Below are 57,671 nucleotides of genomic sequence, written 5' to 3'. Positions count from 1 at the left end.
GATAAAGGAAGAAGAGAAGTGAAAGGAGCAAACAACAAGATGAAACGAGCGATACTAGGCATTTTACTTATTTTATTCATGACCGTGATCAGCTTCGGCTGTCAAGCGATGACAGAGGAGGCTGGCGCTAAGCAAAGCACAGCCTATTACGTGGCGCCAAACGGAAACGACAAAAACCCGGGAACGAAGCAAAAACCTTTTCGCACGCTGAAAAAAGCGGCAAGTATGGCGAAAGCCGGGGCAACCATTTACATGAGAGGCGGCACATACAAAGAGAAATTGATTGTCCGCCATTCAGGTACAAAGAAAGCACCCGTTATCTTTCAAGCTTACGGAAAAGAAAAACCTGTCATTAGCGGGGCTTCTCTTAAAGGAAATCAAGCAGATGGCGGTCTTGTCACGATCGATCAAAAAAGCTACATCACCCTCAAAGGTCTGACGGTGGGACATCTCAAGACGAATAAGGAAGATGTGACACCAGTCGGTATTTTCATCAAAGGAAGCGGAAAAGGCGTCAAACTGCTCAACAACCGAGTGTATGACATTCAGACGAAACACAAAAATGGGAATGCGCACGGTATTGCGGTCTATGGAACAAAAGCTCCTGCGGCCATTGAAGACATTGAAATCAAAGGAAACACTGTTGAAAAATTAAAGCTTGGCTTCAGTGAAGCGCTTGTGCTAAATGGGAACGTCAACAAGTTCCGTGTGACACATAACACGGTTCGCCACACAGATAATATAGGCATTGATTTAATTGGTTTTGAGAACGTAGCACCTTCTAAAAAGTACGATCAAGTCAGAAATGGTGTCGTATCTAAAAACAAAGTATATGAGATTACGAGTGCAGGAAATCCAGCCTATGGCAAAGACATCTCCGCTGGCGGAATTTATGTTGATGGCGGGAAGGACATTGTGATTGATCATAACATCACACATCACAATGACCTGGGGATTGAAGTCACAAGTGAACATAAAGGAAAAATGGCAGATCGCATTCGCATCGAACACAATCAAGTGTATTTGAACCGTTATACAGGCATTTCAATTGGCGGCTATGATAAAAAGCGAGGCGGAACAACAAATACGACGATCTCACATAATATTTTGTACAAAAATGACACAGCCGGCTTAGAAGGCGGTCAATTGTTGATGCAATATCAAGCCGTGAACAATCGAATCACGAATAATATTATGACAGCGAGTGCGTCGCATTACTTAGTCGTGAATCTTTATGGAGTGAATCAAAAGAATACCTTCCAGAAGAACGTGTATGACGACCGAAAAGGTGCAAAGACATCACAGTGGGTATGGCGCGGGAAATGGATGGAAGGCTACAAAACGTATCTCTTGAAAAGCGGCCAAGATAAAGGATCAGCACACCTCAATCCACAATTTGTGAATGAGAAAAAATATGACTTTCGCCTGAAGAAATCATCACCTGCTAAGAAAATCATCGGAAGTTAAGCATGTCTGAACCACAAACGCATTGTTTTAAATTTTCAAAAAAATCATTGACATTGATGTGACATCACATTAAAGTAAAGAAGACATTTTAACTAAAACAAAATTTCATAACGGATCTCTTATCAAGAGAGGCAGAGGGACTGGCCCTATGACGCCCGGCAACCGTTTCTACTATAGAAATTGGTGCTAATTCCTGCAAAGCTGTTACAGCTTTGACAGATAAGAGAGGAAGACTTCCCGATACATGTTTCATGCAACGGTGATCAAGCCTCTCTTCCAGGAGAGGCTTTTTTTCGTCTCTTTTTCAAATGAAAGAACAGTTTACTGGCGTTTTCCCACTGTTTTACCTAGTTTTCCGATGTGGAAAATAAAAACAACTTGAGGAGGAACAGCAATGAAGCGTAAGCATTTTACATCATGTCTTATATTATTAATGGTATTGACGATCCTATTAACGGGCTGCGGCACTGGATCAAGTGCAGGCTCAAAGGCAAATGCGAACGAAAAGGTCTCCTTTGACAATGTACCGAAGCGATTTGCAAAGGGACAGGGAGCAAAAATTAAAGTCATCCGTAAAATCGGAGGAGATGATCATACAGCGCAGTTTTTAGCTGGGACGAAGGCAGAAGGTGAAGCGCTTGGCTTTACGGTAGATGTCTACACCGCAAATGGAGATACAGCGAAATTCCATGATGCGATCTCTCAGGCGCTGGAAGAAAATTATGATGGCTTTATCATCTCTCATGGGGACGACGAGGCGACCGTCGCTGACGTGAAAAAGATTACAGCGAAGGGCATTCCAGTCGTAGCGTTTGATTCGAATCCTAAGCTGAAGGACATCAAAGGGGTCACAGTGACGTCTCAAGATGACGAACAATTAGCGAAAAAATCATTAGACGCACTCGTATCTGATTTTAAAGGAAAAGCAAATATTGCATACCTCTGGGTAGATGGGTTCCCGCCAATGGTGAGACGAAACAAGGTCTATCAAGAAACGCTCAACCAACACAAAGGGATCAAGGAACTTGACCGCTTTGGCATTGCTTCCTCTGATACGTCTGTTCAAACGCAAAATGCAGTAGCAGCCATGCTGAATAAATATCCAAAGGGTAAACTTGACGCTATTTTTGCCACGTGGGATGCCTTTGCCATTGGCGCAGCAAGAGCGCTAAAGGAAGCAGGAAGAACAGAAGTGAAGATTTACGGGATTGATGTGTCAAATGCTGATCTTCAAGAAATGACAGCGAAAGAAAGTCCATGGAAGTACACAGCAGCGGTTGATCCGAAGCTCATCGGCGCTGTTGACGTGAGAATTCTTGCGAAGAAAATAGCGGGTGAGAAAACGCCATCTTCCTATGACCTTGAGGCCTCTCTCATCTCGCAGAATCAGCTTCAACAAGCAGGAAAAGCCATCAATATGGTCAATCTTGCAGACGAAGTGAAGGGGTTCGGCTCATCGACTGCTTTTGAAGAAGATTGGATGAAGACCTTGAAGAAGCATTATACAAAATAAACGACGTGCACTCTCTTCCATAGAGAGTGTTTCGTTTTTCAGATGATGATCATGAGAAGGAGGACACCTATGACTTCGCCGCTTGTTTGTATGAAACATATTTCGATTGAATTCCCAGGAGTAAAAGCGTTAGATCAAGTGAATTTTACATTAAAAAAAGGGACGGTTCATGCGCTGATTGGAGCGAATGGTGCTGGGAAGTCCACGTTAATGAAAGTTCTTTCTGGCGCTCATTCGCACTATGAAGGAAGCATCCATATCAATGGTCAGGCGGCATCCATTCAAACCCCAAAGAATGCGGCCTCATATGGTGTGCAGACGGTCCATCAAGAAGTGGATACGGCGCTAGTTCCCTACTTAAGTGTTGGTGAGAATATGATGATGCATCAGATTGAGAAAAAAACATTTGTCGGCTGGAAAGAGCTGCACCGTAAGGCAGCTCAACTATTAAAAGAAATGGACATCGACATCTCCACAAAACGCCTTGTGAGTGATCTGACCCTTGCAGAAAAACAGATGGTGCTCATTGCCAAGGCCGTTTCGATTAAATGCAGCATTTTAATCTTAGATGAACCAACGGCCCCTCTTAGTCATACAGAAACAAGCAAGTTATTCTCAATGATTGATCGGCTGAAACAGAATGGAACGGGCATTGTGTTTATCTCCCATCGCATGCCTGAAATTTTCACCATCTGTGATGAACTGACAGTGATGCGAAATGGAACCGATGTCGCAAAACACCTCGTTCAAGATACAAATCCGCAGCAGATTATTGAAGAAATGCTAGGTGCGCCATTAGAGGAGCAATTCCCGCTCCGTACACCTTTGAAGGATGCACCTATTGTGCTTGAAGTGAAGCAGCTAAACGACCAGCATAAATTACGCAACATTCATCTTCACGTGAAAAAGGGAGAAATTCTCGGAATTGCAGGCCTTGTCGGTGCTGGAAAAACGGAATTGTGTAAAGCCCTTTTCGGCGCCTCAGAAAAAAAGACGGGAACTGTGCAGCTTCATGGTCAAACCGTACGCATCACATCGCCTCATCAAGCCGTGAGAGCTGGAATGGCCCTTGTGCCGGAAGAACGTAGAAAGGAAGGGGTTCTAACAGAAGAGAGCGTGGGATGGAACTTAACGGCTGCAAGTCTTCGTTCATTCTCAAGAGTGTTCAGCTTCTTACATCGTTCGAAGGAAAAGCGGGAAGCAGACGTAATCGTCAAACGGCTTGGTGTCAAAACCCCATCTCTTGAAGCAAAGGTGAAGCATCTATCCGGTGGAAATCAACAGAAGATTTCCATAGGAAAATGGCTGCTGGCTGAAGCGGATATCTATCTCTTTGATGAACCAACAAAAGGCGTTGACGTTGGAGCGAAAAAAGATATTTTCACCCTGATTGCAGAGCTTGCCGACCGCGGGAAATCTGTGATTTATGCGTCAAGTGAGCTGTCGGAGATTGCAGGTATCGCAGACCGAGTCTACGTGCTGTATGATGGCAGCATTGCCCGGGAAATGACTGCGCCAACGACTGAGGAAGAGCTTTTATATCATTCAACAGGAGGACAATCATGAGTGAACGACAAATTCCAGCCCCTGTGCAGCAAATGAAAAAACAGCGGCCATCCTTTCATCTATTTGATTTCTTTTATCGATATGGCACGATCTTAACCATTGTCGTATTGATTGTGGTATTTGCGGCAGCGAATCCAGCGTTTTTGCAATCAGGGAATATCATCAATATATTACGGTCTATCTCCATTGTGACCATTATTGCGGTGGGCCTTACCATCTCATTGGCAGTAAACGGCTTTGATTTATCAGTCGGATCAGTCGCAACGTTATCGAATGCAATTGTGATTTCTATGTTCGTGTGGTTTTCGCAAAACCCGCTGATTGCGATTCTCTCTGCGCTAGCGGCTGCCCTTATTGTTGGTTTACTCAATGCCTTGATGATTGTCAAAATGAAAATTCCAGATATGCTCATGACATTAGCTATGATGTTTATCATTCAAGGACTGGCTCAAACGTATACGAAAGGGGCGACCATTTCTGAAAACATGGTTCTGCCTGACGGTACATTCTCAACGGGCACAATCCCCGCCTTTTTCAGCAAAATCGGCCAGGTGCCATATATCATTCTCTTAATGGCAGCCATTGTGCTATTTGCACATGTTTTCATGACCTACACAAAGCACGGCCGATTTATGTACATTATTGGAGGGAATAAGGAAGCGGCTCGATTGTCCGGTATTCATGTAAACAAATATAAAATCGCAGCATATCTGCTCTCGGCTTTATTTGCAGCAATCGGTGGTATTGTGCTGGCATCAAGGGTGATGACAGCGGAAATAAATGCTGGCGCACCTTATTTAATGGATGGCGTAGCGGCAGCTTTTATCGGTTTTTCCGTCATGGGAGCAGGAAAGCCAAATGCATTTGGTACGTTTATTGGGGCTGTGCTCATCGGTATTTTGCAAAATGGACTTGTGATGATGTCTGTCCCTTATTACGCGATGGATATTGTGAAAGGCTCTGTACTCGCGCTTGCGCTGGCGTTAACGTATTACAAACAGCGAGGCTGACGACGTATTTTTTAAAACCTTTTGAGTCTTTTCTCCGTCTAGTAAACGGAAAGCGGTGCAGCCGCCGTTTCCCAAAAGGAGATGACAAAAAGAAATGAATATGTCAGCAACTCATGTAGAAGATTTGAAAAACGTCATGGAAGACTGGAAAAATGAATTATTAGTATATAAATTTGCATTAGATGAAATGGATACAAAGTTTTCAATTATCAGCCAGGAATATAATTTAATCCATGGACACAATCCAATAGAGCATACAAAATCACGAATCAAATCCTTTGAAAGCATTGTAAATAAATTAGCAAGAAAAGGATGCGACATCACAACACAATGTGCCAAGGAGTATATCCATGATATCGCAGGTGTCCGTATCATCTGCTCTTTTATTCAAGATATCTATAATATTATGGATGTATTGAGGCAAAGAGAGGATCTAAAAATCCTTGAAGTGAAGGATTACATTCAACATCCAAAACCAAATGGCTACAGAAGTCTTCATTTAATTGTGGAAATCCCTGTGTACTTAACGAATCGTGTGGAGCATGTGAAGGTTGAGATTCAGGTGCGGACCATAGCGATGGATTTTTGGGCGAGCCTTGAACATAAAATCTATTATAAACTGCAAAACGATGTCCCTCATCAGCTGACCGATGAATTGAAGGAAGCGGCAGATATCGCCCATTACTTAGATGAAAAAATGCAAAATATTAAACGAGAAATTGATTAGCGCATAGAAAAGAGCAGCTGTTATATTCACAGCTGCTCTTTTTCATTTTTAAGGATTGGTGCCGCGGTCTCTCTTTTGAATGATATCTTGAGATTGTGCAGATTGGCTGTCTTTTTGGATAGAAGCGCCAATGGAAACACCTGTTATCAAGAGTGTCAAAATCGCAGTTGTGATAAACCATTTTTTCATCATACATCACTCCATATTTTTAACAAGTTTTTAAGGACAACGCCTTGTTCCAGAAATAAGTGGATTCTTCATGAAGTCCAAGATCCGTTAAGTAAGCAGCTGCATCCTGACAGATGGCTTCAAGATCGACAAGGAAATTCATAGATTCTAATTGATCACAATAAGATTTGATTTGCTCCATCATGTTGTCTGGCTGAAGCATAAGTGTTTCTAAAATGGATAATTTAAGTGAAATGTTTCGTTGTTTTAAATTTTCTGCTTTTTGTAGTGAAAGCTGTACATAATAGTGGAACAAACCAGGCTTTTTCAGCTTGAACAGTGCTTTTGTATAGGCATACATGGCAAGTAAGTAGCCGCCTGGAGAAGACGTTTCAAATGTCTCGATCAATAAAGCTTTTTCTAGGAGCGGCACAGCTTCACTGTATTCATTTCTAAGACTTTTAATAAAAGCTGCATTGCAATACGCGTGACCAAGTAAATCTGGGTCTTCCATTTGTTCTAGTGAATGAATTACTTCTTCAAATAATGACTCTGCCTCATCATATTTCGATTGATCAGCATAATTCAAAGCGAGCATCATTTGACAGCTGATTGATTTTTTCACATAACATGGATCTGCGTCATAAATAGATGAAGCCATCTTTAAGTGGTGTATGGAGAGAAGCGTGGACCTTATATTATAGTAAAGACACCCTGTTTTATAATGAAATTCTGCTTTTTCAATGTCATCGTGCACGAGATCTAATTTATCCTCGGCCAATTTTAAAAGGTGAAATGCCGTATCCTGATTGCCTCTGCGCATTTCATACATCCCTTTAAAGAAATAGAAATAGTAACTGAGCATGTCATCTGTACGGATCGCATTTTCATCAACAAAAAGACTATGATCCAACGAAGCTGTATCTTCGATGAGATCCTTAAAACGGTACTCTAGCAATTGATAGTAAAGTAAGACGTCTTGATTCTCTTCCATTCGATCAAACGCTTGAAGAATCTCTTCTTTTAGCTGGATCGCACCTTGTATTTCTCTTTTTTTCATCATGACATACCAGTCATTTAACATATTCGCTACATCAACGGACGACAAAACACCTGTTTCGGCCAATTTATATCCTCCTTTCTTCATCTATCCATCTAGTTCGATGTCCATTCATCTGAATTCACTTTCCATATTCAGTATCTTCTTATATTTTAAGCGCTCTCTTGCAATTTGTAAAACATGTTTTTTGATGTAAATTCAACCAGTTGTGAAAGAAATAGGGATCATTCATCTTTTTGTATGCGTTTACATATTTTTAGGTAAAAAGAGGGTTTTGGAAAAAATATATTACGATATCAATAGAGAGAAGAAGGTAATTCAAGAGTCTGTTTTCGTATGTTAGAAAAAACGGAGATTTTCAAGGTGATGTCTCGTTTTTTCGTAAGATTATCTCACATCATGATTGTGAATCACTCTTCTTTTAGAATAAAATGAGTTATTCGCAAAAAAGTAAAATTTAAAGAGACTATTGATCTAGTATTGTATGGATCTTTGGTATTGATAAAAAATATCACACGCTATAGATTTAGCGTGGTATAGTATTATTTGTATTGCGAATATTTAGACAAAACTGACAATAGGGGGTCGTGTTTTATGAAAAAATCGATGTTACTGATCATGGGACTCATTGTTGTGCTCGTCATGGCAGCCTGTGGATCAAAATCGGACAGCGGTTCGGGAGAAGGCAAAGGCACATATAAAATAGGGATAGATACAACATATCCGCCGTTTGAATTTGAAAAGGGCGGTAAATATGAAGGAATAGACGTTGATCTGATTAACGCAATCGCGAAAGACCAAGACTTCAAAGTGAAACTTGAAGCTATGGACTTCTCAGGCATTATTCCAGCAATGCAGGCAGGCCAGCTTGATGTAGGAATGGGCGGGATGAGTATTACAGATGAGCGTAAGAAGAAGGTAGATTTCTCAGATCCATACTTCGACGCTGGACTGACAGTTGTTGTGAAAAAGGACAGCAGCATCAAATCAATTGATGATTTAAAGGGGAAAAAGCTAGCTGTTAAAAATGGGACGACAGGTGCAAAATTTGCATCAGATAACGCAGATAAATATGGGTATGAAGTGGTTCAATTTAATGACAGCCCATCGATGTTCCAAGAAGTTTCAAACGGAAATGCAGATGCCTTAATAGAGGATTACCCTGTCATTACGTATGCAATCGCACAACAAGATTTAAAATTGAAAACAGTTGGAGACCGATTGAATGGAGACCAGTATGGTATTTCTGTGATGAAGGGGAAAAACCAAGACCTATTGAAAAAGATCAATAAAGGTCTAGAGAACCTAAAGAAAAACGGTGAATATGACAAAATTATTGATAAATATTTGAAGTCATAACACAAGCGAGGCGCGCTCCGAGCGCGCTTTCTTTATGTGGCACCGTATGTGAATTAGGGAGGGAGAAACATGGACACGATTATTAATGCATTTCCATATTTAATGGATGGTTTGCAAACCACTTTATATATCTTTGTTGTTGCCATCATTTTAGGATTTATCATCGGTTTGATTGTGGCATTATTCCGTCTGTCACCTTTTAAAATCTTAAACTTCATCGCACTTGTCTTTGTCAATGCCATTCGAGGCACACCATTTATCGTACAGCTATTCTTCATTTACTTTGGTTTGAATACACTTGAATTCATATCGCTTGATCGAGTGCCGGCAGGGATTATTACAGTAGCGATTAATGCAGGGGCTTATTTCTCAGAAATTATTCGTGCAGGAATTCAGTCCATTGATAAAGGACAAACAGAAGCTGCACGTTCCTTAGGTTTTACAGGGGGACAAAACATGCGCTTTATCGTCCTTCCGCAGGCATTCCGCCGCATGCTTCCAGCGATTACAAACCAAGCCATCATCAGCTTGAAGGACACGTCTCTCTTATCGATTATTGGAATCGCCGATATTATGCAGCGGGGACAAGTACAAGCATCGGCAACATTTGATCCTTTGAATGTCTGGCTCATTGTCGGTATCATTTATTTCGTGATCATTTATTTACTTTCTCTACTGGCTAGCTACGCAGAAAGGAGATTTGATATCAAATGAGTATGATTACGGTGAAAAATTTAAAGAAATCCTTTGGCGATCACGAAGTGTTAAAGGACATTAATGCAGTCATCGAGGAAAAGGAAGTAGTGTGTGTGATTGGTCCTTCTGGATCAGGCAAAAGCACGTTTCTAAGATGTCTCAATAAATTAGAAGATATTACGGCTGGCGAAGTCGTTGTCCACGGACATACGATTACAGATCCAAAGGTGAATATCAATAAAGTACGACAAGAAGTGGGGATGGTGTTTCAGCACTTTAATTTATTTCCTCATAAAACCGTTTTAGAAAACATCACGATCGCACCGATGAAGGTAAAAGGCGCCGACAAGAAGGCGGCAGTCGATAAAGCAATAGACCTGCTTGAAAAGGTCGGCTTAAAAGACAAAGCCAAAAGCTACCCTAACCAATTATCTGGTGGACAAAAACAGCGTGTCGCCATTGCAAGAGCCTTGGCAATGGACCCGAAAGTGTTATTATTCGATGAACCGACATCTGCTCTTGACCCTGAAGTCGTCGGGGATGTATTAGCAGTTATGAAACAATTAGCCGTCGAAGGCATGACAATGATTGTGGTCACACATGAAATGGGCTTTGCGAGAGAGGTAGGAGACCGCGTGCTCTTTATGGATGGCGGATATATTGTCGAAGAAGACAAACCGGAGGCTCTCTTTGGAAACCCGCAGCATGAGCGGACAAAATCATTTCTTAGTAAGGTGTTATAAAAAAAGAGTAAGGGCATATGGATGCTCTTACTCTTTTTCTTTTATGGAGCCTAAGAAATATCGCAGTTTATATGATGATAAAGGTAACTGGCCTCATTTCCTAGGAAATATTAGCGCTGGAAGAATTCGATCCATTCTTGGTCTGGGCCTCTGAAAAAGAAGTAGCAGTATCCATTTGGTAACGTCGTAATTTCTTCATCAATTAATTCAATTTGCAGCTTTTGAATACGATTGAATTCAGCATGAATATTGTCTGTTGTAAAGGCAAGATGATGGACCTTTCCTTCAGATGGCAGGTCGCTGCTGTACCCTTGGATGAGCTCAATTTCCGTTTCTGTCTCATCTTTAAAACCGAGAAATGCAAGCTCAATGACTCCGTTTGTATGAGTGATGCGATCCTTTAATTTCATGCCCACGACCTTTTCATAAAAATCAATGGACTGATCAATATTTGTGACCATAATACCTGTATGATCTAATCGTAATGTCGTCAAAAAAAGAGCCTCCTCTATGGTGTGTTGATATTTTTCTCCTCATCTTATCATAATAGGAGTAACGTATACATTCATATGATAGGATAGAGAGAGTCAATTTAGGATAAGGATGACACAAATGAAAAAAATCTCATTAAAACAAACATTTGCAGAACAAGTGAAAAAGGGATATCCGCTCATTTCCAAAGATGCTGTATCGCATGTAAGCGGTGTGAAAGAAGGCGAGCTGATTGAATGGGTGGATGAGCGAGGCGCCTTTTTAGGAAAAGGATATTATGGTGTACAAAATAAAGGAATCGGCTGGGTACTCACATTTGATGCCAACGAAAAAATAGACCAAGCCTTTTTTGTCTCCAAGCTTGAGCAGGCAGCGAAAAGCAGAACGCATTTATTTCGTGATGCGCAGACGACTGCTTTCCGTGTGTTCAACGGAGAGGGAGATGGCATTGGCGGCTTCACGATTGATCATTATGACGGTTTCTATCTCATCCAATGGTATAGCGAAGGAGTTTATACATTCAAGGCGGAAGTATTGGCTGCACTTGAGCACGTATATCCAGACTATAAAGGCATTTATGAAAAGAAACGATTTGATACGTCTGGACAGTATATAGAAGATGATGATTTTGTGAAGGGAGAGAAAGGTGAATTTCCTCTCATCGTGAAAGAAAATGGCATGAACGTAGCGGTTTACTTAAATGATGGTGCGATGACAGGCATTTTTCTTGATCAACGTCATGTGAGAAAAGCGATTCGAGATCGTTATGCAAAAGGAAAGACCGTGCTTAATACATTTTCTTACACAGGCGCATTCTCAGTGGCAGCAGCGCTTGGCGGAGCGAGCCGGACGACAAGTGTAGATGTCGCAAACCGCAGTTTGAAAAAAACAGCTGAACAGTTTGAAATCAACGATATAGATGTGGACGGGCAGGATATGAAAGTCATGGACGTCTTTAAATATTTTCCGTTTGCAGCGAAAAAAGGATGGTCTTATGATCTTGTCATCTTAGACCCGCCATCCTTTGCACGCACGAAAAAGCACACATTCAGTGCGGCGAAGGATTATAAGAAGCTATTAAAAGAAGCCATCCAAATCACAGCTGAGAACGGCGTCATTGTGGCATCAACGAATAGCAGTGCATTTGGTATGAAGAAATTCAAAGGATTTATTGCGCAGGCCTTTAAAGAATCAGGGCAAACCTATCGTATCCTTGAAGAATATACACTTCCTGAGGATTTCCGTACAACGAAGAATTATCCTGAAGGAAATTATTTAAAGGTTGTCTTTATCCAAGCATAAGAAAAAGCCATTTTCCGATAAAGGAAATGGCTTTTTTATAAGGCAAACGACATGAGGAGAGGCGCTGCACATAATGTAATAATAGCTGAAAGAATCATCGACACACTTGAGATCGTCCCTGAGACGGAGCTCATTTCAAATGCCTTCGATGTTCCTGCCCCGTGTGCACCTGTTCCAAGCAGGACGCCCATGGCAATGTCATTATCAATACGGAAATAACGAATGACCATTGGACCGATGATTGACCCAAACAGTGCGGTTAAAATGACGAATACAGCCGTAACGGACGGCATGCCGCCAATCATTTCTGACACACTCATCGCCACCGGTGTTGTGACCGACCTTGGGACAAGACTTTCAATAAGGCCTGTATCCAAATGAAACAACTTGGCGATAAATGCTGTTGATAGGATCGCAATGACAGAACCACAAGCCACATTCAAAATAATTTCCACTGCATGCTTCTTCAGAATGTGAAAATACTTATATAAAGGAATGGCAAAAGCAACAGTCGCAGGCTGAAGCATATTCGTGAGCCATTTACCGCCTTGATTGTATGCATCGTAAGGAATGTTGACGATTAATAGCAAGACGACAAGGACAAGCGGCGTCACAAGTAATGGGGAGACATAGACCTTCGGATGCCGTTTATACACCGCTTTTGATCCGAGATATAAAAGAACCGTTAAGATCAGAAATAGTGCGCCAACTAACATAGCTTTTTTCGCTCCTTTCTTTTCGCAATCATTTGCGTCATGATACCAGTCGAGAGCATGACGACAAAGGTACTAAGTAAGACGACAAGGACAATACTTGTGCCAGATTGAGAAAGCAATGTTCCATAATCAATGACACCAACTGCTGACGGGATAAAGAATAGCAGCAGTTCTCCAAGCAGCCATACGGCGCCAAGTTCAATCCATTTTAATTGAATAATTTTAAAATGAAGTAATAAGAAAATGACCAGAATGCCTAAAATCGTGCCCGGAATTCTTAAATGCAAAAAGGCCGCGAGCACATTCATCAATTTCGCAAAAACAAACAAAGCCATAATCTGAAGGACAGCAATCAGCGGCGTTTTGAGCAATTTCACTTTCTGTTCACTCCTTTTTCTATATAAATTGTTCACTGTTTCACAAAAACATGACAACGTTCCAATTGATTAGCTTACTTTAAAGTGTACAGCACGTTCAGTTATAGGTAAAATACATATATCGAATAGTTAGTATTCCTTTTGTCTATAGGAAGGGTGAGTCATGTGGACATTAGACATTTAACATATTTCTTAGAAGTGGCGAGGTTAAAAAGCTTCACAAAAGCATCACAATCTCTTTATGTGTCGCAGCCTACCATTTCCAAGATGGTCAAAAATCTCGAGGATGAGCTGGGGGTGCAGTTGTTTTATCGAAATGGCCGGCAGGTTGAAATGACAGATGCTGGACAAACGATGTATACACAGGCGAGTGAAATCACACAATCATTTCAGAATTTAACGAGCGAGCTAAATGATTTAATGAATGTCAAAAAAGGACATATTCGCATCGGGCTGCCGCCGATGATTGGATCGAGTTTTTTCCCGAATGTCATGGGAGAATTCCGCCAGCAGTATCCAGATGTCACATTTCAATTGGTGGAGCACGGCTCTATTAAAGTAGAGGAAGGGGTCGAAGATGGTTCGTTAGATATTGGTGTCATTGTTCTGCCTGCAAATGATAAAATTTTTCATACGTACACCATTATTAAAGAAGACATGAAGCTCGTGACGCATCCATCACATCCGATGGCAGGTCGTGATAAGGTTGATTTAGCTGATTTAAAGGAAGAGTCTTTTATTTTCTTTCGAGAAGATTTTGTTCTGCATAGCCGGATATTGAATGAATGTATGAATGCGGGATTCCGGCCCAATGTCATTTATGAAACGTCTCAATGGGATTTCATTAGTGAGATGGTAGCCGAGAACTTGGGAATTGGTCTTCTGCCTGAGCGGATCTGCCGTGATCTTGATCCTGAAAAGGTGAAAGTCATTTCCTTAAACACGTCGATCCCGTGGCATTTAGGAGTCATTTGGCGAAAGGATCGCTATTTGTCGTTTGCGGCAAGAGAATGGTTAAAGCATACTAAATCCTATGTGTGGGGAGCAGAGTAAAAGGGAGGACGATACGGATGAAAACAAGCTGCGTGTCTCATTTATTGGAGAGGGTTCGAGCGGAAAATCCACTCGTTCATAATATCACCAATCAAGTCGTGACGAATTTTACAGCGAATGGTCTGCTTGCTTTAGGCGCTTCGCCAGTCATGGCAAATGCCAAAGAAGAAGTGGCTGAAATGGCGCAGTTGGCGGATGCACTTGTGCTCAATATCGGCACATTGACAAAGGACACGGTGGAGGCCATGGTTCTGGCTGGACAAGCTGCCAATGAAAATGGTGTACCTGTTCTATTAGATCCTGTCGGCGTCGGTGCGACAACGTTTCGAACGAAAGCGGCAAAACAGCTGTTAGAGCAAGTGAACATGACCGTTGTCAGAGGAAATGCTGCAGAAATGGCTCATTTACTTGGAGTGGATGGCTGGGAGTCAAAAGGCGTTGATGCGAAAGCAGCGAACGGAGATGTATCGGCACTAGCCAAACAAGCGGCAAGGACACTTCAGACCGTTGTGGTGATCACAGGAAAAGTCGATGTGGTGTCAGATGGAGAGGACGTGTTGTCTATTCATAATGGACATGAATGGCTCACCAAGGTGACGGGAACCGGCTGTTTACTGACGTCTGTCATCGGGGCATTTTGTGCAGTGGGTGAACGGCCTATTCATGCGTCAGCAGCTGCATTACTGTTTTATGGTGTCGCAGCTGAAAGGGCAGCTCATTACACTCAGGATAAAGGGCCAGGGGCGTTTCAAATGGAATTGTTAAATGCACTCACACACACAACAGGCGATGATGTGGTGACTATGGGGAGAATAGGGGGAATTTCACATGACAAAGGCTGATCAACAGCAAATCAAACAGCAATTATCGGTTTATTTTATTATGGGAACATCGAATACAAGCAGACCGCCGCTTGATGTCGTAAAAGAAGCCATTCAAGGCGGAATCACCATGCTTCAATTTCGAGAAAAGGGCGAGGGAGCCTTGCAAGGAGGAGAGAAGAAACAATTGGCTCGTCAACTTCAAGTGCTTTGCCAAGAAGCAAATGTTCCTTTTATTGTGAATGATGATGTACAGCTAGCGATAGACCTTGATGCAGATGGCGTTCATGTTGGACAGGAAGACACAAATGCAGAAGACGTCAGACAACGGATCGGGAATAAAATATTAGGTGTGTCTACGCATAACCTAGATGAAGTGAAACAAGCCATGAAGGACGGCGCAGATTATGTCGGCATGGGCCCAGTTTATCCAACAGAAACGAAAAAGGATACACGCAGTGTCCAAGGAGTATCTTTGATCACTGAAGTACGTCGTCATGGTCTTCATATTCCAATTGTTGGCATCGGGGGTATCACATACGACAATGCTGCACCAGTCATCCAAGCAGGGGCAGATGGTATTAGCATCATTAGCGCCATTAGCCAGAGCGCTGATCCAAAAAAAGCAGCAGAAAAATTGAAAGCACTTGTTGCATTAGAAAAAGCATCTCTTTAACCTGTAGGAGACATGGATTGACTCAATTCATGTCTTTTCTGATTTCAGGGAAAATAGACAGGTGAGAAACAATTGTGTACAATTAAATTGTTCGATTATTTTCGAAATGACAGGTAAATAAAGGAGAATGAACAATGGAAGTGCTCGATACGTATTTTCGCCGCTACGATGAAGCAGGAAAAGGACAGGAGCAACTGAATGAATTGCTAGCATTGTTTTCTGACGATGTCATGATTGTCTTAAATAGTGCCGAGAAGCCTGGCATCCAAGCGTTTACACAGTTTTTAAACACGTTTTTCCACGTGCATGAAGACATCAAGCATATGTGGGATGGATGGAAAAAAAGAGAAGACGGAAAATATGAAACGAACTGGGCTGTTTGCGGGAAACTTTCGGATGGCCGTGTCTATACAGCAGAAGGAATTGACATTGCAGAACTGGACGACAAAGGAAAGATCGTTTATTTAGAAAACGTTCCGAAAAATCCAGAGTTATTTCAGCGCTATTAAAAAGCCGGCTCGCTGCCGGCTTTTCCTTATGAATCAGTATCCATATGCATGCCTGTATGTGCCTTTACTTGAATTTCCGTAAAGGTGTCTTCATCTGCTTTTTCAGAGGAGAATATCGTGCCTAAGTAAGCGGCAAGGAATCCGAGTGGGATCGAGATAATTCCAGGGTTCGACAGCGGGATGAGCGGATCTCCTGTAAAGATGGCTGTTCCCGATGGGTCCCAGACGCTTGGACTGAGCGAGACGATGATCAGTGCGCTCAGCAGTCCTACTAAGCTCCCTGCAATGGCACCCGTAGAATTAAATCGTTTCCAAAAGACAGTGAAGATAATCAATGGTAAATTTGCACTTGCTGCCACGGCGAAGGCAAGTGACACAAGAAAAGCGACGTTTAAGGATTGGGCAAATAATGCAAGAATGATGGAAAGAATGGCCACGCCTATGGAAGCAAAGCGTGCCGCCTTCACCTGTTCCCGTTCACTCGCTTTCCCTTTGCGGATGATCTGACTATAAAAGTCATGGGCAAAGGCAGACGCTGCGGATAAGACGAGACCAGTTACCACTGCCAAAATGGTCGCAAAGGCAATAGCGGAAACAAAGGCAAATAATAAATCACCCCCAAGGGCTTGGGCGAGCAGAGGAGCGGCCATATTTCCTGCTGCATCTGCTGCTGTGATCGCTTCTGTTCCAACAAAGGCAGCAGCACCGAAGCCAAGGAAAACCGTCATTAAATAAAAAATACCGATGATCCACGTAGCGGATAGAACAGATTTACGCGCAGAAATGGCATCCTTTACCGTATAAAACCGGATCAAAATGTGCGGTAAACCTGCTGTCCCAAGCACTAAAGCAAGGTTCAAAGACAGTGTCTCTAAAGGCACATCATATTTATTTCCCGGGTGAAGAAATGCCCCACCGAGCGGGGTCGCTGTTTTCATCTCCTCAAACATCTTCAGCAGACTAAAATCAAACTTTGCAAATACAAGCAGTGAAATAATCAGGGTTCCAAGCATGAGAAGCACAGCCTTTGTGATCTGTACCCAGCTGGTAGCGATCATGCCGCCAAACACTACATAAATGGTCATCAAGACACCTACGACCAGCACAGCAATCCAGTAATCAATGCCAAGAAGCAGTTTGATTAATGCACCTGCCCCAACAAGCTGTGCAATCATATAAAAAGTAGAGACTGTGATTGTGTTAAACGCGGCAACCCCTCGAATGGCAGGACGCTTAAATCGTGCAGCAATCATATCGGCCATCGTATATTTCCCTAGATTTCGAAGCGGTTCGGCCACAACGTAAAGAACGACAAGATACGCCACTAGAAAGCCAATGCTATAGAAAAAGCCGTCAAATCCATTTAACGCGATCATTCCAGCGATCCCTAAAAATGATGCGGCAGACATATAGTCCCCGGCGATGGCAAGGCCGTTCTGAAACCCAGTCAAACCTCCGCCTGCCGTGTAAAAATCGCTCGCATTGCTCGTTTTTTTCGCAGCAAAATATGTGATGACCAATGTGAGCCCTACGATCGCTATGAATAAAATAAAAGCGGTCATGCTCATTCGTCATCACCTCTTGATTCAGTTTTTAAAGCGCTTACATATTTGTCAAACTGAGCTGCTTTTCTCGCATAAAGTCCACATAATACCCAAGTCATGACAAATTGTGTGAGGGCGAATAACCAAGCCCATGAGATCGCGCCAATTGCCGGCGTGTTCAAAAAGGTGAAGTAGGATGTAGCAACCGGAAGTGAAAAGTAAAAGAGAAAAAAGAAAATCGTCATCGGTACGATAAATCTGCGTTTTTCCTCGAGAAGTTTTCGAAAATCCTCTGAAGCGGCAACCTTCTTATAATGAACTTTTTTGTCTGCCATTGTTTCCTCCTTTGTACGAATTAGGGACAAGGTACTCCAATGCATATGAGACGATCTGGTTGTTTATGACAGTATATCATAAAAAAGGCACCCGAAAAGGGTGCTTTCTACCGATAATTCGCAAGAAATGTTTGTCTCGCTTTTTCATATGTTTCTGCATCAAAATGATCTCCGCATTTGTGGATACACCAAGGCTCTTCTTGTCTCGCAATTCCAACCTCATAGCCCTGCTGGACGAATTCAAAGGACTGCGAAACATCATAAAAATGAAAGCCATCAAAGAGATCCTCACGCCACTTCACATCATACTGCGTCGCCATGAAAAGACCATCAATCGCCGAAGCGTTGATATAATCTTGTGTTTCCGCCTGTTGTTGACGACCTCTTTCAAACGAAAGCAGCTGATAAGTGTCGTGACGATATTCAATGACTTTCCCCCGGCAATGAGAACTCTCCCACCAAATCCCATTGTCAGGCACGCTTTCTGCACCTATGACCCCAACCATCCCAAGTGATGGATGCTGTAAAAAAAGCGGGATCAGCTCAAGCAGCATATGCTGTTTGACAATCAAGGTATCTTGATGAAGATAAATTTTAAACTGAGCTGGATGGGTGATCGCTTCATTATAAGCAGAGGTCATACTGGATGCATGTCTAATCGGCAAAACCTCCACATGATATCCATGGGGAGCAGGAAGTGAAGCGAGCTGCCGAAAGCAAGCCTGAAACATCGATTCATCATTTACACATAAAACAAACAGGATGGTGGGGTTACTCATGAAACTGAACCGCCTCAAACACATACTGATAGGCGGTAGCGGCCTCGTGAAAATCTGAACGAATGCCATGCTTCATGAGTAATTCATGTAAATCACTCATCACGCTTGCATAGGAAGGATGCTTTACGCGAATGGTTTCGAGTTCGCGAATACGAAAGCCTGCTGAATGAAAGAGTGCATGAATTTCGTGAAGGGTGAAGAAACGTAAATGTGTTTGATCCATTAATCCTGCATCTGTATAAGTGAATCTGCCGGCTAGTAATTCTAAAACTGTTGATATGTGACCGATATTCGGAATGGATGACAGGATGACTCCTTCTTTTTTAAGGAAGGGTTTGACCTTCTTTAAAACGGCCCACGGATCCAATAAATGTTCAAGGACATCTCCGAAAATGATGCAGTCAAAGTGTTCATGTTCGTAAGGGAGAGTCATCTGTTCAATATTTCCGCATAGCACATGATCTAGCTCTTGCTCAGCCTCTTTTGCTGCATCCTCAAACGATTCAATTCCATAAATGGTCCGGCCCTTTTGTTTCAGGACTTTTCCAAGTTTGCCTGTGCCGCATCCGATATCCAATAAAGACGTCCATTCCTCACGAATACGGCTGACAATGACCGGGTTCACGCCATGATAATACTGATCCTTTTTTTGGTGATAATAGGAAAGGGAATCTGAACTCACGCTCTACCCACCTTTCTGCTTTCTCATTGTTTTCATGCTTAATATATGGGTGGGGAGCTTGGTTTTATAACGTGAGAATGACAATTTTCATGAATAGCGGCTATAAAGGGATCATATAAAGAACGGGAAACGGACTGTCCTCCTAATATAGAAAGACAGAACCCCATGAGTGGAAGGGATTGGTATGAAGGGGTGTTCAATTACTGTAGCGTATCGTCATGAAAGGATTTTCAAAAGGTCAATTGACAAGTCTTTTAGCCAAAGCAGTCTGAAAGACAAAGGATAACGGCGTTGATTTACGGTTTGTTTATCATCTTCTGATCACCGTTGGATGTTAAAAAAGCTTGTATTTCTTCGATGCCTAGTCCAATTTTTTTCGCTTCCTGAATCAAATAAACCCACTCTTCGTCAACTCTTCTTTTCACTTGCGTATCCATAATATCCTCCAGTTCAATAAGACATATTCATCTGCAACCAATGACTTGAACAAACCGTCTAGTAACTGTACGTGTGGATGAAAACAGCGCAAAATAGATTTTGTCGAAAAATGATGACATTTAACCTATTTTGTAAAATCTATCACCTACCACGTTCCTAAAAAAATGACTAAAAAACCCATAAATATTGATTTCTTACTTCTAATAATAAACAATTGTAAAGTCAGTTAAAAGATTATAAATTAAAATAATGAAAAAGACCTAAATCATTTGGCTTATATAAACCAATTAGGTTGACATTTGCCATCAAGTAGAACAAATTTCATCTGTTCAGGACGTACATATTGTTCGTTTGGGAAGTTCTTCTCAAGATGGTATTCTAAAAGAAACAGAAACCACCAAGAAGGAATGAAGAAAGACATGTATAGCCTTTTTCAAAAGTATCAAGAAGTTGTCATGTATCTTGTGATGGGTGTGTGTACAACCATTGTCAACATAGTCAGCTTCTACTTATTCGTTGAGATGTTTTCCATGGATTATAAAACAGCTACAGTTGTTTCATGGGTATTTGCTGTTCTCTTTGCTTATATCACCAATAAGAAGTATGTCTTCAAGCAAAAGGCTCGTGATACGAAAAGCCTTATGCGTGAGCTTTCTTCATTTTTTAGTGTTCGTCTCATGTCTCTAGGTGTAGATCTGGGGCTGATGATTTTATTTGTGAGCCAAATGGCGCTCAATGAAACCGTCGCAAAAATTCTTGTCAACTTTGTGATTGTGGTCGTGAATTATGTCGCCAGTAAATGGTTCGTCTTCAAGAAAACAAAAGAAGATGCGATTTAACACATGAAAAAAGATAGGTGATGTGAAATGAGCAGCAGGCCAGACGAATTATATGATGTCATATATCAGCAAACAGAAAAGCAGCATGAACAAGTGCTGAGGCTAGTCAAAGAAATGACCGCACATCCAGAAGCGTTTTCGGAACAAGAAAAGGAAAAGATCAACCGAATGGACATTGCGCTTCAAACGGCAACGGACATTTTAGAAAACTTAATGACACCTGACACGCAAATGACCATTGTTTTAAGACAAGGGAGAATTCATGTTGACCTGACGAAAGCGTAAAAGAAGCAGCCAATTGTGAAAGCGGCTGCTTTTTATTATGCATCGCTTGTTTCCCGCAGTTGCTTTGGAGACATGCCGATTTTCTTTCGAAAGACTTTATTCAAGTAATTCGCATTTCGGTAGCCGCACTGTATGGCGATTTCTTCAATCGAGTATTTTGTTGTTTTCAGTAACGTTTCCGCCTTTTCTAACCGGATATTGGTTAGATAGTGAATAGGTGTGAAGCCAGTGGCCTTTTTGAATTCCCTCGTAAAATGACTTTTGGATAAACGTGCCGCAGCTGCCATATCGTCCGGGCCAATTTCCTCGTGAAAATGATGGCTGGCAAACAAGGCAGCTTGAACGATGGGCTCGGGCCATTTCTCCATTTGTCCCTCAAGCTTTGGCAAATATGAATATAGTTCCATGACAAATTGATAAGCAAGGCTAGACCCCTCAAATGGATTGGTAATCCGTCTTTCACTGGCTTCATCATAAATGTTCTTGAGCAGGCGGATCGGTCTGGAATTTGGATGAAAACGCATGACCTGCTTTCCTTGGTCAATAAATTGGTCAAAGCAAAGATCGCAGGCTTCCCCGTAAAGCGTTAAATAAAGGAATTCCCAATGCTCACTGTCCTCTGGAAAATAATATTGATAGGCACTTGGGCTTTTCACGAGAAAGGCCTGACCCGGCAACACTTTGAAACGTTTCTCTCCGATTTCAATCATGCCATGTCCAGACAGTGTGAGCTGAAAGATGCACTTGCCCTGATCTTTCCGCTCCACGCCATTCCAGCTATATAACGAAGATGATTGTACTTCCCAGCCAACAGACCATATTTGCGCCGGCAATGTCACATCAGAATGGTGAAAACGAAATGCAAATGCTTCCTTCTTCAAATTGGAAATCCTCCTTCGCAGCAAAAAACAACCTTTTTCTATTTAGAATCATGTTACACCTCATATCACATCGTACCATTCACAGCAAAAAAAGGGTATTTTTTAACGGTTTTTTTACCATTGAACTGATGCTGCTGGGACAACTAAAATAAAAGTATCAGAAGAGAAAAGGGGAATGGATATGATCGAGACGTTACGCGCGGCATTTCACCAGCAATTTGGAGATGGAGAAGAACTTCGCTATTTTTTTGCCCCAGGAAGGGTGAACTTGATTGGTGAACATACAGATTACAATGGAGGCCATGTGTTTCCATGCGCACTTACTCTCGGAACGTATGCTGCTTGTGCGAAGCGTTCAGATGGCCGCGTGAGAATGTATTCCTTGAACTTTGATAGCGATGGTGTGAAAGAATTCAACCTTTATGAAATCGCTTACGTGGAATCGGACAGCTGGGCGAATTATCCGAAGGGTGTGTTCAATCAGTTTATAGAAGCAGGGATGAAGATAGAAGAAGGCTTTGACATTGTGTACAGCGGCAATATTCCAAATGGCGCAGGTCTGTCTTCCTCTGCCTCCATTGAGCTTGTCACCGCTGTTCTCATCAACGAATGGCATTCATTCAGCGTTTCAAATGCCCGTCTTGCCCTCCTCTCACAGCGTGCAGAAAATGAATTTATTGGCGTCAATTGCGGGATCATGGATCAGTTTTCGATTTCCCTTGGAAAAGAAGATCACGCCATTTTGCTCAATTGTGACACCCTTGCCTTTGAATACAGTCCTTTTCGGCAAGAGGGACTGGCGCTTGTCATCGCCAATACAAATAAAAAGCGGACACTGGCTGATTCCAAATACAATGAGCGCCGGGCAGAGTGTCAATCAGCTTTAAATGATCTTCGGAAAAAAATCGACATCACCCACTTATGTGAGCTCACTGCGGATGAATTTGCAGCACATGCCCACTTGATTGAAGATGACATATGCCGCAAACGGGCAAGACATGTCGTGACGGAAAACGAGCGGACGATGAAAGCAGTAAATTTTCTGAAAGATGATAAAATGGAAGAACTAGGTGGGCTCATGAAGGCTTCTCATCTTTCTTTAAAGAATGATTATGAAGTAACAGGACTTGAACTAGATGCACTGGCTGAAGCAGCTTGGCGGCACCCGGGGACGATTGGCTCCCGTATGACAGGTGCAGGCTTTGGCGGATGCACGATCAGCATTGTGAAAGAAGAACTGCTGGGTTCATTTATAGAAGAAACTGGTGCGATATATCAAGAGAAAACAGGCATTCAAGCCTCTTTTTACACAGCTGGAATTGGAGGCGGCGCAAGAGAACTCACAAAGGAGGAAGTGTGATGACAATTTTAGTTTGTGGAGGAGCAGGGTACATAGGCAGTCATGCGGTGGCGGCTCTTCTAGCGAAAGGCGAACGAGTAGTGGTAGTGGATAATTTGCAGACAGGCCACAAAGAAGCTGTTTTGGAAGGAGCTGTCTTAGAAGAGGGAGATTTACGGGATCACGTCTTTTTAAGACAGGTTTTCAAAACGCATCAAATAGAAGCGGTCATGCACTTTGCGGCAGATTCACTTGTCGGGGAGAGTGTGACAGACCCGCTTAAGTACTATGACAACAACGTCGGCGGAGCAACCGCTTTACTACAAATAATGAATGAATTTGATGTGAAACACATCGTCTTTTCTTCAACTGCTGCTGCATACGGTGAACCGAAGCGCGTGCCGATCGTTGAAACGGATGAAACGAACCCAACGAATCCTTATGGAGAAACAAAATTAGCGATTGAAAAAATGCTGAAGTGGTCTGAGCAAGCGTATGGAATAGAATACGTGGTGCTTCGGTACTTTAATGTAGCTGGTGCCCATACAGAAGGACTTGTCGGAGAGGATCATCAGCCTGAAACACATCTCATTCCAATTATTCTGCAAGTTGCTTTAGGAAAACGGGATCAGATCAAGATTTACGGTGATGATTATGAGACAGAGGACGGCACGTGTATTAGAGATTACATTCATGTGATGGACTTAGTAGAGGCACACATCTTAGCCGTTGATCGGCTGCGTGCTGGAAAAGGTAGTGCTACCTACAACTTAGGGAATGGAACAGGTTTCTCCGTGAAGCAGGTCGTAGAAGCTGTCAGAAAAGTCACGGGGCATGCCATCCCGGCACAAGTGGCAAAAAGACGCGCGGGAGATCCAGCAAAGCTGATTGCTTCTTCTGAAAAAGCGCTGCAAGAATTGGGATGGACACCTCAATATGCTGACCTTCACACGATCATTCAGAGCGCGTGGGATTGGTTTCAGAAGCATCCAGATGGCTACCAAAGTGAATAAAGCGTAACAGGCAGGCAAGAGAGGGGACAGAGGGAATGGCGATTGATATTTTTGGAAAATTGGAACAGCTGATTCAATACGGGATCAATAAAGAGCTGATGACATCACTAGATATCGATTATACGAGAAATCGGCTGCTTGAGGTGCTCGGGCTCGATGACGCTGAAGCAAGAACAGTCTCAGGAGAAGGAGACCTTGAAGACATTTTAATGCCGATGCTGGATTGGGCAGTAGAAACAGGCCTTATTCCTGAGGGGACGGATACGTATCGTGATTTACTAGATGCGAAAATCATGGGCTGCTTGGTGGCACCTCCAAGTGTCATCTATGCGAAGTTTGAAGAAAAACGCCAACATGAGGGACCAGAGGCAGCTACAAGCTGGTTCTATGCGATGCAGCAGCATGCCCACTATATTCATACAGGCAGGATCGCCAAAAATGTACAGTGGTTTACACCAACAGACGATGGTGTGCTGGAGATCACCATTAATCTATCAAAACCGGAAAAGGACCCCAAAGCCATCGCTGAAGCTAAGAAGCTCAGTCAAAAGCAATACCCTCTTTGTCTCCTTTGTAAAGAAAACGTTGGCTTCGAGGGGCGGATCAACCATCCAGCGAGACAGAATCACCGGATTATTCCTGTGACACTCTCAGGTGAATCGTGGTTTCTGCAATTTTCACCTTATGTGTATTACAACGAGCACTGCATAGTGTTCAAAGGTAAACATGAGCCAATGAGCATCACCAAAAAAACCTTTGAACGACTGCTTTCCTTCATATCTATATACCCGCACTATTTCATCGGGTCGAACGCCGACCTTCCGATTGTCGGAGGCAGTATATTAAGTCATGACCATTTTCAGGGCGGTGCACATGAATTTCCGATGGCGAAAGCAGAGATGGAAGAAGTCTTTTCTCTCAAAGCCTTTCCGGATGTGCGAGCTGGCATTGTGAAATGGCCGATGTCTGTGATCCGCCTTCGAAGCAGCGAGCGGCAGTCGCTCGCGGACGCAGCAGACTTTATCTTACATGAGTGGAAATTGTATTCAGATGAAGAGGTGGGGCTGATCGCTCATACAGGAGAGACTCCGCACAATACCATTACACCTATTGCGCGACGCCACGGGGATGACTATGAATTAGATTTAGTGCTGCGTAATAACCGTACAGACAAGCGGCACCCAGACGGCATTTTCCATCCGCACGAAGAAGTCCACCATATTAAAAAAGAGAATATCGGATTAATTGAAGTCATGGGCCTTGCTGTCCTTCCTGGCAGATTAGCAGAGGAGTTAAGCCAATTAAAAGAGGCATTGCTATCCGAAAGTCCTCTTGAAGAAATCAAAGCCCGTCCTGCTATCATGAAACACGAAACATGGGCAAAGCGTCTGCTTGAAGAGAACACCTTTACAGAGGACAATACCGAAACCATTTTACAACAAGAAATTGGCTCTATTTTTTCTCGAATTCTCTCGCAGGCGGGTGTGTTTAAAAGAACTGAGCAAGGGAAAACAGCTTTTAACCGTTTCATTCAAACACTTCATACAGGCAGGTGATTAGATGATTGAACAAGTAAGAGAGCTAATGGAAGAAAAGCAGCTTGATGGTGTCTTGATTCAAAAGCGAAATAACTTCTCCTGGCTGACAGGCGGAAGAAGGAATCACATTGTGTTAAATACGCCAGAGGGCGTGTGCCAGCTGCTCGTCTTAAAAGACGACCTCGTCCTCATTGTGAATCAAATGGAAGAAAAGCGGATCATTGAAGAGGAAATGGCGTATGTCGATCATCCCTTTCAGGTGGTCACAATGGATTGGTATGAGGATGAGATCCCCTACATTCAAGAACTCACAAAAGGTAAACGAATTGGGGCGGACATTCAAATGGATGGATTCGAATGGATCGAGCCGGATTTGTCACATGTTCGATCGATCCTTACTGCCTCGCTGCTCAGTCAATATGAAATCCTTTGTCATGAAACAGCGGTCATTGTAGAAAGTGTCTGTCAAGAAATCGTGCCAGGGCAGACCGAACACGAAATTGCTTCGCTTATTGCTCAAAGAGCCATTGCACAAGGGATGACGATAGAAGTCCTGCTTGTGGCAACGGATGACCGGATCCATCAATACCGTCACCCGATTCCAACAGAGAAAGCACTTCAAAAGCACGCGCTTGTTGTCCTCTGTGCAGAACGGCACGGGCTCGTAGCGAATGTCACAAGGTCTGTTTACTTTGGTCAGCTTCCAAAGGAGCTTGAAGAGAACAAAGAGCGGCTTGCACGAATTGATACAGTCATGAATGCCGCCACACGTCCTGGTAAAACATTAGGAGATGTACTGAAAGCAGGTATTGCTCAGTATGAAAAAGAGGGCTTCCCTGATAGCTGGAAAAAGCTTCATCAAGGGGGAAAGACGGGATTTGTATCTAGGGAAATCATTGCTGTTCCCTCATCGAAGGAAGAAATTCAGCTGCATCAAGTGTTTACGTGGAATCCTTCATTGCCTGGACTGAAATCAGAGGATACGATAGTAGTAGAAAAAGAGGGCAACCGCTTTTTAACCTATACAGGCAAGTGGACGTACATGGACATTGAACATGAAGGGGAGATCTATAGACGACCTGACATCTTAGTGAGAGATGAATAAATGCAGAGTGCCGGCGCTGAGCCGGTTTTTTGCTGGAAGTCTTTAGCGAGATTCCACTAATTCAGCATCATTACCAATTCTTACAGCGTATCGCAGAGAATCGATACTTTCTTTTCTTGTGAACTTGCGTTAAAATGAGTAAGGTTTTTGTTAAATGTGGGGATACCTATTTCAAAATTGTTTACCTAGATAAAATTTCATTAAGTTAAATTGAAATTCGACCAAACTTTTTTATTGTGGTAAACCTAAATTTGACAAAGTTCTTGATTGTTTGTCCTTTGCCTTCAACTCTCAACTTTTCAAAATCCTAGAAATTTATTGTGTGTGCAATAATATAAATTTATGTCGAATTTATGACATTTTAATAGAAATCTGTTGAAAAATAAATGAACTTTTGAAAAAAGGGAAGCTAACTCTAACAGATTTTGATAGCATTACAAAGGGAAGAAAAGTTTTCGAAGGCAGATGGCTTTTCACAATTATTCAGCAATTTATACATTATCTAAGGAAGGATGGTGATCTTCTTGTTCAGAGCCATTAAACCTATGCTTTTATTAGCGATGCTCGTGAGTGTTTTTTTATTAGGAGGTTGCAGCAATATCGCTGTTTTAGATCCTAAAGGACCTGTCGCAGCACAACAAAAAGACTTAATCCTTTTATCCATTGGATTCATGCTCTTTATCGTTGGTGCGGTATTTGTACTGTTTACCATCATTTTGGTTAAATACCGTGAGCGTAAGGACGTTGGAAACGCCTCTTATAACCCAGAACTACACGGGAATACGCTTCTAGAAGTTATCTGGACAGTGATCCCAATATTAATCGTTGCTGCCCTTTCGGTTCCAACTGTAAAAACAATTTACTCTTTGGAAGAGGCACCTCAAGCAACAAGCCATAAAGATCCACTTGTCGTTTATGCTACAGCTGTTGATTGGAAATGGATCTTTAGCTATCCAGAGGAAAATATTGAGACAGTGAACTACTTAAACATTCCAAAAGATCAGCCGGTTTTATTCAAAATCACTTCCGCTGATACAATGGCATCACTATGGATTCCTCAGCTAGGCGGGGAGAAGTATGCGATGGCTGGAATGGAGATGGAACAATATCTTCAAGCTGATCAAGTTGGCACATATGAAGGAAGAAACGCCAACTTCACAGGCGAGGGCTTTGCTCAGCAAAAATTCAAAGTCAATGCGATGACGCAGTCTGACTATGATAAATGGGTAAGCAAAACGAAGAAAGAAGCACCAAAGTTAACGAAGAAAACGTATGACTACTTGATGCTTCCGGATGCTGCAGATGTGCAGACATTCTCATCAACACATTTATCCTTTGCGAAGCATGGAGAGGATTCTGAATACGCACTCCAAGCACGCAAACGTTTAGGTTACCAATCAGTTTCTCCGCATTCCAAAACAGATCCTTTCGAGAATGTGAAGAACTATAAAAGAAAACTAGATAATGAATAAACTGACTAAGGAAAGGAGGAGGCCGTTATGCATTTGAAATGGGATGAGTTTTTTGTAACTGGAGACCCATTAATTCTTGGTGCGCAAATTTCTATCGCTCTTACTTCCATTGCCATCGTGTTTGTTTTAACCTACTTTAAAAAGTGGAAATGGCTCTGGAAAGAATGGCTAACATCAGTTGATCATAAAAAGCTTGGGATCATGTATATCCTTGCTGCTGTGATTATGTTCTTCCGCGGTGGGGTAGACGGACTGATGATGCGCGCACAGCTGGCGCTTCCTAATAATACGTTTTTAGATTCCAACCACTATAATGAAATTTTCACAACGCATGGTACGATCATGATTCTATTCATGGCGATGCCATTTTTAATTGGTTTAATCAACGTCGTTGTTCCTCTTCAAATTGGTGCACGTGACGTTGCATTCCCTTATTTGAACAACCTTAGCTTCTGGACATTCATGGTTGGAGCGATGCTGTTCAACATTTCCTTCGTCATTGGAGGATCACCAAGTGCAGGCTGGACGAGTTACATGCCGCTCGCCGGAAATGATTTCTCACCAGGTCCTGGACAGAACTATTACTTGCTCGGGCTCCAAATTGCAGGTATTGGTACACTTATGACTGGTATTAACTTCATGGTGACCATCTTAAAAATGCGTACAAAAGGTATGACGCTTATGCGTATGCCAATGTTTACATGGACAACATTGATTACGTCTGTCATCATCGTATTCGCATTCCCTGTATTAACAGTTGCTTTAGCACTTATGACATTTGATCGTTTATTCGGTTCTGCATTCTTTACACTCGAAGCAGGCGGTATGCCAATGCTTTGGGCGAACCTTTTCTGGATTTGGGGACATCCTGAGGTATATATCGTCATCCTGCCGGCTTTCGGTATTTTCTCAGAAATCTTTGCGACGTTCTCAAGAAAACAGCTGTTTGGTTACAAAGCGATGGTTGTATCGATTGTGGCAATCTCTGTTCTTAGTTTCCTTGTGTGGGTTCACCACTTCTTTACAATGGGGAACAGTGCAGCGGTTAACTCATTCTTCTCGATTACAACAATGGCGATTTCTGTACCAACAGGTGTGAAAATCTTTAACTGGCTCTTTACGATGTATCGAGGCCGTATCAGCTTTACTTCACCAATGCTTTGGGCACTTGGTTTCATCCCGAACTTCGTTATCGGTGGTGTCACTGGGGTTATGCTTGCGATGGCAGCTGCGGATTACCAGTACCATAACACGTACTTCCTTGTATCCCACTTCCACTATGTATTAATCGCAGGTACTGTCTTTGCTTGTTTTGCTGGTCTTGTTTTCTGGTATCCAAAAATGTTTGGTTACAAGCTAAACGAAAGAATTGGCAAATGGTTCTTCTGGGTATTCATGATCGGATTTAACATCTGTTTCTTCCCGCAGTACTTCTTAGGACTGCAAGGAATGCCAAGACGTATTTATACGTATGGACCAGAAGATGGCTGGACTGCACTAAACTTTATTTCAACAATTGGTGCATTTATGATGGGTATCGGATTCATCATCCTTTGCTACAACATCTACTACAGCTGGAGACACGCGAAACGTGAAGTGTCTGGAGACAGCTGGGGAGATGGACGTACTCTTGACTGGGCGACATCTTCTGCAATTCCGCCGCATTATAACTTTGCAGCACTTCCAGAAGTGACAACACCAGATGCATTCCATCATTGGAAGCAAAACAACGTAGACGTTCATCCTGAAAAAGAATTCAAGAAAATTCACATGCCGCACAATTCAGGCAGACCACTCATCATGTCTGCATTCTTCGGACTTGGTGCATTCGGTCTTGTATTTGAATGGTACTGGATTGGCATTATTGGCTTAATCGGTGTATTCGCAACAATGATTTTACGCTCATTTGAATATGACGATGGCTACTATATTCCTGTTGAAGAAGTGATTGAAACAGAGAAAAAGAATAAGGAGGCGCAGAAGTAATGGGACATAATGATAGCAGCTATGCAAATGCACCGCTTGAATATCAGTCTGAAACAGGACGTTTAAACATCCTTGGTTTCTGGATATTCCTTGGCGCGGAAATCGTGTTATTCTCAACACTTTTTGCGACCTACTTTGTTCTTCATGGCAGAACAGCTGGCGGCGTTTTACCAGCTGAGCTGTTCGATATGAAGCTTGTATTGATCATGACATTCCTGCTATTGGTTAGTTCATTTACATGCGGGATTGCTGTTCATGAAATGCGCCGTGGAAGTACAAAAGGGGTTGTCATTTGGACGATTCTGACACTGCTTCTAGGTGCAGGCTTCGTTGGCTTTGAGATTTTCGAGTTCTTCCATTATGTACATGAGGGTGCGAGCATCCATACAAGTGCGTATTGGTCTGCATTCTTTGTACTCTTAGGAACTCACGGACTACACGTATCCATCGGTATCTTCTGGATTACCGGGGTCTTGTTCCAAATTAAAAAACGTGGATTAACTCCACAAACAGCAGCGAAGATTTTTATCTCAAGTCTATACTGGCATTTCCTTGATGTTGTATGGATTTTCATCTTCACAGCTGTTTACTTGATCGGATTAGGGGGGCTTTTGTGATATGGCTGGAAAAACAAATTCCTCAGCAGAGCACGAACACTTCCCTTGGAAACACGTAGTTGGCTTCATCCTATCCATTGTGCTAACAATCTTAGCATTCTGGATTGCCATTGGAGCTGAAATTGGCAGTTCTGCAAAACTATGGATTATCTTTGGTTTTGCTTTCATTCAAGCGTTCTTGCAGCTATTCATGTTTATGCACATGACAGAAAGCGAGAACGGAACTGTTCAAGTCGGAAATACATTGTTTGGTCTGTTTTGTGCGATAATCTTCGTTATCGGATCTGTTTGGATCTTTGCGGCTCACTACAGCCACGGAGAGAACAGCAAAGACGGTTATTCACCTTCTGCGCCAAAGCAGTCTGAGCATTCAGAGAAATAATAAAAAAACCACTCATCCCTCAAAGGTGAGTGGTTTTTATCATGATGTTGATTACGCCTCCAATAGGTGGTGCGTGATTTATCTGGTGCTGCTGAATCTTTTGCGAATGAATGGAAGTCCATAAATGAGAAACGCTGCAATGTGTGCCAAAATGACGTTAATGGCAAAGAATGCGATCATGAAGGTATGTCCTGCTGGAGATAAACTGCTCGTCATGTAAAGACCGAAGAAAATCCACATAATCATAATGGGTGGAATAGAAGCTAGTGCAATTTTTCTGTTTTCAAGCCATAAAAACAGGGGTGTAGCCGTTGCAATACATAGGTACGCAAAGAACATATCCATCGTATCCAACTCCTTTGTAAGTTGATATCCAAATCAAATGAGAGGTCAGGATGCAATTGTGTCTGTTTTTAGGAGATATTGTGAACATTTTGTTACAAGTATTATACCACAATTGACTTTGAAGTAAACTCAATAATTGGAAAATGGGCCTTATTCCGTAGAAAGTGGCTTTTTCCTTTTCTCTCCGTACAGCTTATGCTGGCTTGATAATTGCTTGTCATATCGCCACATAGGTCATTGAATTTTCCCCTTAATATCTGTAAAATAATCTTTTTAAAGGACTCATGATCGGATGAATGGAAAGAGTATAGAGGAATTTTTTCCTATTGTTAGAATGAAAAGTATTTCATTTTTTGAAAAATGATTGGAACCTTTCGGATGTATCTTCCGTCATATTTAAGGTGAGTTGCTTTTGTGAAAAATTCAATCTAATATAAATAAGGGCTTTTATGTTTTGTAATAAGGGTGGTTAGTTCATGAACAAGCAGAATACATCTCCGTACTATCAAGGGGATTTAATTTTTATATTTTTAGCCTTCTTTGCCATCAGTGTCATTGCGATTTATGCTGCGGGTCAATTTGGACAGTATGGATCTAATGCATGGACGAGGCAGATTATTTACTACATGGTCGGAGTTATATGTATTGTAGCCATAAATTACTTTGATTTGGAGCAATTAGAGAAGCTAAGCCTCTATATTTTTATAGGTGGCATACTGTTGTTACTTTTTCTGAAAGTCGCTCCTGCACAAATCGGAGGTCATGATTTTGCTCCAATTAAAAATGGTGCAAAAAGCTGGTTTGTGATACCAGGGATTGGGACACTTCAGCCTTCAGAGTTTATGAAAATTGGTTTGATTATGATGCTTGCATCTGTCATCGGTAAGTCAAGCCCTAGAGGAAAACGGACATTAGAAGATGATATCTTCCTACTATTAAAAATTGCCGGTGTAGCAGCCGTTCCAGTTGGACTGATTTTCTTACAGGACGCAGGTACGGCAGCTGTCTGTATGTTTATTGTCGTTGTGATGGTGTTTTTATCAGGGGTTAATTGGAAGCTGATTTCTCTCATCGGTTCTGTGGTTGTGCTTTTAGTTGCCGCTGTGTTAGCCGTGATCATTCTCTTCCCTGATGTTGCGAAAACAATTGGCATTCAGCAGTATCAGATTAACCGGATTACCGCTTGGCTGCCTGATAGCTCTACGTCAGCCAACCAAGCGCAGACTCAGGATGCGTCTGGGTCTGATAAATATCAAGTAGACCAGGCCATTATGGCTATTGGTGCTGGACAGATTTTTGGGAATGGGGTTAAAAACTTAAAAGTCTATGTCCCAGAGGCACAAACAGATATGATTTTCTCCATTATAGGAGAAGCCTTTGGCTTTATCGGCTGTGCTTTTGTTGTGATCATGTTCTTCTTCTTGATCTACCGGCTTGTCGTGCTGATCGACCGTATCCATCCTTATAGCCGGTTTGCGTCATTCTTCTGTGTAGGATATACAGCACTCATTGTGATCCATACGTTCCAGAACATTGGGATGAACATAGGCGTGATGCCTGTAACAGGGATTCCACTTCTATTTATCAGCTTCGGAGGAAGCTCTGTCTTATCTGTCCTCATTGGATTCGGGATTGCTTATAACGCAAGTGTTCAATTAACGAAATACCAAAGTTATTTATTTAAATAAAACGGGTAAGGGCAGTCTAAGTATAGACTGTCTTTTTTCATGCGAGTTTTAATTTTTGAAAAGCCATATGTCTTTGTCATATGATAGTACAAGTGAAGGAGGTCTTCGAATTGAACAAAACGATAGAAACGATATTAAATCATCGGTCCATCCGTTCGTTTACAGACGAGCGTTTGTCCGAAGAAGAGGTGCTGACACTCATTAAAAGTGCACAGGCTGCTTCGACATCAAGCTATGTACAGGCGTATAGTATTATTGGAGTGACAGATCAAGAGAAGAAGGCCAAGCTTGCTGAACTGGCTGGGAATCAGCCATACGTTGAGAAGAATGGGCATTTCTTTGTCTTCTGTGCAGACTTGAAACGCCATGATGATATTGCAAAAAAAGCAGGGGAAAATCATCAGGAGGCGCTTGAGAATACGGAAGCCTTTCTCATTAGCGTCATTGATACGGCGCTCGCTGCGCAAAATATGAGTGTAGCCGCAGAATCAATGGGACTTGGGATCTGCTATATTGGCGGTCTGCGTAATCAACTGAAAGAAGTGTCTGAATTACTTGAAACGCCATCTTATGTGCTGCCGTTATTTGGTCTGGCTGTCGGACATCCAGCGAGTCAATCGTCACAAAAGGAACGGCTGCCAGTTGAACTCATTTATCATGAAAATGCATATCAGCAAGATGAAGCGCATGTGGATCGTTATTTAAAAGAATACGATGATCGTATTTCATCATATTATGAAGAACGAACAAACGGAGAGAGAAAAGATACTTGGTCTAAGCAGATGCTTCGCGGCTTTAGTCAGCCAAAGCGTGCCTTCCTTGGAGAATTTGTTAAAGAGAAGGGCTTTAATCGAAAATAAATAAGACATCCCCCCTTTCGATTGAGAGAGGGGGATTTCTGTAAGAGGTGCAGCATGATGAAATTAAGTATACTGGATCAATCTCCTTTGATCGGAGATGCAACACCTGCTGAAGCATTGAAGCAAACGGTTGAATTGGCAAAGCAGGCAGAGAAGTGGGGCTATCACCGTTTTTGGGTATCAGAGCATCACTTTTCAAACCGGCTTGCAGGGTCGAGTCCAGAGGTGCTACTCGGTCATTTATCAGCCGTTACGTCACATATACGTATTGGCTCAGGCGGTGTGATGCTGCCTCACTATAGTGCCTATAAAGTAGCAGAGAACTTCAGGGTTCTCGAAGCACTGGCTCCTGGCAGAATTGATCTTGGGATTGGACGTGCTCCTGGTGGTATGCCCATTTCCTCCATTGCCCTTCATCATGGTGAACGAAAACGACTAGGTGATCAATATCCTGAGCAGGTAGAAGAATTGAAGGTCTATTTACACGACCTAGCGGATGAATTTTACCCGCTGCCCCATTTAACCGCTTCTCCGAAGGTAGAGACTGCACCAGAGGTATGGATGCTTGGTTCCTCTGGAGGGAGTGCAAGACTTGCGGCGAAAGCAGGTGCAGGCTATACGTTTGCTCTATTTATCAATGGCGAAGGCGGAGAAGATTCTGTGGAGCAATACATCAACCGGTTCGAACCTTCAGCATTCGGTGATGAGCCGCGCGTCAGTCTTGCGGTCTTCGTTTTATGTGCTGAAACAGAGGAACAGGCAGAAAAACTGGCAGTCAGCTTAGATTTATCCTTACTCGCCAATGAACAGGGGCAAAACCTCGGGGGCTTTCCTTCATATGAAAAGGCACAAGCTTATTCCTACAGTCCATATGAACAAAAACGAGTGGCTGCCAATCGTCAAAGGATGGTGGTTGGAACGCCATCTTCTGTGAAAAAGCAGCTGACGGCACTAGCGAAAGCGTATCGTACAAATGAAGTAATCGCTGTGACGATCACTCACCACATGCAAGACCGGCTCACATCGTATCGTTTATTAAAAGAAGCCTTTGATGCATAACGTATGTATGTCTGTTTACCGTCCACGCAGCCAATAGAGGGGGAAAAGGAGCATCATGATGAAAATAAACGCGGCTGTCACCAGCAAACTAAGCGGGTAATGAAGGACACATAGACCGTCAGCTCGCATGGTTGATGAAAAGGACGAGGATGTTTCGCGTGTAAAAGGGTGAAAAAATACATCAAAGTGATCGTTAGAAAAAAAGCAGTCAAAAAAGAAACGATCCATAGCAATATCAACATCAGACTCTCTTTCCTCCATATATAATCAAAAAGCCTTGATGAGCTAATCCGCTCATACAAGGCTTTTCTTGTGATTCACGTTTATTCAGGATAAATATCGAAGGGTTCCTTCGTTTGAACAGTGTCTGATTTCCCTTTCAAACTTGCATACGCAAGCATTGTATACTCACCAGGTTCCAGCTTTTGACCTTGATTGATCGTGCCATTCCATTTTACGCGGTGTTCTCCTTTATCTACATGTTGATAAACACCTGCTTCACCTAAATACTCTCCATCTGTCGAATAGACGAGAAATGCAAGGTTCTCAGCGCCACCAGGCAGATAGCTGCTAATGACATAGCTTCCAGCACGGTTATCCGGCTCGACGGAAACCGAAGTGACGCGCGGATAATCAGGCTCTTTTATAATCAATAAAGTAGGAATCTCTGTGACCTTTCTGCCATTTTCACGAAGGGTAATGCTGCCTTGGTACGTTCCTTTTTTGGTTTTACCGTATTTCACTTGTACCGCGGAAGTAAAGGACCCAGTGGAATTCCCTTTGACAGTGATTTTTTTCGTTCCGTTTGTGCTGATGCCGCTGCCATTGAATTTGTAATCAATGGTATACGTTTTCGGTGCTTTTGAAAGGTTTTCTACCTTGAATTTCTTCGTTTTGATTTGAACGCCTTTTTCTTTCAAGAAAGTGCCGTAAGAATAACTCGCATCAGAAACGATAGATGACGCTTGGAGTGATTCGATGATGCGAACACTGCCTGTCCCTTGTGTGTTATGAGGGAATGGGCTGCCGTTTGCGTCAAAAAGTTTTTCTGCTGTATTCATCAGCAATGCTTTGATCTGTTCTGTTGAGTAAGATGGTTTTGCTTGCTTGATGATCGCTGCGACCCCTGCCACATGCGGTGAAGCCATGCTTGTTCCTTGCTTTGAGCCATATCCGTAAGGCTGAGAAGGGTTATGCGTTGGAATCGTACTCACAATGCTGACGCCAGGTGCTGATAAATCAGGCTTAATCATCCACGTATCCACAACTGGTCCGCGAGATGAGAAGTCAGCGACTTGCTCACTAAGTTCTTTGACAAATTGAATGGAGAAAGTCGTTGTATTATTACCAGTCTCAATAGTTTTAACAAGTGCTGTTCCTTCAGCTTTTGAAAGCTTAATCGTAGGAAGAGCGAGACCCGGTACATCGACTGGAATTTCTCCATCGGTGTTGTTATACATCACAACGCCGATTGCACCAGCAGCTTTTGCATTGTCTACTTTATCAACAAAGGCAATGGCTCCTCGTTCGATCACGGCAACCTTTCCTTTCACATCGATGTCTTCAAATGCTTTTTCGTCACCGATACCTGCATGGACGAGTGTGACTTGTTTTTGGTCAAGTGCTTTTAAATCACTCTCTTGATAGTAGCCCATCACTTTTGCAGTAGAATAGTTCGGGAATTTCACACTATAAAGGCTGTACGGAAGTTGAGTTGCTCCGACAGAAATGGCATCTCTTGACGTGCCGGGAGAACCGACTGTCCAGCTGTTCGGTCCGCTGTTTCCATTCGATGTGACAGCGACAACGCCTTCAGACATGGCCCAATCGAGTGCGATGCTTGTGGCATAATCAGGGTTATTCACACTGTTTCCGAGAGAGAGGTTCATGACATCTGCTCCATCAGTAACAGCGCGGTCGATGCCTGCAAGAACGTTCTCAGTTGTCCCAGACCCGCCTGGTCCAAGTACACGGTACGCAAGAAGTGTGGCATCCTTTGCGACACCTTTAATTTGTCCATTGGCAGCAATTGTTCCTGCGACGTGTGTGCCATGGTCTGTCGATTCACCTCTAGGGTCTCCTTTAGGCGTCTCTTGCGGAGAATAATCGTTATCAACAAAATCATAGCCTTTGTATAAACCAAAGTTTCCTTTTAAATCAGGGTGGGTATAGTCTACTCCAGTATCAATGACAGCGACTTTTACCCCTTTTCCAGAGTAGCCGGCATCCCAAGCTTTTGGTGCACCGATAAATGGAGCGCTTTTATCCATAAGAGGGGAGACATCTTCATTTGGAAGCTGAATGCTTTCCTTTTTCACTTCATCTGTTTTATATGTAACATCCGGATAAACGGCTTTTACTCCGTCAACTGCGAGCAGCTTCGGAATTTCGTTTGCAGGAAGTTTCATAGAGAAACCAGAGAAGACTTTTTCATATTCTTGACGAACACTCGCTTTATCAATTTCTTTGAGTGCTGCATTTTTTACTTTTGTTCGAGATTTTTTGAGGGAGGCCTTTGTTTGAGCTTTGCCTTCTTGCTTGGCTTCAACTAAGGATTTTTCCTTTAATTCAACAATAACAGTGGTATGTTTTCTAGAGTTGACATTGATTTCACCGAAGATTTCTGCTTTTTCCAATTCCACCTGTTTGTTCGATGGAGCGGCAGCAGCCTGTTGACCTGTAAAGAATGTGGATAAAATAAAAATAGTGGAGAACAATAGAACAGAAGAACGAGAGATGACCTTTTTCATTAATTTTCCCCTTTCTAGCTGTGTTTTTAGGGAGATAGCCTTTCTTTTTGTGGATAAATAGGAAAGATTCACTGCCCGTTATTAAGTATTCAATACGATGAAAACAATTCCTTTACTAAAATGGTCTTATTTTACATAGTTATAAAGAACTATTTTGTTTATAAAGTCTCACTTATGCACAAACTCCTGTTGATAACTCAATTATTTAGATATATATATGGAAAATAAAAAAATCGCATACACAAAATCTAGTAATGGGATGTTGATATGTGGATAAACCCTGTTGATAAGGTGTGCTTATCTTTTGGATAGAGTGTGTATAAAATTTTTATTCAAACATCCTCGTACTTGATGATCTTCTGCACTTTTCAACAAAACTTCTGAAAACTAGTTTGTTTTTTCACCCAGATTGTGACAAACCTCTCTTTTTTCTCGGGATATGATAGGAGCAGTTGTTTTGCTAGAACTGCTAGATTCTAAGAAAAGCGGAGGGATGTTCAGTGAGGAAATTCAAAAACTGGTTGAGTGTATGGTTTGGTTTCATGATGAATGTGCTTGTGAATCCTGGTGTGATGATGAAGCAGCAACGTTTTCAGGCGGCCGCGGTGGATGATAGGTTCTTTCAAGTCGTGAAAGAGAGAGAGCTAGAGAAGCTGGCAGAAGAAAAGAAGAAGAAGCGCAGGTCAGAGAAACCGTTTAAGCAAAGTCTGATGATGCTTGATGAGAAGACGGCGAGAGAGGCGCGTGCTGGTCCGCTCTTACCTTTACATGAGAGATGAAACAGGGTAAAATCCCTCATAAGAAACGTTATCTGGTGGGAGAGGATACCCCTTGAAGATATATAAGATATTGAATAACAATGCGGTGATTGTAAAGGAAGGTGATCAGGAGAAAATTGTGATGGGGCCTGGAATTGCTTTTCAGAAGGGGAAAAATGACGTCGTTCCCGTTCAAAAAATAGAGAAAATCTTTGTTGTGCGTGAAGAAAATGAGAAATTCAAACAAATTCTTGCGACATTGCCAGAAGCGCATATTGAGGTGGCAGAGCATATTATCAGTTATGCAGAAGGTGAACTGATGATGCCGCTTAGTGATCATATTCATATATCACTGACTGACCATTTATCCTTTGCCATTGAGCGCATTCAAAAGGGCATTGTGCTATATAATAAATTGCTTGGTGAGATCAAAGTCTTATATAAGCAGGAATATGATATTGGAAAGTATGCCATTCGTTATGTAAAGGATCGGCTTGGGGTTGAACTGCCGGACGATGAGGCAGGATATGTGGCACTCCATATTCATACGGCCAAAATGAATACGGAGTCTATGAAAAAGACCGTGAAATATACAACGATGATCAAAGAAATGATCGAGCATATAGAAAGCTATTTTCAACATTCAATTGATGAGGATAGTATTTCCTATCAGCGGCTTGTGACACATTTGAGGTATGCATTAGGCAGGTTGGAATCAAATGAGGCATTTCAAATCATGGACGATGACATGCTGAGTTTTATCCAAACAAAGTATGATTTGGCTTACCGGTGTGCACGTGGACTCGCTGATTTGTTAAAAAATGAATATGAACTTCATCTCCCTGAATCGGAGATCGGCTACATCACGCTGCATGTCCAGCGTCTGCAGGATGCCGAATTGGTTTAGTGGTTGTGCCTGCATGCAGGCTTTTTTTTATGCACACTACTCTTATTAGTGTATATGGGTCAATTGATTCGAAAAAAGAGGTTGACGCACGTCTCACTCTTATACTATGATGAAAGCGTAATCAAAACTTGATATCGTGGGATTGTGACTGCCAGGCAGGCAAGACCTAAAATTTGCGTAACGAGGGGACGTGTATGTCCTTTTATCGTTGGTGAATTTTAGGTCTTTTTTGCTTTAAAAAAGGAGGAGACAACATGGATTATCAAAAAACAGCCAAAGAATTAACAAAACGATTAGGCGGCAAAGAAAATGTCATCAGTGCCACGCATTGTGCAACAAGACTCAGATTGGTGATAAAAGATGAGGAACTGATTGACAAAGAAGCCATTGAGGAACTTGAAGGGGTGAAGGGGGCTTTCTCAAGCTCGGGACAATTCCAAATCATTTTTGGAACGGGGGCAGTCAACAAAGTATATGAACCATTTGCTCGTGAGACTGGTCTTGAGACAGGAGACGAGAAACAAAAGCCTGTCAGCCATGATGAAGCAGTGAAACAAAAAATGAATCCACTTGCACGTTTTGCAAAGACGTTATCAAATATTTTTGTACCGATCATTCCAGCAATTGTTGCAAGCGGTTTATTAATGGGCCTATTAGGCATGATGAAAGCCTTCAAATGGGCTGACCCAAGCTCTGCGATCTTCCAAATGCTTGATATGTTCTCAAGTGCAGCCTTTATCATTTTGCCGATTTTAATTGGGGTCAGTGCAGCGAAAGAGTTTGGTGGAAATCCGTATTTAGGAGCCGTTATTGGGGGGATTATGATTCACCCGAACCTGCTCAACCCGTGGGGGCTGACGGATGCGAAACCAGAGTATATGCATTTATTCAATTTTGATATTGCTCTTCTTGGTTACCAAGGAACAGTCATTCCAGTCTTATTGACTGTGTACATCATGTGTCTTGTTGAAAAGAATTTAAGAAAAGTGGTTCCGAACAGTATTGATTTACTTGTGACCCCGTTTGTGACGGTGATTGTGACTGGATTTGTGACGTTTATTGCAGTTGGACCGCTTGGAAGAATGCTCGGTACTGGAATTTCGAATGCATTGACATTTATTTATGATCATGCAGGCTTCTTAGCAGGACTCATTTTCGGAGGTGCCTACTCTCTCATTGTTCTTACAGGGGTTCATCATAGCTTCCATGCGATTGAAGCAGGACTGCTGAATGATATTGGGCGTAACTATTTGCTGCCAATTTGGGCCATGTCCAACGTAGCTCAAGGCGGGGCGGGATTGGCTGTCTTTTTCTTAACGAAACGCGCGAAAACAAAAGAAATCGCACTTCCTGCAGCTTTCTCAGCTTTCCTAGGTATTACCGAGCCTGTCATATTCGGTGTCAACCTCCGCTATCGTAAGCCGTTTATTGCCGCGATGATCGGAGGCGCATTAGGCGGGGCATTTGTTGTCTTCACGAAGGTTGCAGCCAACGCCTATGGTTTAACGGGTATTCCGATGATTGCGATTGCCGCGCCATACGGTGTGCAGAATGTGGTGAATTATGTGATTGGTATGTTAATCGCTGTTGCTGTTTCATTTACTCTCACCATCATCTTTAAAGTAAAAGAAGTAGAAAAATAATCAAGGAGTGGTCACAGTCATGACAACAACTGACGCAGCACTTCGTCAAAAGGTAGCAGACCGTATTCGAAACTATGAGCATTTGGTGAAAAAAGATGTGTACCGTCAGCATTTTCATTTAATGCCGCCAGTTGGTCTTTTAAATGACCCGAATGGGTTGATTCAGTGGAAAGGGGTTTACCACGTTTTTTATCAGTGGCAGCCATTCAAAACGGGACACGGCGCAAAATTTTGGGGCCATTACACATCGACAGATCTAGTGAATTGGCAGCACGAGGAAGCCGCCCTTGCCCCAAGTGATTGGTTTGATCAAAACGGCTGTTATTCTGGCAGCGCAGTCATTGACGATGGACAGATGTATGTGATGTACACTGGAAACGTTCGCGATGAACAAGGAAACCGTGAGACATATCAATGTTTAGCTGTTTCAGAAGATGGCATTCATTTTCAGAAAAAAGGTGTCGTGGCGACGCTACCAGAAGGATTCACCGCCCATTTTCGTGATCCGAAAGTATGGAAGCGAAATGGCCAGTGGTACATGGTTCTTGGTGCACAAAGCCTGGACCTGAAAGGGAATCTCGTCTTGTTTACCTCTGATACTTTAGACAATTGGACGTTTCAAGGCATGATTGCTGGCAGTGGGAAAAATGGATTAGAGGATTTCGGTTATATGTGGGAATGTCCAGATCTATTTGAATTAGATGGCGGGGATGTATTGATTGTGTCCCCGCAGGGGCTCAAGCCGGATGGCTTAAAATATCATAATACACATCAATCAGGCTATTTTGTTGGGAGATTGGATGATCATACCTATCAATATACGCACGGAGCGTTTGAGGAGCTGGACCGCGGCTTTGACTTCTATGCGCAGCAAACCTTTCTAGACGAATCAGGCAGACGTCTTTTAATCGGATGGATGGGGGTGCCTGATCAAGGAGAAGAGCATCATCCAACGATTTCGTATCAATGGATACACTGCCTCACGATCCCGAGAGAGCTGCGTTTAGATGATAACGGACATCTGATTCAAAAACCAGTCACTGAGCTCCAGGCGATGAGAACCAATGAACAAGAGAATGTTTTTCATATCAAACGCTCCGTCCAATCGATTCCTGTAGATGATATTACAAGCGCAGAGGTATTCATTGATCAAATTGACACACAAAAAGGGTTTGAATGCTGTATTCGAGCGGCAGCCCGTATCATTTATGATAAAGATGAAGGCAAATTAACATTAGAGCGAGATCGATTTGAAGATCGATCAAAAGAAGTTCGAGAAGTAGGAATAGAGGAATTACACGACCTTCACATCTTTATCGATGCATCGTCGATCGAGATTTTTGTAAACGGAGGCCGAGAAGTATTTACTGCTCGTTACTTTCCTTCCCCGGGAAATAAATCAATCTCGATCAGTGGCAGAAATGAAACAAAGCTTAAACTAAAAACATGGCATTTACAAAGAAAAGCAGATCAATGATCTGCTTTTTCTAGTGAAATCCGCCTGCATCTTAGAACCTATAGCATGTATATACAAGGGTGGTCTGAAGCGGTTTGATGACGTTTTACATATATGATAACAAGTGGAATTATGGTATCATTTTAAAATATATACAGCTGAGGCTGACGTTTATCCAAATGCGGTAGGACAAAAAGGGGTTGTTTACTTGAATTCAAAACAGCAGCCGACGACTAGAAAACGCTTGGAGACAATGGCAGATCATGTTGAAGATAAACGTGAAGAATATAAAGAATTGCTCATTCAAGTCCAATCTATTCTCGGTGAACCTTCTCTAGAGCAGGAAGAATTAAAAGAGAAGCTGTCAGATACGTATAAACAAATGAAAGAATATGCCTTATTTGTTGAATCCATTGAAGCCTTTATTCGAAAAATGGCGAAAGAATCTGATCAGCAAAAGTAGGTATTCGTGTAAGGAAAAGTGTACCTGCGTGTGGGTATGCTTTTTTTCATGAAATGAAAGGGTGACGTCAATTGAAGATAGAAACGTATATTTATTTGGAGGACAAGAAGAAGTTTGTAACCATTGATGATATTGAAAAGATCAAAACCTTCGTTGCTACAAAAGAAGATTTTATGGAACAAGGGTTTACAAACCTTGAAGGAACAATTACGTTCGATCATGGGAAAAAGGGGAAAATAGAGGATTTCGAAAATCCAGATTCTATTGAAGAGTTGTGGCATTATTATAAAAATGTATTAGTAGATTACATGGAAGAAGGGTACGGAAAGATTTATTATCCAAGTTTACCCCTAGAAATACAGTTGGAGAGAAAATCCGATCGAGAAATTATGTTATCACTTGAAAATCAGATATTGGTGGCTGACTTTAAAGAGTTTGTATATCAACTCATTGAATCAGGTCGTCAATTTATCGAGTTTTTAAAAGTGATTACGGGAAGACCTGATGATAGTGATTTACGTGATGAATTTGAGAGAATAGAGAAGGTATACAAGAGCTTGTAAGTACAAACAAAACCCGATTCGCCCATTAACAAGGCGAATCGGGTTTTTCTGTTCTATTTGTCAACACGATGAGCAGAATGCTTTGTTGGTCCGATGTATTCATTTAGCTGGAAAGAGCCTTTGATGGCAGCTGTGATGAATTCTTTTGCTGCATAAATGGCTTCTTTCACGTCTGAGCCGTTTGCTAGTTCAGCTGTGACTGCTGCTGAGAATGTGCAGCCTGCGCCGTGTGTGTATTCTGTGTCGATCTTATCTGTTTCAAGGCGTTCGAAGGTTTGTCCATCATAAAGCAAATCGATCGCTTTATCTTGGCTTAGCTTACCGCCTCCCGTGATGACCACATACTTGGCACCAAGTTCGTGAATGCGTTTTGCTGCTTCTTCCATTTGTTCGATCGTTTTGATCTCACCGATTCCGCTTAATTGACCTGCTTCGAAAAGGTTAGGCGTGATGACGGTTGCCAGTGGCGTAAGCTTTTCGCGTAGTGCTTCAGCGTGCTCCGGATATAGCACTTCGTTCGCACCCTTACAAACCATAACAGGATCAATGACGACATTTTTTAGGTCGTATGTTTTGATAGTGTCAGCTGCAAGTTCGATCACGTCGACTGTTGGGAGCATACCCGTTTTCAGTGCATCTACCCCAATGCCTTCTACAATGGTAGAGAGCTGCGCACGAATCGTCGCCGTATCAATTGGAAACACCTGATGATCCCAATGGTTATGAGGGTCCATTGCAACGACAACGGTTAAAGCTGTCATCCCGTAGACGTTTTTTTCTTGAAACGTTTTTAAATCTGCTTGGATACCTGCACCGCCGCTTGAATCCGACCCTGCGATGGTGAGTGCTTTATTCATAGACATAGTTGCTGAACCTCCAATGTGATGTGTAACAGTTACTGTTCTATCCCTTATTATAATCAGCTTTTCCGTTTATCACAATGAAACGACATAAAAAAGCGTTCCACCCTAGGAGGAACGCCTTTCTCCTTACCTTTTACAAATCACCAATTTTCCTTTTTTCAGTTCGTCTAAAAGTGTTAAGGCTAATTCCTGATCCGCGCCAACCGACATCATTTTGGCCATGAGCTCGTCATCCCGGGTGCGGATGACATTGGCGATTTGATCTAAAATCCCTTGATCGACCGCTGTCATGCTTTTGGCATTTGTATGCTCTGTGACGGTATCAGAGCGTTCTGGATCGTACGCGAAAACGAAAATATCATCCTTTGCTGAATGTATTTGTTCAATGGTCTGTTTGGCTTCTTTGCTATTTTCTACTGTGAAGTATTCCATCGTGATCACTCCTTTTCATCAAAAATTCCCATTTTCCCGTCACATCAAACCGCCTTTTATATCATGAGAAGAACGTCATTTTATGTTTTAATGGAAAAAGACGAATCTATTAAAGGAGTAAGCTGAATATGAAGATTTCCTTATTAGTTGTGACACATAACCGGCTCAGCGCACTGTGTGAGCTGCTTGAATCCATTACGAGACAAACTGTACAGCCTTTTGAAATTGTGGTCGTGAATGATGCAGGAGAGCGAGTCGACATCATCCAGGAACTCTACTCTGAACTTCCGATCCGCTTGATCCATTTAGATGAGAATGTCCAGCATGTGAATGCTAGAAACGTGGGGGTGCGGGAGCTGACAGGCGATGTCATCATGCTGAGTGACGACGATGATTACTTTACACCTTGTCATATTGAACGTATGAGTAAGGCGCTGGAGGACGCCGATTTTGTCTTTTCTGATGCAGAAATTGTGTCATTTGAAGAAAAAGGCGCGACCCGTTTCCCGGTGTCGAGACGTTTATTTGCTTATACAGCAGCTATTGAGGATATGCGTGTTTTTTCTACCTATGTTCCTTCCGGCAGTATGTACAAACGCTGTATACACGATGAGATTGGCTACTTTGATCCAGCGATGCATCATTATTGGGACTGGGACTTCTTTTTGCGTGTATCACAGCATGCCCGTGTCAAACGAGTGCCAGCTGCCAGCGTGATCTATGCGTTTTTTGACGGCGGTGGGAATCAGTCTAGTGATCTTGGTGAAACAAGGAAGAACTACTTAGATGATCTAAGTGAAAAGCATGGGCTGGGTGACCTGCCGACAGCTAACTTTGCTGTCTTATTAGAAGAACCAGCGATGAAAAAACGAGAATCAGAGAGTGATATTGTGTGGGACGGAAAACCGATGATCTCCAGACTAACGCAGCAAATAGAAGGAGGAGAACCCCAATGAAGCCATTTTTAAATGATAGCTGGTGGGCTGTGATGAAAAGTGAATTTGAACAGCCATATTATCAGGAATTACGTGAATGGATGAAGGAAGAATATCGCACGCAGACCGTTTTTCCGAAACCGGATGACGTTTATCGTGCGCTTCATTTGACGTCTTATGAAGAGGTCAAAGTGGTGATTTTGGGACAAGACCCTTATCATGGCCCAGGTCAGGCACATGGATTAAGCTTTTCTGTTCAGCCTGGCGTGAAGCATCCGCCCTCATTGAGAAATATTTTTCAGGAGCTAAAGGATGATCTTGGCTGTCCTGTTCCAAATCATGGCTCACTTGTGAGCTGGGCAGAGCAGGGTGTGCTGCTCTTAAACACTGTGCTGACCGTGAGAAAGGGCGAGGCGAACTCGCATAAAGGCAAGGGCTGGGAACGTGTGACAGACCGTGTCATTGATGTGCTGAATGAACGTGATCAGCCCGTCGTTTTTGTGTTATGGGGAAGACATGCTCAAAATAAGAAAGAACGCATTGATCAAAACAAGCATTACATCATTGAGTCACCTCATCCAAGTCCTTTTTCTGCAAGAAACGGCTTTTTTGGCAGTCGTCCGTTTTCAAAGGTAAACGCGTATTTAAAACAAATGGGGATCGAAGAAATCAACTGGTGTATCCAAGGTATTGAGTGAAAAGAGGACGAGGGAAGAGCCCCTTCGTCCTGTTTATTTTAAAAATTTACGAACCAAGTCGAGTCCGTTTTTCGCATTTGGATAACGGAAGGAAAAATCGAAGCGATTGGTTTGGCGCAGGACGCTTTTTTCATGCGTAAAGGTAAAGAAGCTTTCTTTCCCATGATATCGTCCCATGCCGCTTTCACCCACGCCTCCGAATGGCAGGTAAGGAGTAGCGACATGCATGAGCGTGTCATTGATACATCCTCCGCCAAATGAAAGATGGTCTAGAATATAGGATTCTGTTTCTTTACTTGTTGTAAATAAGTAAAGAGCAAGCGGCTTCGGCCTTGTTTTGATCATATGCGCTGCCTCATGCAGAGAATCAAAGGTCATGACAGGCAGAATCGGTCCGAAAATTTCCTCCTGCATGACGGGATCTTCCCATGTGATGTGGTCTAAAATGGTCGGAGCGATTTTGAGCTCGTGTTCATTGCGCTGTCCACCCGTGACAATCGTTCCATTTGAGAGGAATTGTGAGAGTCTGTCAAAATGACGCTGGCTGACATTTTTCCCAAAGTGCGGATGTGTTTCAGGGTGTTCACCATAAAAGTCCCGGATACAAGCTGTCATTTCCCGCAAAAGGTCCTCTTTAATGGACTCATGAACGAGCAAATAGTCTGGCGCAATGCATGTTTGCCCTGCATTGGTGAATTTGCCGAAAGTGATTCGCTTCGCCGCTAGTTTGATGTCTGCATCAGGCATGACGATGCAAGGGCTTTTTCCGCCAAGTTCGAGTGTGACAGGAGTCAAATGCTTTGCGGCGGCTTCCATGACGACTTTGCCGACTGCCACACTTCCTGTAAAGAAGATATAATCAAAGGGCAGTTTCAGCAGCTCTGTACTCACATCTACACCGCCTTCTACGACAGCTGCATGGTCTTCTTGAAATACACGTTCCACCATTGCGCTGATTATTTGTGAGACTTGCGGCGTCAGCTCAGACGGTTTTAAGATGACGGCATTACCCGCAGCAATAGCTCCGACTAATGGAGAAAGAGCCAATTGGAAAGGATAGTTCCAAGGGGCAATGATGAGCACACTGCCGTAAGGTTCTTTGATGATCATACTTTTCGATCCGATATGAGTCAGAGGTGTTCGCGCGCGTGTTGGCTTTGCCCATTTGTGAAGATGCTTGATGGTATGATTGATTTCTTCATATACCATCCCAATCTCTGTTGTATAGGCTTCTTGTTCGGATTTATGTAAATCATGGGCTAAGGCTTGTAAAATATCCTTTTCATGCTGTTTGATTTCTGCTTTTAAGTCTTTAAGGAGACGGATGCGTTCTTGAACCGGCGGCTTTTGAAAGACTTTTTGTTTCTGAAAAAGAGCAGTGAGTTTGTCCATTATTCAATCCTTTCATAGACGATTTTGTTCCTTTTATTATGTGTGAACGACCATGCCGGGTCAAATAAGAGCAACATGAGCGCACTGCTTTGAAAAAATGAACCCATTTCGTTTGTTCATTTGGTAAAATAATGTTGGAAAACGAATTTTTTAGATTGGAGGGTATGCCCTTGAATATTCATATATCAAGTCTGCTTCAAAAAATGGAGGAAGCGGTTCAAAAGGCGAAACAAAGTGGAAATGATGAAGAGGTGAAACGTCAAGTGGCGGCGATTTCTTCACTGTGTGATGTCATTCTCGATGCACCATCACAGGTGCAAATGCCGCAGTCGCAGGTTATCTCGCCACCTTCTTCGATACAGACACCGTCTGCGCCGCCCGTATCCTCAGATCAAGCCATGCTTGAGAAACTGATGGGTGCGAGTGGGGCGAAGAAATTTCAGCATCAAGAAGAGAGGCAAAAAGAGAAGGATGGGAACGGCGACTCTATTTTTGATTTTTAATGGTCTTGTCACGACAAAGGGAAGGTGATCGGTTTGAAACTATTTTTGGGCGCCATTCAGTGGATGGCATTTTTTATCGCAGCTTCTATTGCCGTACCAATTGCGATTGCACAAGCGTTTGAATTGAACCAAGTGCAGTCAGCGGAGCTGATTCAAAGTACATTCTTTTCACTTGGTCTTGTGGCGATGGTGCAGTGTTTATGCGGCCATATGCTGCCGATCAATGAAAGTCCAGCAGGGCTTTGGTGGGGTGTGTATACCCTTTATGCAGGCATGACAGGAACAATTTTTGCGACGTATCCTGAAACCCTGCAAGCCTTACAAGGAGCTTTAATTTTTAGTGCCGCATTCTTTTTTATTTTTAGTTTATTTAAAATCATTAATTGGCTCGCTTCTTTATTTACGCCAGTCGTCACAGGCATTTACTTGCTGCTGCTAGTTGTGCAGTTAAGTCAGCCGATCATGCAAGGGCTGATGGGCATCGGCTATCGAGGAAATCAGGTGGACGGGCTTGTCTTTTGCTTATCGATCTTGATTATTATCCTTACCTTCATGATCAGCCGCTCAAAATGGCATTACTTAAGGCAGTTTTCTGTGTTATTTGCCCTTGCAGGAGGCTGGTTGTTATTCGCTCTACTCGGGTTGGCAAAGCCGGTTCGAATTCCAGAAAAAATCATCGAGTTTCCGAAGCTGTTCCCATTCGGCATGCCGGTCTTTGACAGTGGACTACTTGTCACGTCCTTTTTTATTACGATCTTACTCATTGTGAACATGCTGGCAAGTATTCGAATTGTGGAAAGTTCAGTGAAGGCATTTGGTGAACTGCGTGAGCGGAAGAGAGCTCGGCCGGCTGGCTTTGTCGCAGCATTTGGTCACTTACTGAGCGGATTGATCGGTGCCATTGCGCCTGTACCTATTTCCGGAGCAGCAGGATTTATACAGACAACGAAAATTCCATCGAGAAAGCCATTTTTCATAGGAAGTCTGCTCATTGTACTCATTAGTTTGTTCCCGCTGCTCATGAGCTTTTTCTCCGCATTGCCATCACCTGTGGGGCTTGCTGTAAACTTTGTGGTGTTCTCCTCGATGATTGGGATTGCGATGTCAGAGTTTGATCAGTATGAGAAAGAAGAAATTCCGCGGATTCGCTTTGTCCTAGGGATTGCCGTTTTAGCAGGTGTAGGGGCGATGTTTGTACCGCAGGGAGCCTTGAAAGGCATGCATCCTGTGCTCATTTCATTATTAAGCAATGGTCTTGTTCTAGGTACACTCATTGCGATTGCGGTCGATCAAGTCCTGTTACGAAAGAAAAAGAAATCCGACAATCTCGTGTCAACGTAAAAGGAAAGTTGAATGTCGTCTGTCACCCGCGCTATGATAAACATAATTGACGAGATAAGGAGAATGACGAATGAAACTATTTTTCATTTTAGGTGCGATTAATGCCATGCTAGCTGTTGGACTCGGAGCCTTCGGTGCGCACGGTCTGGAAGGGAAAATCCCTGAAAAGTATATAGACATATGGAACAAAGGGGTTCAATATCAGATGTTCCATGCGATTGGATTATTTATTGTCGCCTTTCTTGCAGATAAGCTGTCAGGTGTTTCTCTAGTTCCCACCGCTGGCTGGGTGATGCTTGCAGGCATCCTTTTCTTCTCAGGAAGCCTTTACGTGCTGGCATTGACACAGGTGAAGATTCTAGGTGCCATTACCCCAATTGGCGGAGTGGCGTTTATCGCTTCTTGGATCATGCTTGTCATTGCAGCAGCAAAAAATTTATAAGTCAAAAAACCGATGCTCTGAGAGGGGCATCGGTTTTTTTCTTAATTCCAGTAAGGGGCATAATTTGGCGGTGCTTGATAATAAGGGATGTAGTGAGATGGAGGGACAGGATGCGTTTGTGCCTCCTCTTCTCTGTGGCAAAATGGTCCGATAAACACACTTGGCTTCACAGGCTGTGTCGCCTGCTTCCACTGTGTTTCGTTCATACAATACGTATGTGCCATGATGTGAGCAGGGGTGAGGGTGAGAAGGTCTGAGCCTAGGATCACTTCTGGCGTAGATGCGTTAAAAACGGCTAACAAATGAGTTCTGTCTTGGAGGGCAACTTCATAGTGCCACCAGCCTTGAGGTACGTTTGCCACCTGTCCAGGGGTGATGGTATAGGTGTGCAGTTTTTTTGTGAATGGATTCAGCATCGAGACAGCAGCAGAACCGGCTATACAATAAACAAGCTCTGCGGCATTTTGATGATAATGAGGCTCTACGACTTTGCTTTTACTCAAATATATATCCAGCAGGGATACTTGATCCAACGAGTTTAATTGTTTTTTTCCTAAAACATTAATCAGATTATGCTGATCGTACTTCACAAGGGGGCTTTGACTCAGATCGTATGAATATTTAACATTCGGTGATGTATAATCCAGCTCAACAGTCATTGATGTCACCTCTAGGCGTTTGATAAAAACTACTAGGCATCTTATGACCAGCGCCTTAGAGGTGTGACAAAAACCTAGTCAAAAGAAAAAAGCAAGGGCGCCTGCTCCTTGCTTTTGCTATATGTGGCGTTATCTATCTCGGAGAATACGTGGACATAGAGTATGGATAGTCGTATTGAATTTCCCCATCAAACGTAATGTAATCAAGATAGATCGTTAATAGTAAGTATCGTGTTCCCGTCTTATTATCACTAATGATAATGTGGTCACGTCCTGCAGCTTCAATGACGCCTCTGAAAATCTTCGAGTTCCATTCCTTACTTGCCTCAAACGTCATGTAAATCGTGGCTACCTTGCCGCGGTTCAATCGTAAAATATTTTCAATATAGGACTGCTCGATTGGCAGCTGACCAGTGACATTCTGCTGATAAATCGGTCCAGAAGGAATTTGATACGGCTGCCCGCCGCTCTGCGTGCCCTGCCCCCCTTGTGAAGAACCAGTAGACGGCAGTGGTGAAAATCCCTGCTGCATTTGTCCTTGCATTTGACCCTGCATTTGGGGAGGGACTGAATAACCCATCTGCTGCGCAGGATACGGATTTGCTCCATATTGTTGCTGGCGAAAATCTTGACCTTCGAAACCCGAACCTTGCCCAAATTGATTTTTCAATTTCATAACGTTCCTCCTCTTTCCTCATGGTGTTCTAAACAGAAGGCGCTTAAGCACCTGTTGTTTCCATAGCATTCTTTCTCTCTTTCACACTATGAGACAGGAGGATGGAATATGTACATTGAACGAAAAAAAGGAACTGCGGTGCAGTTCCTTAGGCGTGGGCAAACCCTCGCATTCTTTGCCAGATCTGCGCTTCGTTGCTCACGAATATCAAATTCTCTCTGATGCTCAACCTTCCTTACATCATCCAATTTACAGCGCGCTGGACACCAAATAAAAGTGTAATGATAAGAAAACATGCCGCAAGCGGTGTGATCACAATGAGAAAGGCTTGCCATAATCTGAGCTTCATCACAGCGGCAATGCCTAAAACAGTCATTCCAAATATCCACGTCTTTGCATAAGCATCAATCAGTGTCAAAAGATCGAGATAATACCAAACCTCATAATGCTGATCTAAATAAGGTGAGATTTTGACAAACGTATACGGACCAAGCATTCCAATAGTGAAAATCCAACTGAGTGAAAATAAAGCGGAAGGGAAAAAGATCGTCAGCGTGCAGGCTTTGAGCACATCTCGATATGCTGTTTGACTGCCAAAAAAAAGATGCCCTAACCACTTTAGGATGAGTACACCGAAAAATAGAACCAGATTGCCTGCAAGAATACCATATCCCGCTCCTTGTAACAGAATAAAAGGGAACGGAATATGATTGCCCATATACTCGCTAAAATAACCTTCGTAGACCCAGCCTGTACCAGCGATACTTGCAAGGAGCATCATCAGCCAAATTGGAATAGAGGAATGTTGATATGAGCGAATAATCGTTTTTGTTGCGACGAAAATTTTAAAAAATCGAAAAAAACCTTTTGCTTCCTCTTCTTGGGAGTGATCATTCTTCATAGCTTCCAATGTTCTTTACTCCTTTAATACACATAAATGATTACTTATATTACCAAAAAGTTCGCGTTTTTCAAAGATAGATCAATAAAAAAATACAATTTTATAAAAAATAGGTCACTCTACAGTCTCTTTAAGAGGAGACACATATGATAAACATAGTTTGAAAGAGACCGAGGTGAAAACTTTGACAAAAGTAACTGTCATTATGACGAGCTACAACAAGGCGGCTTACGTCGGCAGATCGATTGAAGCGGTCTTGCAGCAGACGCTTTCAGACTTTGAACTATTTATCATGGATGATGGTTCAAACGAAAAAACCCTTGCTGCGATTGAGCCCTTTCGCAAAGATCCCCGTGTTCATTTTATCCAAAGCGGTGTCAAATCGCTGGAGGAGAGAACAGTGAAAACCCGATACGCCGTCCTGATTAATCAAGCATTAGAACTGGCAAAGGGCGAGTATATTTCCTATGCCACAGATGACAATGTCTATGCCCCGGACCGTTTAGAGAAGCTCACTCATTATCTAGATGCACGACCAGGTGAGGATATTGTCTATTCTGCATCGAAAGTAATCTATTTAAATAGCAAAAAAGAGCCAGTAAAGGAAACGATTCGACCTGCGCAAACGGTGCAATGGAATGCACCCTGTGCCATAGATCATTGCTCGGTCGTTCATCGTGCATCTATTTTATCAAAGATTCAAGCTGAATTTGGGTCTTACTGGGACGAGAGTCCGCATTTTTATCGAATAGGAGATGCCCGGTTCTTTTTTCGATTAAATCATTTTTATCCGTTCTATCCCTTTGATGAAGTTTTAGATACAAATTACATCACAGAACAGTCGATTCACTATCAGCTGGCAGAAGAAGAGAAAAGTGCCTTTATTCAAGCACTTCCTGAGCAGTCTACCTGCTGGGAGCTCCGCCACATATTAAAACAAAGACATGGGAGGTGACCTGAAGTGTCGCACTATATTCATCATTATTGGCAGGTGTACTTTGAGTATGTGAATCTCATGAAGGATTTGTCCTATAAACAAATTCCTCTTGGGTTGATCAGCAATTTCTATCAATATATCAGTCCTGAAGTAAGGGAACGCATGGAGGATGAAGCATTCGGTCAAGAATTGACAACCGATTGTCCATTGCCGGAAGAGATTCAGCCATTTTTTGATCAACATAAGCAGCAGATCAAGCGAATTGCTTATCGTCCGGCGAATGGAAAGGTATTGCTTCACTTTGAACATCTGCGTTTTACTGAACAAAATTACACGCGGTTCCATCCGAGTCAAACGGTGGTGCTCGCTCGCTGGAAGAAGGCAGATTATTTCGGTTTACCTGTCATCAGCAAGCCGGAATTAGCCGGAGAGGTTAATAAAGAAGCCCATGCTGAATATATTGAAAAAGCAAATGCTCTCCTTAAACCTTACGCAAAGCACCCCGTCTTTGGCAATGTCTTTTTTAGAGAAAAGCTTCGGAAGGACATTGTGCAATTTATTGATGTGATTGACCAGACAGAAGTTCTATTTCAGATGGAGCCAATTGCAGCCGTCATTGTGGGGACGACGGAGGATGCTTACAGTCGCGTACTGGCACTGCAAACAATGAAACGCCAGCTCACGAGTATCTGTCTTCAGCACGGCGCACTTATGGGAGACGAAGCCTTTTTGCCGATTTTCACGACGTGCCATGGGGTGTTTGGAAAGTATGAAAAGGACTGGTATGTAGACAAAGGCTGTCAGCCGGAACAGGTGGAGATCACAGGTCATCCGAGGTTTGATTTGGTGAAGGATCGAACGCCGCTTCAACAGGAACTCATCTTTCGTAAATTGAACTTCAATCCTGCCAAAAAGACCGTGCTTGTGGCAACGCAGCCGTTCTCAGAAGCCTTCTATGGTGATGTTCTTAAAACGATTGCAAAACGGAAAGACATTCAGTTGATCATGAAGCCGCATCCGTGGGAAATTGCCCGAAACCGATTAAATGAGTATGTGTCCATTGAACGAGCTGGAAATCATGTGAGATTGATTAAAAAAGAAATCGACTTATATGACCTGCTGCCATATATGGATATGGTCATTACGCTCACATCAACCGTCGGTCTTGAAGCAATGCTCTTTGAAAAGAGTGTGCTGATCGGGAAAATGACAGAAGGCAGAAGATACCCTTATTACGAGTCGCTTGGCAGCTATCATATGGAAAACCCTGTTGAACTGGCTGAGAAAGCCATTCGTATTTTGTCGGATGATCAAGAGATGAAGCTGGCAAAGCAGCAAGGAGCTCAATTCATTAAACAACATTATCCGCATGCGCGATCGACCGATGTTCTGCTTTCTCTGCTTAAAACAAAAACAGGTGTGGATTTTCAGAGATGAAGATAGGGGTGTGCAAGCGATATGGAAAAAAAGAGAGCGCAATTTCTTCCTTATGCCCTGCCGTTGATTGAGCAGGAAGAAATTGACGAAGTCATTGGAACATTAAAATCCGGCTGGCTGTCAACCGGACCAAAAGTAAGACAGTTTGAAGAAGAGTTTCGGCAGCTGACCGGTGCAAAACATGCGATCGCTGTCAATTCATGTACGGCTGCTTTATTTTTAGCCTTAAAGGCTAGAGGGATTGGGAATGGGGATGAGGTGATTACAACGCCTCTGACATTCTGCGCAACAGCCAATACGATCATTCACACAGGGGCAGCACCTGTATTTGTCGATATTGACCCAGCGACTCTCAATCTCGATGCAGAGAAACTAGAAGCGGCGATTACACCACATACAAAAGCGATTGTCCCTGTTCATTTTGCTGGTCAGTCGTGCGATATGGACCGGATTTTAGCCATTGCCAAAAAGTACGATCTATTTGTGCTCGAGGATGCCGCTCATGCTCTGTATACAACGTACCATGGCCAGCCCATTGGAGCGATTGGTGATGCGACTGCCTTTAGTTTTTATGCGACGAAAAACATAGCGACTGGAGAAGGCGGCATGCTGACGACAAACGATGATGCGCTTGCCGCTCGGATCAGAAGACTAGCACTCCATGGGATGAGCAAGGGAGCATGGAATCGTTATGGAGAAAAAGGAACATGGTACTACGAGGTCGAGGAACCTGGCTATAAAATGAACATGTTTGATGTGCAGGCATCGTTAGGGCTTGTCCAGCTAAGCCGTCTGGATGATATGCAGGCGCGGAGAGAACAAATTGCGAAAGCATACAATCAGGCTTTTCAAAAAGAAGCAGGGCTGATTCTGCCGCCTGTCCATCATGAGGGAAGACATGCATGGCATTTGTATGTACTGCAAGTGGATCCAAAAGAAGCATTCATCACACGCGATGAGCTGATTGATCAGCTGCAAAAGGAGTATAAAATCGGCACGAGTGTTCACTTTATCCCTGTTCATTTGCATCCATACTATCAACAAACCTATCACTATTCACCAGAGGATTTCCCTAAGTCACTCGCTTACTACAAGCGGACTCTCTCACTGCCTCTTTATCCAAGTATGACAGATGAAGATGTGCAGGATGTCATCACCGCGGTGCTGTCTATTTTAAAAGAACAGAAGGCATCTTCATGAAGACCGTTCATGCAATAGACGATCAGGTGCTGTCCGCTTGGCTGGAGAAATACGGCCAGAAAGCTGAACAAATGAAAGGCTTCAAGCAGTTTGGTCTTGTCAGTGGCGCCCAGCTCAAAGCGGTGCTGTTATTCGACTGGTCAAAATGGGAAAGCGGCATATTTGATCAGCATATTTTTCATGTGAAGTTTGCGGAAGCTGAGTCATCATCTGCTTTTCAAGAATTGATGGAGCGCTTCATCAATTGGATGAGAACAGAAAAATGCGATTTTTTCTTTTTACGTCTTGAAGCGGCTGATCTTGAAAAAAACCGGATCGTCCAAAGGCTGTCACATGTGTACTATGTGGGCGGTCTCACTCGGCTTGAGGCGCCGCCTGTTCACATGGAGATGCCATCAACAGGTGAAGATGTGGTGATAAGTCTGCCGGATGAAAAGGAATACGATGAGGCGGTTTCACTTGGTCATCAGGCTTTTGTGAAAAGCCGGTATGCACTCGATCCATTTTTAGACCAGAATGTCGTCCAGCATTTCTATCAAGAATGGATGAGAAACAATTTGCTCGGACGTGCAGATATCAATCTCGTGGCAAAGGTGAACGATGAAGTCGTGGGCTTGATACAAGGGATGACCAAGGGCGATGAAATGGCGCTTGAGCTGTTTGCGATTAGACCGGATGTACAAGGAAAAGGGATCGGGAAAAAACTGTTTATCGAGATGATGAAGGTCTCTTATGAGAGAGGGCATCGTTTTATTTCTGCCGGAACACAGCTGCATAACACAACCGCCATTCAGCTGTACGAAAAGACGGGCTTTAGAACAACAAATGCCTTCTTGTATTACCATGTATGGCCGAAAAAAGGAGAGAGATAAGATGGCGCATTTCTATATTGGAGATCGCAAAGTGGGGGATGGTGCGCCTGTTTTTATCATTGCAGAGGCAGGCATTAACCATGATGGAAAGCTGGATCAGGCGCTTGCTTTAATTGATGTGGCAAAAGAAGCAGGTGCCGATGCAGTGAAGTTTCAAATGTTTCAAGCTGATCGGATGTATCAAAAGGAACCGGGTTTATACGAAACAGCCAAGGGAGAAGAGGTATCCATTTTTTCTTTAGTCGAACAAATGGAGCTGCCGCCAGAATGGCTGCCAGCTTTATTGACGCGCTGTGAGGAAAAAGGGCTGATGTTTTTAAGCACAGTGTGTGACGAAGAATCTGCGGATCTATTGAATCAAACCGATCCGCCGGCTTTCAAACTGGCATCCTATGAAATCA

At 42.8% G+C, this 57,671-nt stretch carries 61 protein-coding genes and 1 riboswitch (1 of these 62 running past the window's edge); of the genes, 42 read left to right on the top strand and 19 right to left on the bottom strand.

Annotated elements, in window-relative coordinates; genetic code table 11:
* Positions 1-39: 39 nt before the first annotated feature.
* The 5 genes from C6344_RS13310 (at position 40) to ywaC (ending at position 6,283) form a co-directional block, all read left to right on the top strand.
* A complete protein-coding gene (locus C6344_RS13310; protein WP_106073049.1) occupies positions 40-1,467 on the top strand; it encodes a DUF1565 domain-containing protein in 1,428 nt (475 codons plus the stop codon).
* Positions 1,468-1,583: 116 nt separating this feature from the next.
* Positions 1,584-1,693, top strand: a riboswitch (SAM riboswitch).
* Between the two features lie 168 nt (positions 1,694-1,861).
* Positions 1,862-2,980 (top strand): sugar ABC transporter substrate-binding protein, encoded by a 1,119-nt coding sequence (locus tag C6344_RS13305; protein WP_106030659.1) that lies wholly within the window; start codon positions 1,862-1,864, stop codon positions 2,978-2,980.
* 69 nt (positions 2,981-3,049) lie between these two features.
* A complete protein-coding gene (locus tag C6344_RS13300; protein ID WP_106071309.1) occupies positions 3,050-4,546 on the top strand; it encodes a sugar ABC transporter ATP-binding protein in 1,497 nt (498 codons plus the stop codon).
* A complete protein-coding gene (locus C6344_RS13295; RefSeq protein WP_034660426.1) occupies positions 4,543-5,556 on the top strand; it encodes an ABC transporter permease in 1,014 nt (337 codons plus the stop codon). The genes C6344_RS13300 and C6344_RS13295 overlap by 4 nt, the downstream gene beginning before the upstream one ends.
* Positions 5,557-5,650: 94 nt before the next feature.
* Complete coding sequence (ywaC, locus tag C6344_RS13290; protein WP_003215004.1) at positions 5,651-6,283, top strand: GTP pyrophosphokinase YwaC; 633 nt, start codon at positions 5,651-5,653, stop codon at positions 6,281-6,283.
* A 48-nt stretch (positions 6,284-6,331) separates the two neighbouring features.
* Here ywaC and C6344_RS18880 read toward each other — a convergent pair whose 3' ends face one another.
* Both C6344_RS18880 and C6344_RS13285 read right to left on the bottom strand, forming a co-directional pair.
* Positions 6,332-6,472, bottom strand: a complete 141-nt coding sequence (locus C6344_RS18880) for a hypothetical protein (RefSeq protein WP_162839379.1) — start codon at positions 6,470-6,472, stop codon at positions 6,332-6,334.
* A 19-nt stretch (positions 6,473-6,491) separates the two neighbouring features.
* Positions 6,492-7,577, bottom strand: a complete 1,086-nt coding sequence (locus C6344_RS13285) for a Rap family tetratricopeptide repeat protein (RefSeq protein WP_060597562.1) — start codon at positions 7,575-7,577, stop codon at positions 6,492-6,494.
* Positions 7,578-8,105: 528 nt separating this feature from the next.
* On the opposite strand from C6344_RS13285, the gene C6344_RS13275 reads away from it, so the two are divergent.
* The 3 genes from C6344_RS13275 to C6344_RS13265 all read left to right on the top strand — a co-directional run bounded on the left by C6344_RS13275 (position 8,106) and on the right by C6344_RS13265 (position 10,309).
* Entirely contained in the window at positions 8,106-8,870 is a 765-nt protein-coding gene (locus tag C6344_RS13275; protein WP_034660424.1) for a transporter substrate-binding domain-containing protein, read from the top strand.
* Between the two features lie 69 nt (positions 8,871-8,939).
* On the top strand, positions 8,940-9,584 hold the full coding sequence (locus tag C6344_RS13270; protein WP_003215015.1) for an amino acid ABC transporter permease: 645 nt from the start codon (positions 8,940-8,942) through the stop codon (positions 9,582-9,584).
* On the top strand, positions 9,581-10,309 hold the full coding sequence (locus tag C6344_RS13265) for an amino acid ABC transporter ATP-binding protein (RefSeq protein ID WP_060597561.1): 729 nt from the start codon (positions 9,581-9,583) through the stop codon (positions 10,307-10,309). The genes C6344_RS13270 and C6344_RS13265 overlap by 4 nt, the downstream gene beginning before the upstream one ends.
* A gap of 110 nt (positions 10,310-10,419) precedes the next feature.
* Here the strand turns inward: C6344_RS13265 and glxA are convergent, their stop codons facing one another.
* Positions 10,420-10,803, bottom strand: coding sequence for a glyoxalase GlxA (glxA, locus tag C6344_RS13260; RefSeq protein ID WP_034660421.1), 384 nt, complete (start codon positions 10,801-10,803; stop codon positions 10,420-10,422).
* Positions 10,804-10,921: 118 nt separating this feature from the next.
* Between glxA and C6344_RS13255 the strand changes: the two genes are divergently transcribed.
* Positions 10,922-12,103 (top strand): class I SAM-dependent rRNA methyltransferase, encoded by a 1,182-nt coding sequence (locus tag C6344_RS13255; protein WP_106072995.1) that lies wholly within the window; start codon positions 10,922-10,924, stop codon positions 12,101-12,103.
* 35 nt (positions 12,104-12,138) lie between these two features.
* Here C6344_RS13255 and C6344_RS13250 read toward each other — a convergent pair whose 3' ends face one another.
* Positions 12,139-12,819: a CidB/LrgB family autolysis modulator gene (locus C6344_RS13250; RefSeq protein WP_034660418.1), complete on the bottom strand. Its 681-nt coding sequence runs from the start codon at positions 12,817-12,819 to the stop codon at positions 12,139-12,141.
* Positions 12,813-13,196, bottom strand: a complete 384-nt coding sequence (locus C6344_RS13245; RefSeq protein WP_012011691.1) for a CidA/LrgA family holin-like protein — start codon at positions 13,194-13,196, stop codon at positions 12,813-12,815. The genes C6344_RS13250 and C6344_RS13245 overlap by 7 nt, the downstream gene beginning before the upstream one ends.
* Before the next feature lie 165 nt (positions 13,197-13,361).
* Here C6344_RS13245 and cidR point away from each other — a divergent pair, with 165 nt between their 5' ends.
* From cidR to C6344_RS13225, 4 genes are all read left to right on the top strand, one after another.
* Positions 13,362-14,249: a cidABC operon transcriptional activator CidR gene (gene cidR / locus C6344_RS13240; protein ID WP_003214744.1), complete on the top strand. Its 888-nt coding sequence runs from the start codon at positions 13,362-13,364 to the stop codon at positions 14,247-14,249.
* Between the two features lie 17 nt (positions 14,250-14,266).
* The gene (thiM, locus tag C6344_RS13235) at positions 14,267-15,091 is read left to right on the top strand and encodes a hydroxyethylthiazole kinase (protein ID WP_066031557.1); all 825 of its coding nucleotides are present in this window, start codon (positions 14,267-14,269) and stop codon (positions 15,089-15,091) included.
* Positions 15,078-15,746, top strand: a complete 669-nt coding sequence (gene thiE, locus C6344_RS13230; RefSeq protein WP_106072994.1) for a thiamine phosphate synthase — start codon at positions 15,078-15,080, stop codon at positions 15,744-15,746. The genes thiM and thiE overlap by 14 nt, the downstream gene beginning before the upstream one ends.
* A gap of 134 nt (positions 15,747-15,880) precedes the next feature.
* Entirely contained in the window at positions 15,881-16,255 is a 375-nt protein-coding gene (locus C6344_RS13225; protein ID WP_106072993.1) for a nuclear transport factor 2-like protein, read from the top strand.
* 26 nt (positions 16,256-16,281) lie between these two features.
* Here the strand turns inward: C6344_RS13225 and C6344_RS13220 are convergent, their stop codons facing one another.
* The 5 genes from C6344_RS13220 to C6344_RS13200 form a co-directional block, all read right to left on the bottom strand.
* Positions 16,282-17,823: a solute symporter family protein gene (locus C6344_RS13220; RefSeq protein ID WP_106072992.1), complete on the bottom strand. Its 1,542-nt coding sequence runs from the start codon at positions 17,821-17,823 to the stop codon at positions 16,282-16,284.
* Positions 17,820-18,134 carry a DUF485 domain-containing protein gene (locus C6344_RS13215; protein ID WP_034660734.1) on the bottom strand — a complete coding sequence of 105 codons (315 nt, stop codon included), beginning with the start codon at positions 18,132-18,134 and terminating at the stop codon, positions 17,820-17,822. Before C6344_RS13215 ends, C6344_RS13220 begins: the two co-directional genes overlap by 4 nt.
* Before the next feature lie 107 nt (positions 18,135-18,241).
* Positions 18,242-18,913 (bottom strand): glycosyltransferase family protein, encoded by a 672-nt coding sequence (locus C6344_RS13210; protein ID WP_034660733.1) that lies wholly within the window; start codon positions 18,911-18,913, stop codon positions 18,242-18,244.
* Positions 18,906-19,595 carry a class I SAM-dependent methyltransferase gene (locus C6344_RS13205; RefSeq protein WP_106038932.1) on the bottom strand — a complete coding sequence of 230 codons (690 nt, stop codon included), beginning with the start codon at positions 19,593-19,595 and terminating at the stop codon, positions 18,906-18,908. Before C6344_RS13205 ends, C6344_RS13210 begins: the two co-directional genes overlap by 8 nt.
* A gap of 296 nt (positions 19,596-19,891) precedes the next feature.
* Positions 19,892-20,032, bottom strand: coding sequence for an anti-repressor SinI family protein (locus tag C6344_RS13200; protein WP_008345506.1), 141 nt, complete (start codon positions 20,030-20,032; stop codon positions 19,892-19,894).
* Positions 20,033-20,488: 456 nt separating this feature from the next.
* On the opposite strand from C6344_RS13200, the gene C6344_RS13195 reads away from it, so the two are divergent.
* Together C6344_RS13195 and C6344_RS13190 are read left to right on the top strand one after the other, a co-directional pair.
* On the top strand, positions 20,489-20,872 hold the full coding sequence (locus C6344_RS13195; RefSeq protein WP_012011676.1) for a GtrA family protein: 384 nt from the start codon (positions 20,489-20,491) through the stop codon (positions 20,870-20,872).
* Between the two features lie 27 nt (positions 20,873-20,899).
* The gene (locus C6344_RS13190) at positions 20,900-21,157 is read left to right on the top strand and encodes a hypothetical protein (protein ID WP_003215318.1); all 258 of its coding nucleotides are present in this window, start codon (positions 20,900-20,902) and stop codon (positions 21,155-21,157) included.
* Positions 21,158-21,192: 35 nt separating this feature from the next.
* Here C6344_RS13190 and C6344_RS13185 read toward each other — a convergent pair whose 3' ends face one another.
* Entirely contained in the window at positions 21,193-22,038 is an 846-nt protein-coding gene (locus C6344_RS13185; RefSeq protein WP_034660412.1) for an AraC family transcriptional regulator, read from the bottom strand.
* A gap of 181 nt (positions 22,039-22,219) precedes the next feature.
* Here C6344_RS13185 and C6344_RS13180 point away from each other — a divergent pair, with 181 nt between their 5' ends.
* The 8 genes from C6344_RS13180 to qoxD all read left to right on the top strand — a co-directional run bounded on the left by C6344_RS13180 (position 22,220) and on the right by qoxD (position 31,490).
* Positions 22,220-23,398 (top strand): galactokinase, encoded by a 1,179-nt coding sequence (locus C6344_RS13180; RefSeq protein WP_411265997.1) that lies wholly within the window; start codon positions 22,220-22,222, stop codon positions 23,396-23,398.
* Positions 23,398-24,390, top strand: a complete 993-nt coding sequence (gene galE, locus C6344_RS13175; protein WP_106048054.1) for a UDP-glucose 4-epimerase GalE — start codon at positions 23,398-23,400, stop codon at positions 24,388-24,390. The genes C6344_RS13180 and galE overlap by 1 nt, the downstream gene beginning before the upstream one ends.
* Positions 24,391-24,425: 35 nt before the next feature.
* The gene (gene galT / locus C6344_RS13170) at positions 24,426-25,946 is read left to right on the top strand and encodes a UDP-glucose--hexose-1-phosphate uridylyltransferase (RefSeq protein ID WP_106048056.1); all 1,521 of its coding nucleotides are present in this window, start codon (positions 24,426-24,428) and stop codon (positions 25,944-25,946) included.
* A gap of 4 nt (positions 25,947-25,950) precedes the next feature.
* A complete protein-coding gene (locus C6344_RS13165; RefSeq protein ID WP_106048058.1) occupies positions 25,951-27,033 on the top strand; it encodes a M24 family metallopeptidase in 1,083 nt (360 codons plus the stop codon).
* A gap of 515 nt (positions 27,034-27,548) precedes the next feature.
* A complete protein-coding gene (qoxA, locus tag C6344_RS13160) occupies positions 27,549-28,505 on the top strand; it encodes a cytochrome aa3 quinol oxidase subunit II (protein ID WP_095285740.1) in 957 nt (318 codons plus the stop codon).
* 27 nt (positions 28,506-28,532) lie between these two features.
* Positions 28,533-30,491: a cytochrome aa3 quinol oxidase subunit I gene (gene qoxB, locus C6344_RS13155; protein ID WP_060597551.1), complete on the top strand. Its 1,959-nt coding sequence runs from the start codon at positions 28,533-28,535 to the stop codon at positions 30,489-30,491.
* Positions 30,491-31,108, top strand: coding sequence for a cytochrome aa3 quinol oxidase subunit III (gene qoxC / locus C6344_RS13150; protein WP_007497820.1), 618 nt, complete (start codon positions 30,491-30,493; stop codon positions 31,106-31,108). Before qoxB ends, qoxC begins: the two co-directional genes overlap by 1 nt.
* Before the next feature lies 1 nt (position 31,109).
* A complete protein-coding gene (gene qoxD, locus C6344_RS13145; protein ID WP_003215204.1) occupies positions 31,110-31,490 on the top strand; it encodes a cytochrome aa3 quinol oxidase subunit IV in 381 nt (126 codons plus the stop codon).
* Positions 31,491-31,568: 78 nt separating this feature from the next.
* Here the strand turns inward: qoxD and C6344_RS13140 are convergent, their stop codons facing one another.
* Positions 31,569-31,835, bottom strand: a complete 267-nt coding sequence (locus C6344_RS13140; protein WP_003215279.1) for a spore morphogenesis/germination protein YwcE — start codon at positions 31,833-31,835, stop codon at positions 31,569-31,571.
* Positions 31,836-32,311: 476 nt separating this feature from the next.
* Between C6344_RS13140 and C6344_RS13135 the strand changes: the two genes are divergently transcribed.
* The 3 genes from C6344_RS13135 (at position 32,312) to C6344_RS13125 (ending at position 35,442) form a co-directional block, all read left to right on the top strand.
* Positions 32,312-33,523 carry an FtsW/RodA/SpoVE family cell cycle protein gene (locus tag C6344_RS13135; RefSeq protein WP_058013388.1) on the top strand — a complete coding sequence of 404 codons (1,212 nt, stop codon included), beginning with the start codon at positions 32,312-32,314 and terminating at the stop codon, positions 33,521-33,523.
* 110 nt (positions 33,524-33,633) lie between these two features.
* On the top strand, positions 33,634-34,383 hold the full coding sequence (gene nfsA / locus C6344_RS13130; RefSeq protein ID WP_034660404.1) for an oxygen-insensitive NADPH nitroreductase: 750 nt from the start codon (positions 33,634-33,636) through the stop codon (positions 34,381-34,383).
* A 54-nt stretch (positions 34,384-34,437) separates the two neighbouring features.
* Complete coding sequence (locus C6344_RS13125) at positions 34,438-35,442, top strand: LLM class flavin-dependent oxidoreductase (RefSeq protein ID WP_189293862.1); 1,005 nt, start codon at positions 34,438-34,440, stop codon at positions 35,440-35,442.
* Positions 35,443-35,765: 323 nt separating this feature from the next.
* Here C6344_RS13125 and C6344_RS13115 read toward each other — a convergent pair whose 3' ends face one another.
* Entirely contained in the window at positions 35,766-38,192 is a 2,427-nt protein-coding gene (locus C6344_RS13115) for a S8 family peptidase (RefSeq protein WP_106072991.1), read from the bottom strand.
* 500 nt (positions 38,193-38,692) lie between these two features.
* Between C6344_RS13115 and C6344_RS13110 the strand changes: the two genes are divergently transcribed.
* The 6 genes from C6344_RS13110 (at position 38,693) to C6344_RS13085 (ending at position 43,982) form a co-directional block, all read left to right on the top strand.
* Positions 38,693-38,971: a hypothetical protein gene (locus C6344_RS13110; RefSeq protein WP_106036410.1), complete on the top strand. Its 279-nt coding sequence runs from the start codon at positions 38,693-38,695 to the stop codon at positions 38,969-38,971.
* 52 nt (positions 38,972-39,023) lie between these two features.
* Positions 39,024-39,857: a PRD domain-containing protein gene (locus tag C6344_RS13105; RefSeq protein ID WP_066031570.1), complete on the top strand. Its 834-nt coding sequence runs from the start codon at positions 39,024-39,026 to the stop codon at positions 39,855-39,857.
* A 254-nt stretch (positions 39,858-40,111) separates the two neighbouring features.
* A complete protein-coding gene (locus tag C6344_RS13100) occupies positions 40,112-41,500 on the top strand; it encodes a sucrose-specific PTS transporter subunit IIBC (protein ID WP_106072990.1) in 1,389 nt (462 codons plus the stop codon).
* A gap of 19 nt (positions 41,501-41,519) precedes the next feature.
* A complete protein-coding gene (locus C6344_RS13095; RefSeq protein ID WP_106072989.1) occupies positions 41,520-42,977 on the top strand; it encodes a sucrose-6-phosphate hydrolase in 1,458 nt (485 codons plus the stop codon).
* A gap of 187 nt (positions 42,978-43,164) precedes the next feature.
* Positions 43,165-43,419, top strand: coding sequence for a hypothetical protein (locus C6344_RS13090; protein WP_008359596.1), 255 nt, complete (start codon positions 43,165-43,167; stop codon positions 43,417-43,419).
* Between the two features lie 71 nt (positions 43,420-43,490).
* Positions 43,491-43,982, top strand: coding sequence for a hypothetical protein (locus tag C6344_RS13085; RefSeq protein WP_106036413.1), 492 nt, complete (start codon positions 43,491-43,493; stop codon positions 43,980-43,982).
* 53 nt (positions 43,983-44,035) lie between these two features.
* On the opposite strand, the gene C6344_RS13080 is transcribed toward C6344_RS13085, so the two are convergent.
* On the bottom strand, positions 44,036-44,845 hold the full coding sequence (locus tag C6344_RS13080) for a bifunctional hydroxymethylpyrimidine kinase/phosphomethylpyrimidine kinase (protein WP_034660396.1): 810 nt from the start codon (positions 44,843-44,845) through the stop codon (positions 44,036-44,038).
* 126 nt (positions 44,846-44,971) lie between these two features.
* The gene (locus C6344_RS13075) at positions 44,972-45,277 is read right to left on the bottom strand and encodes a YflT domain-containing protein (protein ID WP_034660395.1); all 306 of its coding nucleotides are present in this window, start codon (positions 45,275-45,277) and stop codon (positions 44,972-44,974) included.
* A 128-nt stretch (positions 45,278-45,405) separates the two neighbouring features.
* Between C6344_RS13075 and C6344_RS13070 the strand changes: the two genes are divergently transcribed.
* Entirely contained in the window at positions 45,406-46,233 is an 828-nt protein-coding gene (locus C6344_RS13070; RefSeq protein WP_106072988.1) for a glycosyltransferase family 2 protein, read from the top strand.
* Positions 46,230-46,910 carry a uracil-DNA glycosylase gene (locus C6344_RS13065; protein WP_034660393.1) on the top strand — a complete coding sequence of 227 codons (681 nt, stop codon included), beginning with the start codon at positions 46,230-46,232 and terminating at the stop codon, positions 46,908-46,910. Before C6344_RS13070 ends, C6344_RS13065 begins: the two co-directional genes overlap by 4 nt.
* 33 nt (positions 46,911-46,943) lie before the next feature.
* Here the strand turns inward: C6344_RS13065 and C6344_RS13060 are convergent, their stop codons facing one another.
* Entirely contained in the window at positions 46,944-48,302 is a 1,359-nt protein-coding gene (locus C6344_RS13060) for an aldehyde dehydrogenase (RefSeq protein ID WP_106036415.1), read from the bottom strand.
* A gap of 170 nt (positions 48,303-48,472) precedes the next feature.
* Between C6344_RS13060 and C6344_RS13055 the strand changes: the two genes are divergently transcribed.
* The 3 genes from C6344_RS13055 (at position 48,473) to C6344_RS13045 (ending at position 50,588) form a co-directional block, all read left to right on the top strand.
* Positions 48,473-48,805, top strand: a complete 333-nt coding sequence (locus C6344_RS13055; RefSeq protein ID WP_106038945.1) for a YwdI family protein — start codon at positions 48,473-48,475, stop codon at positions 48,803-48,805.
* Between the two features lie 33 nt (positions 48,806-48,838).
* The gene (locus C6344_RS13050; protein ID WP_106036416.1) at positions 48,839-50,146 is read left to right on the top strand and encodes a purine/pyrimidine permease; all 1,308 of its coding nucleotides are present in this window, start codon (positions 48,839-48,841) and stop codon (positions 50,144-50,146) included.
* Positions 50,147-50,216: 70 nt separating this feature from the next.
* Positions 50,217-50,588, top strand: coding sequence for a DUF423 domain-containing protein (locus C6344_RS13045; protein WP_060597537.1), 372 nt, complete (start codon positions 50,217-50,219; stop codon positions 50,586-50,588).
* A 41-nt stretch (positions 50,589-50,629) separates the two neighbouring features.
* Here the strand turns inward: C6344_RS13045 and C6344_RS13040 are convergent, their stop codons facing one another.
* The 3 genes from C6344_RS13040 to C6344_RS13030 all read right to left on the bottom strand — a co-directional run bounded on the left by C6344_RS13040 (position 50,630) and on the right by C6344_RS13030 (position 52,833).
* Positions 50,630-51,247 (bottom strand): cupin domain-containing protein, encoded by a 618-nt coding sequence (locus tag C6344_RS13040; RefSeq protein WP_060597536.1) that lies wholly within the window; start codon positions 51,245-51,247, stop codon positions 50,630-50,632.
* 133 nt (positions 51,248-51,380) lie between these two features.
* On the bottom strand, positions 51,381-51,923 hold the full coding sequence (gene gerQ / locus C6344_RS13035) for a spore coat protein GerQ (RefSeq protein WP_060597535.1): 543 nt from the start codon (positions 51,921-51,923) through the stop codon (positions 51,381-51,383).
* A gap of 235 nt (positions 51,924-52,158) precedes the next feature.
* Positions 52,159-52,833 carry a YIP1 family protein gene (locus tag C6344_RS13030; RefSeq protein WP_106048064.1) on the bottom strand — a complete coding sequence of 225 codons (675 nt, stop codon included), beginning with the start codon at positions 52,831-52,833 and terminating at the stop codon, positions 52,159-52,161.
* Positions 52,834-53,008: 175 nt separating this feature from the next.
* On the opposite strand from C6344_RS13030, the gene C6344_RS13025 reads away from it, so the two are divergent.
* The 5 genes in view from C6344_RS13025 to C6344_RS13005 are tightly spaced (at most 21 nt apart) and all read left to right on the top strand, a layout consistent with a single transcriptional unit that may run on beyond the window.
* Positions 53,009-53,779, top strand: a complete 771-nt coding sequence (locus tag C6344_RS13025) for a glycosyltransferase family 2 protein (RefSeq protein WP_066031799.1) — start codon at positions 53,009-53,011, stop codon at positions 53,777-53,779.
* A 6-nt stretch (positions 53,780-53,785) separates the two neighbouring features.
* Positions 53,786-55,198 carry a capsular polysaccharide export protein, LipB/KpsS family gene (locus tag C6344_RS13020; protein WP_106048066.1) on the top strand — a complete coding sequence of 471 codons (1,413 nt, stop codon included), beginning with the start codon at positions 53,786-53,788 and terminating at the stop codon, positions 55,196-55,198.
* Between the two features lie 21 nt (positions 55,199-55,219).
* Positions 55,220-56,398, top strand: coding sequence for a DegT/DnrJ/EryC1/StrS family aminotransferase (locus C6344_RS13015; RefSeq protein ID WP_060597533.1), 1,179 nt, complete (start codon positions 55,220-55,222; stop codon positions 56,396-56,398).
* Positions 56,395-57,270 (top strand): GNAT family N-acetyltransferase, encoded by an 876-nt coding sequence (locus C6344_RS13010; protein WP_060597532.1) that lies wholly within the window; start codon positions 56,395-56,397, stop codon positions 57,268-57,270. Before C6344_RS13015 ends, C6344_RS13010 begins: the two co-directional genes overlap by 4 nt.
* 1 nt (position 57,271) lies before the next feature.
* Positions 57,272-57,671, top strand: the beginning of a protein-coding gene (locus tag C6344_RS13005) for an N-acetylneuraminate synthase family protein (protein WP_060597531.1). Its footprint extends 725 nt past the window's final position; 400 of the gene's 1,125 nt are visible here — the first part of the coding sequence; it begins with the start codon at positions 57,272-57,274; the stop codon falls past the right edge of the window.

The organism is Bacillus sp. GBSW19, assembly GCF_002998655.1.
Classification (GTDB): domain Bacteria; phylum Bacillota; class Bacilli; order Bacillales; family Bacillaceae; genus Bacillus.
This window is presented reverse-complemented; position numbering and strand designations above follow the sequence as displayed.

Coding starts and splice junctions, on each gene's coding strand:
- C6344_RS13065 (WP_034660393.1), top strand. CDS start 46,230: ATGAAGCCATTTTTAAATGATAGCTGGTGGGCTGTGATGAAAAGTGAA.
- C6344_RS13255 (WP_106072995.1), top strand. CDS start 10,922: ATGAAAAAAATCTCATTAAAACAAACATTTGCAGAACAAGTGAAAAAG.
- C6344_RS13310 (WP_106073049.1), top strand. CDS start 40: ATGAAACGAGCGATACTAGGCATTTTACTTATTTTATTCATGACCGTG.
- C6344_RS13015 (WP_060597533.1), top strand. CDS start 55,220: ATGGAAAAAAAGAGAGCGCAATTTCTTCCTTATGCCCTGCCGTTGATT.
- C6344_RS13060 (WP_106036415.1), bottom strand. CDS start 48,302: ATGGACAAACTCACTGCTCTTTTTCAGAAACAAAAAGTCTTTCAAAAG.
- C6344_RS13140 (WP_003215279.1), bottom strand. CDS start 31,835: ATGGATATGTTCTTTGCGTACCTATGTATTGCAACGGCTACACCCCTG.
- ywaC (WP_003215004.1), top strand. CDS start 5,651: ATGAATATGTCAGCAACTCATGTAGAAGATTTGAAAAACGTCATGGAA.
- C6344_RS13040 (WP_060597536.1), bottom strand. CDS start 51,247: ATGACTGTTGAGCTGGATTATACATCACCGAATGTTAAATATTCATAC.
- thiE (WP_106072994.1), top strand. CDS start 15,078: ATGACAAAGGCTGATCAACAGCAAATCAAACAGCAATTATCGGTTTAT.
- C6344_RS13100 (WP_106072990.1), top strand. CDS start 40,112: ATGGATTATCAAAAAACAGCCAAAGAATTAACAAAACGATTAGGCGGC.
- C6344_RS13010 (WP_060597532.1), top strand. CDS start 56,395: ATGAAGACCGTTCATGCAATAGACGATCAGGTGCTGTCCGCTTGGCTG.
- C6344_RS13045 (WP_060597537.1), top strand. CDS start 50,217: ATGAAACTATTTTTCATTTTAGGTGCGATTAATGCCATGCTAGCTGTT.
- C6344_RS13190 (WP_003215318.1), top strand. CDS start 20,900: ATGAGCAGCAGGCCAGACGAATTATATGATGTCATATATCAGCAAACA.
- C6344_RS13125 (WP_189293862.1), top strand. CDS start 34,438: ATGATGAAATTAAGTATACTGGATCAATCTCCTTTGATCGGAGATGCA.
- C6344_RS13165 (WP_106048058.1), top strand. CDS start 25,951: ATGATTGAACAAGTAAGAGAGCTAATGGAAGAAAAGCAGCTTGATGGT.
- C6344_RS13215 (WP_034660734.1), bottom strand. CDS start 18,134: ATGGCAGACAAAAAAGTTCATTATAAGAAGGTTGCCGCTTCAGAGGAT.
- qoxB (WP_060597551.1), top strand. CDS start 28,533: ATGCATTTGAAATGGGATGAGTTTTTTGTAACTGGAGACCCATTAATT.
- C6344_RS13210 (WP_034660733.1), bottom strand. CDS start 18,913: ATGAGTAACCCCACCATCCTGTTTGTTTTATGTGTAAATGATGAATCG.
- C6344_RS13095 (WP_106072989.1), top strand. CDS start 41,520: ATGACAACAACTGACGCAGCACTTCGTCAAAAGGTAGCAGACCGTATT.
- thiM (WP_066031557.1), top strand. CDS start 14,267: ATGAAAACAAGCTGCGTGTCTCATTTATTGGAGAGGGTTCGAGCGGAA.
- C6344_RS13275 (WP_034660424.1), top strand. CDS start 8,106: ATGAAAAAATCGATGTTACTGATCATGGGACTCATTGTTGTGCTCGTC.
- gerQ (WP_060597535.1), bottom strand. CDS start 51,923: ATGAAATTGAAAAATCAATTTGGGCAAGGTTCGGGTTTCGAAGGTCAA.
- C6344_RS13075 (WP_034660395.1), bottom strand. CDS start 45,277: ATGGAATACTTCACAGTAGAAAATAGCAAAGAAGCCAAACAGACCATT.
- qoxD (WP_003215204.1), top strand. CDS start 31,110: ATGGCTGGAAAAACAAATTCCTCAGCAGAGCACGAACACTTCCCTTGG.
- C6344_RS13305 (WP_106030659.1), top strand. CDS start 1,862: ATGAAGCGTAAGCATTTTACATCATGTCTTATATTATTAATGGTATTG.
- C6344_RS13300 (WP_106071309.1), top strand. CDS start 3,050: ATGACTTCGCCGCTTGTTTGTATGAAACATATTTCGATTGAATTCCCA.
- C6344_RS13295 (WP_034660426.1), top strand. CDS start 4,543: ATGAGTGAACGACAAATTCCAGCCCCTGTGCAGCAAATGAAAAAACAG.
- C6344_RS13070 (WP_106072988.1), top strand. CDS start 45,406: ATGAAGATTTCCTTATTAGTTGTGACACATAACCGGCTCAGCGCACTG.
- C6344_RS13135 (WP_058013388.1), top strand. CDS start 32,312: ATGAACAAGCAGAATACATCTCCGTACTATCAAGGGGATTTAATTTTT.
- C6344_RS13270 (WP_003215015.1), top strand. CDS start 8,940: ATGGACACGATTATTAATGCATTTCCATATTTAATGGATGGTTTGCAA.
- C6344_RS13250 (WP_034660418.1), bottom strand. CDS start 12,819: ATGTTAGTTGGCGCACTATTTCTGATCTTAACGGTTCTTTTATATCTC.
- C6344_RS13220 (WP_106072992.1), bottom strand. CDS start 17,823: ATGAGCATGACCGCTTTTATTTTATTCATAGCGATCGTAGGGCTCACA.
- C6344_RS13080 (WP_034660396.1), bottom strand. CDS start 44,845: ATGTCTATGAATAAAGCACTCACCATCGCAGGGTCGGATTCAAGCGGC.
- C6344_RS13225 (WP_106072993.1), top strand. CDS start 15,881: ATGGAAGTGCTCGATACGTATTTTCGCCGCTACGATGAAGCAGGAAAA.
- C6344_RS13200 (WP_008345506.1), bottom strand. CDS start 20,032: ATGGATACGCAAGTGAAAAGAAGAGTTGACGAAGAGTGGGTTTATTTG.
- C6344_RS13180 (WP_411265997.1), top strand. CDS start 22,220: ATGATCGAGACGTTACGCGCGGCATTTCACCAGCAATTTGGAGATGGA.
- C6344_RS18880 (WP_162839379.1), bottom strand. CDS start 6,472: ATGAAAAAATGGTTTATCACAACTGCGATTTTGACACTCTTGATAACA.
- C6344_RS13265 (WP_060597561.1), top strand. CDS start 9,581: ATGAGTATGATTACGGTGAAAAATTTAAAGAAATCCTTTGGCGATCAC.
- C6344_RS13115 (WP_106072991.1), bottom strand. CDS start 38,192: ATGAAAAAGGTCATCTCTCGTTCTTCTGTTCTATTGTTCTCCACTATT.
- galE (WP_106048054.1), top strand. CDS start 23,398: ATGACAATTTTAGTTTGTGGAGGAGCAGGGTACATAGGCAGTCATGCG.
- C6344_RS13195 (WP_012011676.1), top strand. CDS start 20,489: ATGTATCTTGTGATGGGTGTGTGTACAACCATTGTCAACATAGTCAGC.
- qoxC (WP_007497820.1), top strand. CDS start 30,491: ATGGGACATAATGATAGCAGCTATGCAAATGCACCGCTTGAATATCAG.
- galT (WP_106048056.1), top strand. CDS start 24,426: ATGGCGATTGATATTTTTGGAAAATTGGAACAGCTGATTCAATACGGG.